The following is a 57,671-nucleotide window of genomic DNA, read 5'->3' as shown; positions in this document are numbered from 1 at the left end:
ATGTTCAACTTGCGGTTCTGCGCTCCATTCCGGGTATGGAAAAAGTGGAAATGATGCGTAACGGTTATGCGATTGAATACGATGCGATGGTGCCTACACAATTGTGGCCGTCCCTTGAAACCAAACGTCTGCCAGGTCTGTTCACAGCAGGTCAGATTAATGGTACTTCGGGTTATGAAGAGGCGGCTGGACAAGGTGTTATGGCCGGCATTAATGCAGCGCGCAAAGTACAAGATAAAGAGCCGATTGTGCTTGATCGCTCCCAAGGTTATATTGGCGTGCTGATTGATGATCTGGTAACGAAGGGGACCAATGAACCGTATCGTCTGCTGACTTCACGCGCTGAATATCGTCTATTGCTTCGTCATGATAATGCAGATATGCGTTTGACGGAAATCGGACATGATATCGGTCTGATCCCTGATGATCGGTATGCGAAATTCCTGGATAAAAAGGCGAAAGTCGAGCAGGAAGTTGCACGTCTGAAAGTGGCTAAAGCTCGCCCGGTTGAAGTGAATGCCAAGCTGGAAGAGTACGGATCTACACCTATTCAGGATGGCAGTACGTTGCTGACCTTGCTGCGTCGCCCGGAGCTGGGATATGAACTGATTGAACAGATCTCACCATCTGAGGTAGAACTGACAGCAGATATGAAAGAACAAGTCGAAATACAAATTAAATATGCGGGTTATATTGAGAAACAATTGATCCACGTGGAACGTTTGCAAAAGATGGAGAAAAAGAAAATTCCTGACACTATTGTATATGATGAGATTCATGGTCTGGCTATGGAAGCCAAGCAGAAGCTCGCTACGATTCGTCCAATCTCAATTGGTCAGGCTTCTCGTATTGCTGGAGTTACTCCTGCCGACATCTCCATTCTGCTGGTCTACCTGGAGCATTATAACCGTGTAACCGCAGCAAGGGGACAATAATGGACGATATTCAACGGCAGCTTCAGCTGCGCTTGAAGGAACATGGATTGGAACTGGGAGAACTCCAATTGGAGCAATTTGAGCTGTATTATCAGGAGCTGGTTTCCTGGAATGAAAAGATGAATCTGACCGGAATTACGGATCGTGAGCAGGTGTATACCAAGCATTTTTATGATTCGGTATCGCTGGCTTTTTATACTGACATGACCAAAGTGAATAAGCTTGCTGACATTGGATCAGGAGCGGGTTTTCCGGGATTGCCACTGAAAATCTGTTTCCCGCACATTAAGCTTACGATCATTGATTCATTAAATAAACGGATTGGCTTTCTACAGCATGTGGTGGATATCCTTGGCCTGACAGACGTGGAGTTGGTCCATGGACGTGCTGAAGAAATTGGACGCAAAGAAGGGTATCGTGACAGCTACGATCTCGTTACGGCGCGTGCAGTAGCCAAGCTGGCTGTGCTGAATGAATTCTGTCTTCCTTTTGTTCGCAAAGGTGGAATGTTCGCTGCGATGAAGGGCGGAGACCCGCGTGAAGAAATGAAGGAAGCGGAGTTCAGCTTTAATCAGCTGAAAGGACGGGTTAAGGCCGTTCATCCATTCCAGCTGCCGGTTGAAGAATCAGAGCGTCATATCATTCTGATTCAGAAATTTGATAAGACACCATATAAGTATCCGCGCAAACCAGGTACTCCAATGAAGACTCCGCTGATATAGTTGCGAGATGGTTTGGAAGTGAGTCAAAACAAATAGAATTATAGACATAGATAAAGAGGATGTTTCACGTGAAACATTCTCTTTTTTTGATTTCTGAAATGATTAATTGAATGTATGCAAGTCGTCATAATTTCCAATATTCACAAAGAAAAAGCAGGAAAATTAGCAGAGTTTAAAGAATAGGTAAGCATAGGATTATGATAGAAAAGATGATAGAATAGAAGTATCCGATCCTGGGTCACAGCGATCATAGATTATATGTATAGATAGATGGATATGCGTTCGATGTTGCATGACAGGAAGCGTTATGAAAGGCAAAACTTATTCCAAGAACGATGCATGTGAAAGGTCGCTTATTGAATAAGAAGCACCTGCAAAGACTGTGGGAGCTATTACGAAACTAGGTGGTAATCTGCGGAATGAAAGAACAATTTTCGAAGTTGTTTGGTTTGGCGGAGCGCAATAACGGAGATGAGATCAAACAGATTCCGGTTAATGAAATTGTGAGCAGCCCATATCAACCCCGTACTATTTTTGATGATGATAAAATTGATGAGTTGTTGCAGACGATCAAAACACATGGCGTAATTCAGCCTATTGTCGTTCGCGTGCGAAATGGATCATATGAGATTATTGCCGGGGAACGTCGCTGGCGTGCAGTTCGAAAACTGGGTTTGGATACGATTCCGGCTATTGTACGTGAATTCAACGATTCTCAGGCCGCATCCATTGCACTGATTGAGAACTTGCAGCGTGAAGGATTGACTTCAATTGAAGAAGCTGTCGCTTATCAGAAGCTGATCGACTTGCATCAATTGACACAGGAAAGTCTGGCACAACGACTCGGCAAAAGCCAGTCAACCATCGCGAACAAAATTCGGTTGTTACAGCTTCCGGACGGTATTAAGGCCGCATTGATGGAACGCAAAATTTCTGAACGGCATGCAAGAGCATTACTTTCTCTGGATACGGAAGAACTGCAAATGAAGTTGCTCGGTGAGATTATCGAAAAAGAATTGAATGTGAAACAGACAGAAGCACGTGTTGCCTTCTACAAGGAATCTTCCAAGATCAAAAAATCCAAACGTGTTTCCTTTACCAAGGACGTAAGACTTGCACTTAATACGATTCGCCAATCCATTGATATGGTAACTGGCTCAGGTCTCGACATCAAAACAAAAGAAGCAGACCATGAGGATCATTATGAGATCGTTATCCATATTCCAAAACGCAAATAATTGAAGCTTATGACGGCAATGGGCCGCTTTTTATGTCTATAAAGCAAGCTAGGTCTGAAATTTTCAAAGAACGGTATAGTGATGGAACGGTAGTTGTTGTTTGTGTGGACGATAGCCGCCTGCTTTTTGTTAACAATATCTCACAACCTACAGAAAAGACTCCTATTTTATTTGAGGTGAAGTAATTGTCTAAGATTATGGCCGTAGCAAATCAAAAGGGCGGTGTGGGGAAAACGACAACATCTGTTAACTTGGGTGCAGGACTGGCTTCACTCGGGAAAAGAGTATTGCTTGTCGATATTGACCCTCAGGGGAATACAACCAGCGGAGTCGGAATCAATAAAGCAGATGTGGCTAATTGTATATATGATGTCATTATTAATGAGGTTCCTCCTCAAGAAGCGATTGTGGAGACTCAGATTGAAGGTCTTCATATCATACCTGCAACGATTCAGCTTGCCGGAGCCGAGATCGAATTGGTGTCCACGATATCACGGGAAGTTCGTCTGAAAAAATCACTCGCCATGGTGAAAAAAAACTATGATTACATACTGATCGATTGTCCACCATCCCTTGGTATGTTAACGATCAATTCGTTAACTGCTTCCGATTCGGTGATCATTCCGATTCAGTGTGAGTATTATGCACTTGAAGGATTAAGTCAGTTGCTTAATACGGTTCGTCTGGTACAGAAACATCTGAATACTTCCCTGCAGATTGAAGGGGTATTGCTGACTATGTTTGATGCTCGGACCAATCTGGGGATCCAGGTTATTGAAGAAGTGAAAAAGTATTTTCAACAAAAAGTATATCAAACGATTATTCCGCGTAACGTACGGCTTAGTGAAGCACCATCTCATGGTCAATCCATTATTACGTATGACCCTCGTTCAAGAGGGGCGGAAGTGTATTTAGAGCTCGCAAAGGAAGTGATTTCTTATGAGTAAGCGGCTTGGAAAAGGTCTTGATGCCCTCATTCCTTCGCTTTCAATTAATGACGATGATAAAGTCGTAGAAATCCCGATTAGTCAACTGCGGGCTAACCCCTATCAACCACGTAAAGTATTTGATGAGGGCGCAATACATGAACTGGCTGAGTCCATTCGTCAGCATGGTGTCATACAACCCATTATTGTTCGTCCTGTATTACGAGGTTATGAGATTATTGCCGGAGAACGACGGTTCAGAGCTTCACAATATTGTGGTAATGCCACCGTACCGGCTGTAGTCCGTAACTTCAGTGATCAGCAGGTAATGGAGATTGCGTTGATTGAGAACCTGCAACGGGAAAATCTGAACGCCATGGAAGTTGCAGTTGCTTATCAGGGGTTAATGGATCAATTCGCGTTGACTCAGGAAGAGTTGTCTGTAAAAGTAGGTAAATCACGTTCTCACATTGCTAACTTCTTGCGTCTGTTATCATTGCCCGAAGAAGTAAAAGACCATGTTTCACGTGGAACATTATCTATGGGACATGCACGTGCGATCGTGGGTGTGAAGGACGAGGTTGTAGTGAAGCAACTTGCCAAACAAACCATTGATCAGCAATGGAGTGTACGTGAGTTGGAGGAAGCTGTTCAACAACTGGATCGTTCCAAGACAGGTGAGGCTAAAGCCAAATCAAAGTTGAAAAAGAAAGATCCATTCATTGATACCTTGGAAGAATCTCTTCGTGAACGTTTCAAAACAACAGTGAAAATCAAGCACAATAAAGATAAAGGTAAAATTGAGCTCAACTACTACAGTCAACAGGATCTGGAACGGCTATTGGAATTGTTACAATAACAGTCGGGTCTATGATTCATTAACAACATGCGGGGCTTACTCATGTCATGACATATCGCCTCTGTACCATGGAGAAACGATATGTCATTCTTTGTTTATAGGGTTATATGTGCAATATGTGAGGCGAAATATATAATTTATGGGACAGAGGTGGTTGTGAGGTGGAGGGAGTTATCTATCTAGATCATGCAGCAACATCTTGGCCCAAACCACCTGCTGTCGGTGATGCGATGTTGAGTGCATTGGAGATTGCCGGAGCCAATCCTGGCAGAGGAAGTCACCGGATGGCTGTTCAGGCAAGTCGTGTATTGTTCGAGGCGAGAAAATCCATATCCAATATTTTTGGAATCAAAAATGCGAATGATATTGCATTCGGATTGAATACGACTGAAGCGCTAAATCTAGCTATTCAAGGCTTGCTCAGAGAAGGCGACCATGTGATTGCCACCATGGCTGAACATAACTCAGTCAGACGACCACTTGAGTACATGCGAAGACTCCGAAATGTAGAGATTGATTATGTACCTGTTAATGCTGCAGGAGCCATTGATCTGATGCAAATGGAACGTATGTTTCGTTCCAATACGAGATTGGTGGTATGTACACATAGTTCCAATCTACTTGGCAGTATTCTTCCTATTGGAGAAATTTCGCTCCAGTGTCGTAAACATCGGGCGATCTTATTGGTAGATGCGGCGCAGAGCGCTGGGGTTATGCCTGTGAATGTACAACAATTGGGCATTGATATGTTGGCTTTTCCAGGGCATAAGGGACTGCTTGGTCCTCAGGGTACAGGGGGCTTGTACATGGCTCCAGAGCTCGATATAGAGCCTTTGCTTCATGGAGGAACAGGAAGTCAGTCAGAAGCTCTGGAGCAGCCAAAGGTGCGTCCTGATCGGTATGAAGCTGGGACGCCGAATACAGTCGGGATTGCTGGGCTGAATGCGGGTGTGAAGTATGTACTTGATCTGACACCAGCGTCCATCTACCAACATGAGTGGGAACTAACCCAACTTATGATGGATGGCTTGTCAGCTGTTAAGGGGATTCGAATGCTTGGTCCAGAGATTGGACAGCCACGTACTGGATTGGTATCTTTTACTGTGGATGGATATGATTCCGCACAACTCGCATTCCGATTAGATCGGAATTATGGGATTGCGGTTCGCTCCGGCTTTCATTGCACACCGCTTGCACACGAATCTGCGGGTACAACTGCTACCGGAGCAGTAAGGGCAAGTGTGGGATACAATTCAACTAGAGAACATGTGGAAGCACTCGTTAAGGCAGTGTTGGAATTGACTGGGGCAGACTAGATTAGAGTTGAAATGATGAACTCATTTGATACAGGGTTGCTTGATTAAGCTTATGGATATCGGGTTGATTTATAATGAATGATAATATTACAGGACAGACGTTAATCTGATCAAAAATATAGAGGGGTAGTTGCACTTACATGGCTGAATTAAACGAGCTGATTCTGGAACAGCTGTTATGGATTATTGGCGGAATGGCATTACTTACGGTGATCTTGCTGATTGTGAGTATTGCTCAAGGGGCGAAGTTACGAAAGTTTAAACGTAAATATGAAGCCATGATGGCTGGCAGTGGAGTAGAGGACCTGGAATCGTTGCTGATCAATCTGAAAATTCAGATGGACAGCATTGAGGATGAACACAAACTGCAAACGAATCAGCTGCAAGTTGTCATGCAAAAGCTGACCCGCATTCAAGGTAAAGTTGGCGTGAAAAGATACAATGCTTATGGAGAGCGTGGCAGTGATCTGAGCTTCTCCATGGCTATGATTAATGATAGCCAGGATGGCATGATCCTTACGGGGATATATAACCGTGACGGTTCTTACGTATATGCCAAACCTCTTAAAGGGGGAGAGTCGACGTATACTCTGTCCCCAGAGGAAAAGGAAGCTATTACTCTGGCACAGCAAGCAGAGTAGAACGTGTATGCCATTCCCGGATGGCCGAGTACAGACTGCTGGATATAATCTCGGACATGCGCATAACAAGACTGAGCCGTGTGTTCTGTAGAACAAAGTATTCCATAAAGCCGCCGACGTTAACGATACCTGTCAGATGGATATCGCCAACCGGCGGTAATTCTTTATTTACCCCCGCACCTGGCTTGAGTGGACCATTCACAACTTGAATGCATCCCACACTGGATGATTGTCCGAGACAGGCATCAATGCCAATCACATAAGGGTTATGGTGTGTTTTTTGAATGTTGTGGAGCGTATCTTGAAGATTCATCGCATGGACTGGTTCATCCAAGGTACCATATAGATGGAATAAAGGGCTGTCCCACTTGGAAAGGGCTGATCCGACCAGAGGACCAAGACAGTCGCCTGTTGAACGATCTGTGCCGATGCAGACAATCACTACATTTTGCAGAGAATGGGCTTTATAGAGATGGAACATTAAACGATGGGTAATGGCCGAGTGTATACCTGGATCGGTATGGGGTATTTTCAAACTGGTCATGTCTTGTGATGAAAAGGAACGCGAAGTAGGATTCATAGGATCTATCCTTTCCCTTGGAATAGTAGTAACAGTATATGGAAAGGTAGAGCGTTTTATACTTCACGAGGACAAGCTTTTTCTCTAGGGTTGGACGTAAGGTGAAAGGAGCCGGACATGGACGAATGGATTAACGATTGGATGCTGATTGCGTTTGATTCAACCCAACAGGCACTGCGTGCTGAAATGCTGTTGGAGTTTGCCGAGATAGAGATTGATTTGTTCCCTACGCCAAAAGAAATTACAGCAGGGTGTGCCCTATGTATCCAGTTTCCAAAAGAGGATCTGGAGCGAGTGCAGAAGATCATTCGTAACGAGTTCGTAGAGATCCGAGGCCTCTATTTTAAAACAGAAGACAGCTATGATAACATACCGATGTAGAGGAGGCATGATGGATGTTGCCATTTCAGTTTGCTCAAGGGACTACATCTAGTGGTACAGCCGCCGCCGTTGGTGAAGCCCTTCGTTGGACGGATAAAGTCTGGAACAAAATTGCAGATCCTGATATGTGGCTTAATATTATGTTCAGCTCAATCCGGATCATCATTATTTTTATCATTACCCGTATTGTCATTAAGGTGGTATATCGAATTATAGATCGTTCCATGGAACGCAAGCAGGAAGGCAAGATTCGCGTGAATCCGCGCAGATTCGTAACCGTAGGGGAACTGTTGAAAAATGCGACCTCCATAACATGTAATTTCATTATGATTCTGCTATTGTTATCTGAGATCAACATCCAAGTTGGGCCGCTCCTCGCGAGTGCCGGTGTGCTTGGGCTTGCCATTGGTTTTGGTGCTCAGGGGCTGGTCAAAGATGTTATTACGGGTTTCTTCATTATATTGGAGGACCAGTTCGCTGTGGGGGATGTTATTCAGACGGGAACCTACAAGGGAACGGTTGAGGTAATCGGACTTAGAACAACCAAACTGGTCAGCTGGCAAGGTGAGGTGCATATTATCCCGAACGGAACGATTGCAAGTGTAACGAACTACTCCATGTCGAATTCGCTGGCTGTAGTGGATATTCCGATGAAGGCGGACTTAAGTCTCGATGAGTCGGTACATCTGGTGAAGAAGTCTTTGGTCGGGATTGAAGAGCGTGATCTAAATATTGTGAAGGTGCCGGATGTGCTCGGTATACAGTCGATGTCTACATCTGAATACGTGGTGCGAATTGTGGCTGAATGTATGCCTAACTCTCGTGCTTCTGTGGAACGTCAGATTCAGGGCGATGTGAAAAAAACGCTGGAGTATCATGAGACGAGCAATCAAGCCGCATTGGAACAGGCAGTAGCTTTGGATAAAGATGAGGGGGATGGCACAGGTGGAGCGTAAAAGTTTCCAGCTTGGGGATATCGTGCAGATGAAGAAGCAGCATCCCTGTGGCAGCAATGAGATGGAGATCATTCGTATGGGTATGGATATTCGGATCAAGTGTGTCGGATGTAAACATAGCGTATTGATTCCAAGAGCGAAATTCGAGAAAAACATGAAGAAGGTACTGCGTTCAGCCGAAGATTCCATTGAATCCTGATCTTGCAATAAATTGGTATACAGTAAGCATAATAACGTTTACATGCAGGCTCCGTATGAGTGTTGCGTTCTGTAAATGATCATGCTATAATCAATATTGCTGCGGAAAGGTACCCAAGAGGCCCAAGGGGGCTGACTCGAAATCAGTTAGGCGTGTCACAGCGTGCGTGGGTTCGAATCCCACCCTTTCCGCCACTTCAATTATAACTTACTCAATACACATTGAGTTTAATAAAAAGATCGATAAGAAGACTTTCCATTAGGAAAGTTTTTTTTGTATAACGTTTTATTGAATATGTATAGAACACGTATCCATCATTAATGACTAAAACGAAAAATAAAGAGCCCCAAAGGGCTCTTTATCCGGCGGTGCATTTGTTTGTTAGGAAACAATCGGTCGTAACAATCAGAAACCTGGTGTACTGCACGTAGCAATACGCGTGCTTAAGACGAAGGGCCTTACTACACTTAACCACTTGCTTCTTAAATTACGTGATGAATCTCCAACAGCGAATGATCGGCTTCGTTGTCCAACGGAACCACACCTCTCTCGTGCACCGCCTAATTGTATTATGTGCTTTATTCTGTTTTATATACACATGGATCGAAAAAAAGTATTGCAGTCAATGAACGCGGGCTTTGGTCAGCTTCTTCCACTTGCGATTATGATTGCTTGTTTCGGGAAAAGCCTCACCTTTTTGCAGTGTTACCCGCTTGGGGTTCTGAATTTCCGTGACAAAGCTTTTTTCCCCAACTTCCGTGTACTCTCCATCGTTTGGTGCTTTGTCTCCTGGTTCAAACTCGGTTTTTTCACCCATGATAAAACCTCCTCTGCAGATTATGTTACATTGTTGCTTCTGTAGTGTGCTCCATAGCCGGGCTGATCATGTGCCAATATGTACAGGGAACGTTTGCTTGCACTTTGACTCGGTATTTGTTATATTAATATAGTTCGAGTTTGTGCTCGTTCCTTGCTCTCAACCTGGATTGAGGGCCAGAGTCCATAAGGAGGTGAAAATTATGCGCAAATATGAAGTGATGTACATTATTCGTCCTGACATTGAGCAAGAAGTTGTTCAAGCTACAGTCGATAAATTCCAAGGCATCATCTCCAACGGCGGTGGTGAAGTTACAGCTCACGACGTTATGGGTAAACGCCGTCTTGCGTATGAGATCAAGAAATTCCGTGATGGTTTTTATGTTCTGGTACATTTCACTGCTGAACCAGCAGTTGTAACTGAACTTGAGCGTCTCATGAAGATTTCTGACGAAGTAATTCGTTATCTCATTACCAACGACGTTAAGTCTGCTTAAGACTACTCGTGATTAACGCACCAATACGCTCTGAAGGAGGGGATTACATTGTTGAACCGTGTCATTCTGATCGGCCGGTTAACCCGGGATCCTGAGTTGCGTTACACTCCAGCAGGAGTAGCAGTTACGCAATTTACTTTGGCAGTGGACAGACCGTTTACAAGCCAAGGGGGAGAAAAGGAAGCCGATTTCATTCCGGTCGTAACCTGGAGACAGCTTGCCGAGACCTGTGCAAACTATTTGCGCAAAGGACGCCTGGCTGCAGTCGAAGGACGCATTCAAGTACGGAACTACGAGAATAACGAAGGAAAACGTGTATACGTGACCGAAGTTATTGCCGATAATGTTCGTTTCTTGGAGTCAGCTAACCGTGATAATAGCGGTGGCGGCGGTGGACAACCAATGCGTGAAGAGCCTTCTTATGGAGGCGGCGGACGCGCGAACAATAACAATAATTCGCGTAGCAACAATCAGGATCCTTTTTCCGATGACGGAAAACCGATTGATATATCGGATGATGATTTGCCATTTTAACATGAGCTGATACTCTTAGGAGATATGGGTTACATGATAGGAAAGGACTGAAAAGCATGGGCTTCAAGCAAAGAGAAGGCGGAGACAACGATAAAAGACCGGCACGTCGTGGCGGCCGTAATAAACGTCGTAAAGTGTGCTTCTTCACAGCTAACAAAATTACTCACATCGATTATAAAGATACGGACTTGCTTCGTAAATTTATCAGCGAACGTGGAAAAATTTTGCCACGCCGTGTAACAGGTACTAGCGCTAAATATCAACGCATGCTGACGATTGCAATCAAACGCTCCCGTCAAATCGCATTATTGCCATACACAACTGAGTAGTTTTTACTCAGCTTGCATACGAAGCAGTCGGCTTACAGCCGGCTGCTTTTTTGTATATATCAATATAAGTAACAGAACTAACAGGTCCACTCTAACAAATGGAAGAATCCAATACTGTGGTGGAGAAGCATTCAAGGCTCAAATGAATTATAATAGAATCTAATCTACTGAAAAGGTTCAGGCAGCAGGAATAGCTGTTTATTTCAGAATAAACACCAGGAGTGGATATGAATACATCAAAACGTAAAGGCAAACAGAGAAAAAAGAGAAGTCTGAAAACCTGGATTATAGCTACTCTTTTACTTTCCATTATATATGTATGGTTACAGCAAAAAGGGGATATAGATAACGTGTGGCCCGGGACAACAACCCAAGAAGCTGTGCCGATCACAGGCCTGCATCCTGTGGTAGCAGAGAATGAGAAATTATTGGTACGTAAGGCAGCAAGACGTGGAATAGAGATTGTGATCACCCACGGCTACCGAAGTTCCGAGGAGCAAGATGCTCTATTTAACCAGGGTCGCTCAAGTGCAGGCAATATCGTTACGAATGCGCGTGGTGGTGAGTCATATCATAACTATGGATTAGCTATTGATTTTGCACTGAGGACGCCTAAGGGTGATGTAGTGTGGGATATGGAACGTGACGATAACGGCAATGGCAAGGCAGACTGGATGGAGGTTGTGGATCTCGCCAAAGAGTTAGGTTTCACTTGGGGGGGAGACTGGGCAAACTTTCCGGACTATCCTCACTTGCAGATGGATTTTGGCTTGAGTATCAATGAGTTAAAACGTGGTAAAAGGCCTCCTGACTCTCAGTAAAAGGTACTATATATACACTTAAATGAATAAATATTAGGCAAGCTCTGCATTTTGCAGGGCTTTTTTCTTTCTTTTGTAAAATAAATGATAAAAGATGACAAATTGGTCTTTACATTAGCAAATAAATAAAACTATACTAGATTAACTAGATTTTTTACTTTGATCACGCATATCATTTCAATTGTAAGCATACGACTCCGATTAAATAAAATTCAGGTATAGCTCGAGATATAATCTCCACTTACATATATGACATTTACATCACGCAAAATCAAGAATATCTACTTAAATCAAAGCATACACATACACTAGATGTAACTATTATGTTATGTATACGTTACTTTTACTAATTGCCTATGTACACCTCACAGCCAAAAACAAGATAACGCCTCTCAAATTCCCTGCTAAATGCCTTTATAGTATTACTAATATCCAAATCTGTACTATAAAAAACATTTATACCAAAAATCTCAAAATAAGCATTGACGTTAGCTAAAATTACACGTATGATTACATTAATTATTTTGATATATAATTCCGCTAGGAATTATCAACATTAATTGACCAATGGTCTAAATATAAGTCTCTGAAACTTGTTTCTCCTAACAATTTGGTATTTTGTATAAGCTATTGTTCGTTATCTTCAAGAACTTGGGAATATACAGTGGATGCATTCCTCTACACACGAATACAATCTACGGAAATTATGGGGTTAGGGTGATTGATTTGAATACAGAGCTATTGGAAGTCAGAAATCTAACAACATCATTCAGAATTGAAGATGACTATTATGCAGCAGTGGATCACGTTAACCTTAAGGTGAAGAAAAATGAAGTGTTGGCGATTGTAGGTGAATCCGGGTCAGGTAAAAGTGCTTTTGCATTCTCTCTTATGGGTTTGCATAACAAAGCAAAAATTGAAGGCCAGATTCTCTATAAAGGACAAGATATTGCCAACATCTCCCCAAACAAGTTAAACAAGCTACGCGGCAAAGAAATGGGCATGATTTTTCAGGATCCATTGTCCGCACTAAATCCTCTAATGATTATTGGTGAACAGATTGAAGAGATTCTCACTCTTCATCAGTCCAAGCTGTCTTCCAGAGAGAAGAGAGAAAAGGTCATTCACTTATTGAATCAGGTAGGGATTCCACGTCCCGAACAAATATACAAGCAGTATCCCCACGAATTATCTGGTGGTATGAGACAGAGAATTGTTATCGCAATTGCGATTGCCAACAAACCAGAACTACTCATAGCCGATGAACCAACGACGGCGCTTGATGTTACGATTCAACTACAGATTCTGGAGCTGATCCGTGATCTGAAGAATGAAATTAACGCAGGCATTATTCTGATTACACATGATCTGGGTGTCGTAGCTGAGATGGCTGATCGCGTAGCAGTTATGTATGCAGGCGAAATTGTTGAAATCGCAGATATCTTCACATTGATGAGCGATGCGAAGCATCCGTATACCCGCTCACTGTTGAATTCTATACCCACCCTGTCTGAAGAAAGATCCAAATTGCATGTCATCCAAGGCATCGTACCATCACTCAAAAATCTTCCTCGCAAAGGGTGCAGATTCAAAGCTCGAATTCCATGGATTAGTGAATCGGCTCATGAAGAGAACCCGCAGATGCATGAAATTGCACCAGGTCACTTTGTACGGTGTACCTGTTACCAGCACTTTCATTTCCCTGACCAAAGCTGAGGAGGAATAACATAATGGCATTACTCGAAGTAGAAGGACTCAAGATACACTTTCCGATTCGCGGCGGATTGCTTAAACGGGAAATTGGCAGTGTAAAGGCTGTTGATGGTGTTAGCTTCTCCATTGAACAAGGACAGACTTATGGTCTGGTTGGTGAATCAGGTTCAGGTAAGACAACAACAGGCAGAGCCATTATCGGGCTAAATCATGTCACTGACGGAAAGATTCTGTTTAACGGCAAAAATCTGGCTACGGAGCGACGTAAGAACAGGCAGCTTCAGCGGGATGTACAAATGATTTTTCAAGACCCATATTCATCACTGAATCCAAAGAAGCGTGTTATCGATATCATCGCTGAGCCGTTTCGTAACTATGAGCGTCTGACAGCGACCGAGGAGAAAAGACAAGTAAGAGAATTACTTGAAAAGGTTGGTCTGAGTCCGGAGTCAATCTATAAATATCCACATGAATTCTCAGGCGGTCAGCGTCAACGGATCGGCATTGCACGGGCTATTGCACTGAAGCCGAAGCTCATTATCGCTGATGAACCAGTATCTGCACTCGACGTATCAGTACAGGCTCAGGTACTCAACTTCATGCAGGAAATCCAAAAAGAATTAAATCTGACGTATCTGTTCATCAGTCACGATCTGGGTATCATCCGTCATATGTGTGATCAGATCGGAATTATGTATAAAGGTCGATATGTGGAACAGGGCACAACAAATGATATTTTTGAGAATCCGCAACACATCTATACCAAACGTCTCATTGCAGCCATTCCGGATATGGACCCAACCAAACGAGAGGAAATGGTAGCCTTCCGTCAACAGGTCAAATCCGAGTATGAACATTCATACCGAAATTTCTTTGATGAGGAAGGGCTTGCATACTCGCTCAAATCCATTTCCGATACTCACCGAGTAGCTCTACCTCAGAAAGGTTGAAGGCCATATGTGGAAAACGATAGTACGCAGAATTATCATAATGATCCCTCAGATCTTTTTACTAAGTCTTTTGGTCTTTCTGATGGCCAAGGCTATGCCGGGCGACGCGCTAACCGGATTGCTTGATCCAAGCGTTGATCCCAAAGCATTGGAAGCCCAGCGAGAGAGACTGGGATTGAATAATCCCTGGTACGTGCAATATTGGGACTGGATCAAAAACGCCATCCAAGGTGATTTTGGACAATCCTTCCGATTCAAAATGCCGGTTACGGACCTGATCGGTCAGCGTGTAGCGAACACATTCTGGCTCGCACTGGCGACACTTGTACTGACTTACCTGATCGCTATTCCACTGGGTATCATCAGTGGTCGTTACAACGATACCTGGTCTGATCGGTTGATCACAGGATACACCTACCTGGGCTTTGCCGCACCATTGTTTATCTTCGCACTGGTGATGGTATGGATCTTCGGATTCCACTTCGGCTGGTTCCCGACGGGAGGAAGTGTTGCCCCAGGACTTACACCAGGCACATTCAGCTACGTCATGAGTAAGTTCTATCATCTATTATTGCCAGCACTATCCATGGCACTGATTACAACGGTATCTACGGTTCAATATTTGCGTAGTGAAATCATTGATATCAAACATAAGGAATTCGTTATTACTGCCAGAGCCAAAGGCGCCTCGGAATCCCGGATCTACAACAGGCATATCTTGAGGAATTCACTATTACCTATCGCCGCGTTCTTCGGATATGAGATTACAGGACTTATCGGGGGTACGGTATTTATCGAAAGTATATTCAGTTATCCAGGTATGGGGCAGTTGTTCCTGAGTTCCATCTCACTACGTGACTTCAGCGTTGTGACTGCACTCGTATTGTTGTATGGCGTAGCTTCCATTCTCGGGGCATTGCTGTCTGACATAATTCTAGGAATTGTAGATCCGCGTATACGGATCAAGTAAGAACTTGAAGATTTCGGGGTGAAAACAAGATGAGCAAGGCCAACGAGGTAGTTGTAACTTCACAAAAGATTGATAAAAGCCCCTCCAGCTTGAGTATTTTATGGAGGGAGCTTGTCAGAGATAAGGTGGCACTAATCTCGCTCATTTTCTTGGGCTTGGTCATGTTGCTGGTATATGGCACGTCTCTCATCCTGAATCAGGATGATATCGTACGCGTGGATCTGTTTGCCTTATATGAACCACCATCCGCGAAATATTGGCTTGGAACGGACTATGGAGGTCGTGATGTATTTGGCCAACTGGTCATCGGTACACGTAACTCCCTGACCATTGGAATTATCGTAACGTTAATGACTGGCTTCATAGGTATCTTCATTGGCCTTTTATCCGGTTATTTCGGTGGAATGATAGACAACCTGTTTATGCGTGTTGTTGATTTCTTCATGATCCTTCCGATGTTGATGATTGTTATCGCGTTTGTTACGGCAGTACCGAAATACAATATCATCTCGTTCTCTCTAATCATGACGGCATTTCTCTGGATGGGTATCGCCAGATTGATTCGCTCCAAAGCATTACAGGAACGGGAACTGGATTATGTAAAAGCTTCTAAAACATTGGGCTCTTCTCATCTGAAGATTATGCTCTCACAGGTTCTTCCGAATCTGAGCTCCATTATCATCGTAACGATGACATTGAATCTCGCTGCCAACATTGGCCTCGAATCCGGGCTGTCTTTCCTCGGGTTTGGTTTTCCCGAAAGTACGCCCAGTCTTGGAACACTCGTAAGTTATGCACGTAATCCGCAAACCCTGGAATCCAGATGGTGGATATGGCTACCCGCATCAGTACTGATTCTGGTATTGATGTTGAGTATAAATAATGTCGGTCAAGCCCTAAAGCGTGCGACTGATGCAAGACAAAGAAGAGGTTAAAAAAAGGGAGGAAAGGTTCATGAAAAAGGGATTATTTTCACGGGGACTATTTTTCACGATGATGTTGGTCTTTGTATTGGTGCTCGCAGCGTGCTCTGAGAAAGAAGCAGCTACTCCGGCTCCAACTTCCAACACAGAAGAGGGAAAAACGGAGGAAAAACCTGCTAATGAAGAGGGCGTTTACTCCATTGAAGACTTCAACAATGTCAAAACGAATGAAGGCACTGCGATCGAGGGTGGATCGATTACATTCGGACTTGTATCGGATACTGCTTTTGAAGGTACACTGAACTTTAACTTCTATTCCGGTAACCCGGATTCACAGGTTCTTCAATGGTTTGATGAAGGTTTGCTAACTTGGGATAAAGACTATGTGTACACCAATGATGGTGCTGCAACATATGAGACTTCCGAAGATGGCAAAACGTTCACACTGACCATTCGTGACAATGTAAACTGGCATGATGGAAAGCCGGTAACGGCTGAAGATTTGCAATTTGCTTATGAAGTTATCGGTAACAAAGCATATGATGGTCCACGTTATGACTCTAACTTTACTAGCATAGTGGGTATGGATGAGTATCATGCTGGAAAAGCAAAAACAATCTCTGGTATTAAAGTGCTGAGCGACAAACAAATCAGCATTACGTATAAAGAATCTACTCCGTCCCTGCTGACAGGTGGCGTATGGACGTATCCACTCGCTAAACATATCTTCGGAGATATGGATGTAGCGAAAATGTCTTCTTCCAAAGAAGTACGTGAAAAACCAATTGGTTTTGGTCCATTTAAAGTGGATGTCATCACTCCAGGTGAGTCTGTAACTTTTGTTAAGAACGAAGACTACTGGCGTGGGGCTCCGAAACTGGATAGTGTAACTCTGAAAGTTATCAACCCGACAACGGTTGTTCAAGAACTGAAGTCTGGCGGGGTAGACCTTGTGGATGCATTCCCGACAGATCAATATAAAGACAATGCGAACCTGTCCAACGTAGAATTCCTGGGCGCAATCGATCGTGCTTATACGTACATCGGTTTCAAACTGGGTACGTGGGATGAAGAGAACGGAAAAGTTGTAAGCAATGCCGAAGCAAAAATGGGCGACAAAAACTTGCGTAAAGCAATGTGGATGGCTGTAGATAACGATCAAGTAGGTAAACGTTTCTATAATGGCCTGCGTTGGAATGCAACAACTCTGATTCCACCGTCTCACCCAGAATTCCATGATTCCAGCAATCCGGGTGTAGCATATGATCCAGAAGCAGCGAAAGCATTGCTCGACGAAGCTGGTTACAAACTGGATGGTGAATTCCGTACGAATCCGGATGGAACACCACTCGAAATCAACTTTGTATCCATGACTGGTGGCGACACAGCTGAACCATTGGCTCGTTATTATGTTCAATCATGGGCTGCTATTGGTCTGAAAGTAAACCTGGAAATGGTTGAGTTCAACAGCTTCTATGACCGTGTAGGTAACACAGGTAAAGATGATCCGAACATTGATGTGTATCAAGCCGCATGGGGCGTTGGTATTGACGTAGATCCATCTGGTCTGTACGGCCGTGATGCACTCTACAACTTCTCCAGATTCTCCAGCGAAGAGAATGACAAATTGCTGGCACAAGGTATCTCTGCAGAAGCATTTGATGTAGACAAGCGTAAAGAGATCTACAATCAATGGCAGCAATACATGGTAGATGAAGTTCCTGTATTCCCTACACTGTATCGTGCAGTTGTAGCACCAGTGAACAAACGTGTAATGAACTATGCAATTGGTGATGGAACAGGCGTTTACCTGAGCGACCTGCAAGTTAATGCAGACAAAGCAGTTGTAGCTGAGTAATACTTTTTTCCATTAGCAGTTGTAAGGATTGGGGTCCTTTACGAAGTCGGTTGCTAGATTATAATGAAGAATTCTCCTGGGAGATCGAACTAAAGTGTCTTTTAAACATGGATTCTGTACACTCTGGCATGGGTGTATAGAGTTCATGTTTTTTTGTAACCAAAAAATAAAAAAAATTTAACTTTTTTCAAAAAAGTGCAGACAAAATGCCTTTTCACTTCGTCTATATAGGTAAGAGGTGATCATCTTATGAAAAAATGGTGGAAACGGGCAGGTATGCTTCTGGCTCTGCTGCTCATTATATATTTGGGTGTAAAACCGGACATGCTGGTAGGCAAACCGGGAATTAAAGCTGAATCTGCAGTATTAATGGATATGAACTCCGAACAGGTCTTAATGGATTATAACGGCTCTCAAGAGATTGCTCCAGCAGGTGTCAGTAAGTTGATGACAGAATTGTTAGTGATGGAAGCTGTAATTAATGGAGATATCCGGTGGGACGATCTCGTTAACGTGAGTCTATATGCCAGTTCCGTGGGTGGCAGTCAACTGACCCTGAAACAGGGAGAACAGTTCACTGTTCAGGAGTTGTTCCAGGTGGTAGCTATATATTCAGCGAATGATGCAGCAGTTGCTCTGGCTGAACATATCAGTGGTACAGAGCAGAAGTTCGTGCAACAGATGAATCAGAAAGCAACTCAGATTGGGCTGTCTGAAAATACACATTTTACGAATTCAACGGGCATCAGTGAAAAACTGCTCGGTCCTCACCGTCCGATGGAAATACAAGGGCAGACCTTAATGACGGCTATAGATGCATGCAAGCTTGCGCGATATTTGTTGAATAACCATCCCGAGATTTTAAGAATCTCCAGTCAAATGCAAGTATCCATGCATCAGAAAGGGATGTACATGAGTAACACGAACTGGATGTTGTCCTCCATTGGTGGGCCGTATGCTTATGATGGAAATGACGGATTGAAGACCGGGTATGATGAAGAGTCCGGATATCATTTTGTGGGGACAGCTGAACGTGATGGCAAAAGGCTGATATCAGTTGTATTTGGAACAGATACTCGTGAAGGGCGTTTTGTGGAGACTCGGAAGTTGTTCAACTATGGATTTTCGGGAAACCGAGTCAGACCAGATCATTGAAGCATTACGCAAGCGTTAGTACGTTAGATAAGATATGAGGGCTGTTTCACAGATTCGCCTGAACCTGTGGCAGCTCTATTTTATCGAATCAGAGGAAAAAATTGATCCTTACGATTATATTATTAAATTGACATATGGATTTCTTTTGTTTTAAAATGACCAGTGAGTCATTGTTATTCAATTCAATTTGATATATATGTACCAAACCAACTGTACGATACTGAATTTACGATCTGATCGGGAGGTAACATGTGATGCAAAAACAAATGAAATGGCCGCTAATCCTGTTTGCCATAGGAGTATTTATGGCGGCGCTGGATAACGGGATCATCACCTCTTCACTAACCACCTTAAATGCATCATTTGGTGTGTCGCCAACGTGGGGGGCATGGACAATTACGCTCTACACGCTGGGGCTTGCGGTGAGTGTTCCTATTGCGGGCAAGCTGTCGGACCGTTATGGTCGCAAGAAACTATTTTTGATTGAAGTGGCGTTGTTTGGGATCGGGTCGCTGCTGGTCGCGCTAAGCACATCGTTTACCTTTTTCCTGATCGCTCGTGTCATTCAAGCTTTGGGCGGCGGGGGGATTTTTATCATTGCCAGCTCATACGTATTAAGCAAGTTCCCGGCGGAGCGTCAGGGTACAGCTTTGGGTCTGCTCGGAGGTATGAATGGTGTCGCTGCCATATTGGGGCCCAATGTTGGTGCTTTTATACTGGACATTACGGGCAACTGGCATTGGTTATTCCTGATCAACGTGCCTATCGCCATTCTGCTATTCATTGCAGGTATTCGATTTATTCAGGAAGAGCAGGAACTGAATCGTGCAGCAGTGGACTGGAGCGGTATTGCTGTCCTAACGTTGGGTATACTCAGTTTAATGTATAGCTTCAGCAATCTGGACGGTGTGAACATGCTTCAAAGCCTGGGATCACCGGTGTTCTACGGCTTTTTCTTGGCAGGTGTAATCATTCTGGTGCTCTTTTACTTCATGGAAAAAAGGCTGGAAGGATCTGAACGTGAACCTGTTGTATCGACACAACTTCTGGGCATTGCGTCCTTTCGCTGGACGCTGTTGATTGCCTTTTTCTCCGGAGCCATCCTGGCCTCGGTGATCTTTATTCCCGGTTTTGTTGAACAGTATCTCGGCGTATCCAATACGGCATCCGGATACTGGTTTACTCCACTCGCGCTGGCATCCGGCATTGGGGCAGGTGGAGGTGGTTACCTCGTTGACCGCAAAGGGCCAATCTGGACGTTATCGGTTGCCGGGCTATTATCTGCCATTGGATTTCTGCTGTTCCCATTGTGGGTAGAGCATATCTGGCAATTTGTCATTGCGAGTACACTTGTAGGGATCGGCTTCGGCATGATGCTTGGTGCACCAGTAAACGTACTTGTCACAGAACAGGCAGGGGAGAACAACAAAGGCATCGCGGTAGCGACCAGCTCGTTATTCCGCCAGATGGCGATGGCTATTGCACCTACCATTTTTGCCGGATTCCTGGCACGTTCTTTTATTAATCTGGGATCCAACATTCAGGCAGGATTCGCTGACAAAGGAATTCAGGTGCCGCCCGAGATGTTACAACAATATGCCTCGGGAGGGGCATCAGGGAGTGATGTCTCCAGTCTGACAGCGGGCCTGTCCCAGATTCCTGATGAAGGTATCCGAGAGGTGTTACTTCAGGCAGTGCATCAAACGACAGGGCAGGGTTACAATGGCCTTTTCTGGTCTGCGGTGGTATTCAGTGGGCTTACGCTGGTAGCTGCGCTTATAACGGGACGTCTGCGTCAAAAAGAGAAGAGCCATCATGTGGAAAGTGTATCCACGAACGGATAGGATCGTGTGTGAAAATGAAGAGAACAGTGTACCTTTTGAAACTAAAAAGGAGTCGCTGTTCTTTTCAATTTAACCGGATTGTAACTTTTCTTGCTCCTGCAATGATTACAATAGAACGAGCGTAAGCGGTGTCTTGATTCGAGAGAGAGAAAACTTCAGAGAACACCGAGTCACAAGGCATCCCAGACGTTTAATTGGTATTATATAAGTTCAACGAATCGTTACACTGCATCACTGCGAGTTCAGAGTAACCTTCCGATCGCTGTTATCCCCGGATTTTTTGATTTCCTTTCCAAAGGTAAAAATCCGGTAATAAAGGCGAGCGCTACGCTTCTTCAGGTTTTCTCTGACCTCTCCGTTATTTGTGTAAATATTAGATGAAACTTATATAGCCAGGCAGTATCATTTTCATAGTGAAGAAGGAATCAATGGATGAAAAGCAGAACTAAAGATAAGAAGAAGAAAAGAAGAAAAGGCCTATATATAACGCTTGTTTCACTTGTTGTTTTGTTAATCGGAGGTTATTTGTTCCGTCAGCAACTGGCTGTAGCGGCATTTGATCTGTTTCTCGCGGGTTCCGTAGAAGATCAGCTATCCCGCTCTTATGTACCGCAAGAAGGCAATAATACGCCTGATCCAACGGTATACCGTAAGGAACCATTCTCCGTATTACTGCTCGGTTCGGACAAACGCGCCTATGAGAAAACGCGTGGACGTTCTGATACCGTGATCTATGCTGTAGTACGTCCGAAGGAATCTCGTGTGCTGTTGGTGTCCATTCCACGTGATACGTATGTGCAGATTGTGGGACGGGATGCGAACAAGGACGGCGTAGATGATTATGATAAGCTGGCGCATGCCTATGCTTTTGGTGGGGAGAATATGTCCATCAATACCGTAGAGAAATTTCTTGATGCTGATGTGGGTTACTATGCAACGATTAACTTCGACGGAATTAAAAAAGTGGTTGATGCGCTTGGTGGTGTAAAACTGCCAATTGATGAGGACATTGTGAACAAGAACCCGGATCATGTTCAATTCACGATTGAAGGCGGCAAGCCGATCTATGATGGGCAGGAAGCACTGTATTATGTAAGATACCGTGAGGATAGCGATTTTAATCGTACCAAGCGGCAACAGATTTTCCTGAACGCGATGGCGAATGAGATGCTGAATTTGAATCAAATCGCCAAAATTCCGGAATTGATTCAGATCATGGGGGACAGCTTCCAGACGGATATGCGACCTTCCTTCATTATTGATCTGGCTAAACAAGTGCTTACTCAGGAGAAACCGCAGATTTCAAGCTTTACCATTCTGGGTGAGGGTATGAAAAAAGACGGTATCTATTATGGTCAGGCTGACGAGAAAGACGTCCAATATGCCAAAGAGCTGATTAACAACTGGATGGATCAATCGACCCCAGCCGGTGAAGTAATGATCCCTGACCGGCAAAAGATTGAATAACCAATTCCATACCAATGATGTGTTGTAGACCACAATCAGCAGTACGTTTATTCGCGGGCTGCTGTTTTTTTTCTTTGTAGTGAGAACTATTATCCTTTTGGAACATCCTGCGTTCTGATCCGTATAATATAAGTTGAGCGAGATAAGTTGAACGAAGAAATTCATAAGGAGGATACACAAGGGTATGAATATCGCATTTTTTTTGCTACCCAAACAAGAGGTTACGTGTGTGACGTCGGATTCTACGCTGCGGCAAACGTTGGAACGGATGGAATATCATCGTTTTACGGCAGTGCCCATTTTGAATAAAGAAGGCAAATATATTGGTACAGTTACCGAAGGCGACTTGTTGTGGTATATGAAGAATGCCGAGGGAAAGATTACATTTGAAAACGCTTCAAAGTTCTTGCTCAAAGACGTTCCACTTCGCTTGGATATTAAACCCGTATCCATTGACGCCAACATGGAAGACCTGATTAATCTGGCTAAAGTTCAGAACTTTGTTCCTGTGGTCGATGACATGGATCGGTTCATTGGTATTGTCAGACGGAGTCAGATTATTGAGTACTGCGAGGGCATTGTAGCCAAAGAATCGATCAAGGCCAAGTAAGGCTGTTATGAATTTAAACATTATTGTGTCATTAGGGATAATCACAGCCATCCGGTATCATGTTAAACTTAAGAAGTCCTGAATCAAGGGCGCATTCGAAGTTTTTTACAAATATATATGTGGATTGGATGTACGGAGGACTCCGCATAAGCACCTGACATCAGTTTCGGAGAACTTCTCCGCTTTTTGGGGTAATTTTGCGGGCCTTCTTTTTATGCTATAATGGAGAATAAAGCTTTTTCGGGGGAGAGTGACTTTCGCCAATATGCCTAAAGAACTGGATGTAGCCAAACGCGCTAAAGTGATTGAATGGCTGAAAACCGAAGTGCTTGATCAGGTATCCCGATTATTCAAGGCGTTATGGGAAGGAAGTACAACTCGAATCGGGGACAGTCTTGCCAGTTTGATTATGAGTAGTTACATATTGGGCCGCAGGCTCGGTATTCCTTTCAAGGATCTGGATGCACTGCTAGTGGAGAAGTTGAAAAAGCATAAACAGGAAGGTCACCAGCTTGAAGACTGGTACCAGGATATTTCCGCGCTAGAAGATCATATGCGTAAGAGGTGAATTTGTTGAAATTTAGCTTTAAATCAGCTGTTTGGAGCGCAGTTTATCTGCTCTTGCTACTTTCGCTGTTAACTCCTTTATCGGTACTTGCCATATTTTTTATGATGATTCCGGGAGTTATTTTGTATGCTTCATTATCTTTAAAATCATTTATATGGCATCTCGTGCCCGTAGCCGTTATTTTGGTTGTATTCCACCCCATCTATCTGTTACTGTTGCTCATCTTTACCCTGCCTGCGATCGTTATGGGTCACGCGTATAAAACACGCAAATCAGCCCTGTTCACGCTGATGGCGGGAAGTGGCATGATGTTGGCAGAATACTTGTTGTTGCTCTTGGTCGGCAGTGTCATTTTCCAATTCGACCTGTCCAGTTATATTGAAGATGTGGTCAAATTGACCATTGAACCGTTAACGAATTCATCGAATCAGATGATCAACGGGTTTGCATGGACACCTGAGATGACCGAGGATGTTGCCAAACAAACGCAGCTTATGATTCCATTTGCTCTCGTTGTTACATCGATGGTCATGGCCTTCATTACACACGCCATTGCTCGTCCGATTCTGAATGTGATGGGCGTGGTGGTTTCGAAGCTTCCCCCAGCGAGAGAGTGGCGTATGCCGCGTGCGTTAATCTGGTATTATTTCCTTGCACTGTTGATCGAAGTGATTTCCAGACAAAGTGACGGAACATACTGGACCATGATTGCCATGAATCTGTCGCCGTTGATCAATCTGGGCTTCATGATTCAAGCGATCGGCTTCTTCTTCTTTCTCTCACATACAAAGAAGTGGAATCCGGTTATACCCTATTTCCTGGCGGCTGCGGTCTTCTTCATTGGTCCGCTTCGGATTATCGGAATTATCGATCTGGCGTTCCCGCTTCGTGAGGCAATATCGAAATCAAAACGATAGGGTGATGAGTCATGCCTAAATTTCTGAAGAAACGCTGGCACGGCTACTATACCGTATGGGCGTTCATACTGCTGCTGTTGCTCGTTATGTTCGTTACCATTTATAACTGGACGCTTGGTTTGATTAGTCTGATACTGGCTTCGGCGCTGGGAATCGTCATGATTAAGGCGGAGCTCGCGTTCCGCCGTGAGCTTAACGACTACATTAATGGCCTGTCCATTCGGATCAAACGGATGGAGGGGGAAGCGGTGAGCATGCTTCCATTCGGAATTGTGCTGTACAGCGAAGATCGTACGGTAGAGTGGCATAATCGCTTCGTTGCGGAGATGTTCCAAGAGAAGACAATGGTGGGTAATCCGCTACTTAATTTGTTTCCCAAACTTCCTCAGCCTAAAGAGAAGAAGGATGGGGCGAAGGAACATTCATCCAGGGAGTTCCATGACGAATTCCAGTTGGATGATCGGCATTATGGAGTTATTCATAACCCACAGGAGCGGTATGTATATGTATACGAGATTACGGAGCTAGCCATTCTTCGTGATAAATATGAAAATGAACGTCTTGCCTTGGGTATTCTCGTTCTGGACAATCTGGACGAGGCTGCCCAAGGTATGGATGACCAGCAGCGTACAGCGCTGATTGCCCGTGTGACCAGCGAGATTACGTCATGGGCCAAGCAGTATGAAGTGTACCTGCGCCGGCTGTCCTCGGATCGTTATCTGTTAATGCTGAATCATAAGTCTTTGCAGGAACTGGAGCAGAGCCGATTTGTCATTTTGGATGAAGTTCGGGAGATGACCGCTGACCTCAAAGTGCCAATGACACTCAGTGTCGGACTGGCGTTTGGTTCGGATAGCATCAGCGAGATGGGAGAACTGGCTCAGTCCAGTCTGGACATGGCACTTGGGCGCGGTGGCGACCAGGCCGCTGTGAAATCGGGACAACGTCTGTCTTTCTATGGTGGCAAGTCCAACGCCGTGGAGAAACGGACACGGGTCAGAGCACGTGTTATTGCGCATGCGCTGCGTGACCTCATGCAGGAGAGCGATCGAGTCCTCATCATGGGGCACAAAATCCCGGATATGGACGCAATCGGTGCATCCATCGGGGTATGGAAAGCGGCGAGTCTGTACAATGTAGAAGCACGCATTGTTCTGGATGGAATTAATCCAGCGATTGAACGGATGATGGAGCAAGTGAACAAGGACGAGAAGTTGTCCAAGGCATTTGTCTCACCGGAACAAGCAACCCAGATGATGACAGAGCACACGCTGTTGGTTGTAGTGGATACACACAAGGCCTCTATGACAATGGAGCCGAAACTGGTGCAGTCTGCAACCCGTGTGGTCGTTGTGGATCACCATCGTCGGGGTGAGGAGTTCATCAATGATGCTGTGTTGATCTATCTGGAGCCTTACGCATCTTCGGCTGCGGAACTGGTAACGGAGCTCTTGCAATACATTCATGACAAGGTACAATTCACTCCGCTTGAAGCTACGGCTTTGCTGGCCGGCATTACAATGGATACGAAGCACTTTGCATTGCACACCGGGTCCAGAACGTTCGAAGCGGCAGGCTTCCTGCGCCGTAGTGGTGCGGATACCATTATGGTCCAGCGGTTGATGAAAGAGGATCTGTCAGAATATATTGCTAAGGCAGAAATCATAAAGCATGCTAAAATGGTATACGGGAACATTGCACTGGCGGTCACGGACCCTGGCAGCAAGATTTCACAGATGATGATCGCCCAAGTGGCGGACACATTGCTGAACATGACGGACGTGGTCGCTTCATTTGTGATTAGTGAGCGTCCGGATGGACTGATTGGCATCAGCGCGAGATCGCTGGGGCGCATGAATGTTCAGGTTGTCATGGAACGACTGGGCGGTGGGGGACATTTGACGAATGCTGCCGTGCAGCTTGAAGGAACGCTTGGAGAGGCAGAAAAACGGCTGACGAACGTACTGGCTGAAATCGAAAAGGAAGAGGGGCTGTTCGAATGAAAGTCATTTTTATAAAAGATATGAAGGGTCAAGGCAAGAAAGGGCAAGTGAAAGAAGTATCTGAGGGCTACGCACAGAACTTCCTATTGCCACGGGGAATCGCACGTCTGGCAACGGATGGCAACATGAAGACACTGGACAACCAGAAGGCGGCTGAAGAAAGACTCAAACAGGAAGAGAAAGCGGAAGCGGAAGCACTTGCGAAGAAGCTGGAAGCAGAAGTGACTGAACTGAAAGCCAAGTCCGGCGAAGGTGGTCGTCTGTTTGGCGCCATTACCAGCAAACAGATCGCAGAAGCTTTGTCTAAAAAGGGTTTGAAAGTAGACAAACGCAAAATTGAACTGGACGAGCCTATTCGTACACTCGGCGTAACACAGGTAACTGTCAAGGTTCACCCTGAAGTGAAGGCAACCTTGAAGGTACAGGTAACGGAAGAGTAAGATGGGCGGAGAAATGTTATTTGACCGGATTCCCCCGCAGAACCTGGAAGCCGAACAGGCTGTGCTGGGTGCAATCCTGTTGCAGGGCGAGGCCCTGATTACAGCGATGGAACGGGTGCAAACCGAGGATTTCTATGATAAGCCCCATCAATTAATTTTTGAAGCGATGATTCAGCTGGGTGAGGGAAATCAACCGATTGACCTCGTGACACTGACTTCGCTTCTGAAGGATAAAGGTGAGCTGGAGGACATCGGCGGCGTTAGTTATCTGGCTAAGCTGGCCCATGGTGTACCTACAGCCGCGAACGTAGACTATTACGCTCAGATTATTGAAGAGAAATCGATGCTGCGTCGTCTGATTCGTACGGCAACACAGATCGTAAGCGAAGGATATACAGGCGGCGAAGATGTTGCAGCCATGCTCGGAGAAGCTGAACGTCGCATTCTGGAAATTTCCAACCGTCGCTCCAGTAGTGGTTTCATAGCCATTCAGGACGTATTGATGGAAGTATTCGATAAAGTTGAAACGCTGCATCAGAACCGGGGAACGACAACCGGCATCCCTTCCGGCTTTATCGATTTGGACAAGATGACTGCCGGTTTTCAGCGCAGTGACTTGATCATTGTAGCGGCGCGTCCATCTGTAGGTAAGACGGCCTTCGCCTTGAATATCGCTCAGAATGTAGGTATCCGGGCGCAAGAAACGGTAGCCATCTTCAGTCTGGAGATGTCGGCTGCACAGCTCGTACAACGGATGATCTGTGCGGAAGCCAACCTGGACGCCGGAGTTCTTCGTACAGGGGAATTCAAAGGGGATGAAGATTGGCAGAAGCTGACGATGGGTATCGCAGCTCTCAACGAAGCCAATATTTATATCGATGACACACCGGGTATCACGGTAGCTGATATTCGTGCCAAATGCCGTCGTCTGAAGAAGGAGAAAGGTCTGGGTATGATCCTGATTGACTACCTTCAATTGATTAGTGGACGCGGTAAAGCCGGGGAGAACCGTCAACAAGAGGTATCCGAGATCTCACGTACACTGAAGCAGATTGGCCGGGAACTGGAAGTTCCAGTGATCGCCTTGTCTCAGCTCAGCCGGGGTGTAGAGCAGCGGCAGGATAAACGTCCGATGATGAGTGACTTGCGGGAATCGGGTTCGATCGAGCAAGATGCCGACATCGTAGCGTTCCTGTATCGGGATGACTACTATAATCAGGATACCGAAAAGAAAAATATTATCGAGATCATTATCGCGAAACAGCGTAACGGTCCGGTAGGTACGGTAGAACTGGTCTTCCTGAAAAACTTTAATAAATTCGTCAACTACGAGAGGGCGCACAATGATGCCTTTGCGATGTAACGGGCAGGTGCTGACGGCTTCGATCAGGAAGCAAACTCGTCTGTCCCGAAGATCAACCATTAGCGTAACTGAACTCAAACATATGTTATAAATACCAGATATAGATTCACTTTGAAATGGGTATCCTTGAACCGGTGATAGCAGTCAAGCAAGCTTGGGCTGAAGTCGCCGGTTTTTTGTGTCGAAATAATGGGTAATTCCCGAACATTACGGTTGTACTATATCTAATTGTTCGCCATTTGATTTGACTTTGAAAAAGGGTACTGGTACACTAATACTGCTGCGTTAAAGCAGCACAAACCTTCCCTTGAATGTAACGGAAGGACATTTTTACTGTCCGTTAGCACGCTTCTCAGTCGGTTTATTGCGTAACATGCCTGCCGGGATAGAGGACGGACAGACCAATACAAAGGTGCGCAAGGCACCCACGGAGGAATGTTAACTATGTCAACGGTAGTTGTAGTGGGAACGCAATGGGGAGACGAAGGAAAAGGTAAGATCACGGATTATTTGGCGGAGAGCGCTGATGTGGTGGCTCGTTATCAAGGTGGTAACAATGCGGGTCATACAATTCTGATTGATAACAAAAAATATAAACTGACGATGATTCCATCAGGGATATTCTACACGGATAAAGCGTGTGTCATTGGTAACGGAATGGTTATCAACCCGAAGGCACTCATCGAAGAAATTAATTATATTCATGACAATGATTTTACAACGAAGAACCTGTCCATCAGTGAGCGTGCACATATCATCCTGCCATATCACATGGTATTGGATGCACTGGAAGAAGAGAGCAAAGGTCCGAACAAAATCGGTACGACTGGCAAAGGAATTGGCCCATGTTACATGGACAAATCAGCTCGTATTGGTATTCGGATGGTTGACCTGCTGGATGCTGAAGATTTCGAATTGAAACTGCGTCATCTGGTCAAAGAAAAGAACCGTGTCATCGAGCAAGTCTATGGCGGCCAGCCTGTTGATGTTGAAGAGATTCTGCAAGATTACCTCGGATATGCTGAAATTCTGCGTCCTTACGTACGTGATACATCCGTTGTTCTGAACGAATATATTGATGAGAACAAAAAGGTATTGTTCGAAGGCGCACAAGGCGTGATGTTGGACCTTGATCAAGGAACTTATCCATTTGTTACATCATCCAATCCGTCCGCAGGTGGTGTATGTATCGGTTCCGGCGTAGGCCCAGCTCGTATTCAGCAAGTTATTGGGGTAGCCAAAGCCTACACAACTCGTGTAGGAGATGGCCCATTCCCTACGGAATTGCATGATGCGATCGGCGACCAAATCCGTGAGACGGGACATGAGTATGGTACGGTAACCGGACGTCCACGTCGTGTAGGTTGGTTCGATAGTGTTGTTGTTCGCCACGCGCGTCGTGTTAGTGGTATTACAGGTCTGTCCCTGAACTCTCTGGACGTAATGACTGGTCTGGAAACCGTAAAAATCTGCACAGGATACAAATTCCGCGGCGAGATTATCACACACTATCCGGCAAGCCTCAAAATGCTGGCTGAATGTGAAGCGGTATACGAAGAGATGCCAGGCTGGAGCGAAGATATCACTGGAGCGAAGAAACTTGAAGACCTGCCAGTGAACACACAGAATTATGTCAAACGTGTTTCCGAACTGACGGGCATTCCAATTGCTATCTTCTCCGTTGGTCGTAACCGTGAGCAAACGAATCAAGTTCTTCCAATCTACGAGTAATTGCAGAAAAAGAGAGATTATTTATTGAATTAATCAAATAGAATACTATGCCGACTCCGGCAGTAAAGCCTCCAGTTGTTGCTTTTATAGCGATGACTGGAGGTTTTTTGTATGTTTATCGGATATAATCCCGAGATTTCCGTCAATACTGGTTAACAGTAGAGTCACAGATCCCGACATGCGCATGCTAGAACGGGTGGGATAATCGGAGGGAGGGAACGGAATGAAGTTGCTTGTCTGGTTTGTCAAAATCGTGCTAATTGTGTTGCTGGTCAGTTCACTGACCCTGCTTACGACCGGATTAATTGTACAGTCATATGCGAAGTCGCTACTCGCAAGTTTCAATATTCAGTGGGAAGGTCAACCCATGGGCTTAACCGCCATGTTCCAGGGTGCCTTGGGTGGTAAAACCGGCGAGGGGAATAAATCGGGAAATGGGACCACAGATCAGCCGACAGGAGCGGACGAAGAGCAGGTTCCGGAAGATGCTGTTTCAGTTATGGGCAATGGGACAGAGAGCGGTGAATCTGGCGTAGATGCTGGCAACGATGCGTTCCAGAGGGGCGGCTCGGATGGAGGTACGGAAGAGGGTTCAGGTACAGATTCAGCTGGAGGATCGAACTCAGGCGCAAGTGCAGGCAATGGGACGAATTCAGGCACAGGGAACGGTTCAGGAACAGCACAGGGTAGTGATTCAGCTTCGGGGAATGGAACCGGAGCGACTGGCGGCGTTGCTTCTTCAGGCAATGATGCCATAGTCGTATCACCGGATGACATTACAGGAGCTAAAGACAAGCTGCCAGCAGAGGAGAAAGAAAAAATCTTCAGCCTGCTTATGAATAAGCTGCCGCAGAAAGAAATGCAGCAGATCTCAGGCGCCATGGAAGGTGGCCTAACGGAACAGGAACTGCGCGAGATTGAACAGGTGATCTCGAAGTACCTAACCAGTGAAGAGTACGACAACCTGATGGAAGTACTGCAAACGGAATAAGATTGGAAGGTAAAGCAGGCGTGCTCATAGACGGGTATCGCCTGATTCTGATTCATACTGTATTGGACTTGTTGATGGTGATTGAATATAATCTATTTAAACAAATACTGGAAGTTGTACAAAACTAATTGAGTGCTTACGTTTATTTTATTAGCCTATGTAGGAGGGAAAACTGTATGAAATATAAAGGGAAAGAACACGACATATAAAAACGTTCAGGCAACAGTGCAGAAACCTCCAGTCCAATTCGTGGACCTCCGTTCATAGGTGCTTTCAAGAGAACCGATGGACTTGTGTTTACGAATACACTAATTGGAGGTTGTATTGACATGAACTTATATCATTCTAATTCAGAACCATCAGTAAAAGAGTTTGCCGAGGCGGCGAAAGAGCGATACGAGCAAGGGCTGCAAGAGGCGGGCCAGCCGTTTAGTGGCTGGGATTTTAGCTATGTAACAGGAAGCGAGCGACTCCAGAGTGGAATGTTGCCTTGGTCTTATGGAACAATGGCCCGCAGATTAATGAATCAGACAAAACGAATGCTTGACATGGGGACTGGCGGAGGAGAAATGCTGTCCAGACTCCTTCCACTTCCTCCATACACATGTGCGACCGAAGGCTATCTTCCCAATATACCGATTGCAGAGGAGCGTTTACAGCCGCTCGGTGTGAAGGTGCTTCCAGTGACTGATGATTCGCAACTGCCTTTCGAAGACGGGGAGTTCGATCTGATTCTTAATCGGCACGAGTCCTATGATGAAAAGGAACTTAGACGGATTCTATCGGCAGGAGGATTGTTTCTAACTCAACAGGTAGGTTGGTCAGATTGCAGGGAGATTAATGATCGGCTCGGTATTCCTATGCCAGCGGATTACGCTGGATGGGAGATGAATCGTGCTGTTCTTCAGTTGGAACAGTCTGGATTCCGTATTCTGGAGTATCATGAAGCAGCCCCCGCGCAGCGTTTCTATGATATAGGAGCACTGGTCTATTATCTGAAGACCATCCCGTGGCAAGTACCTGATTTTAAGGTGCAGCATTTCCGTGAGCAATTAATGGATATTCATATGGAGATGGAGCAAAATGGATTTTGGGAAGTACAGCAGAAGCGATTTGTAATTCTTGCAGCCAAAGAATAGAGACATGAAAGTTAACTTTCTATTATGGCATGAGATGAAACCCAGTTTAAGATAAACCCTAAACCGATTGTTTACGTAATCCCTTATCAGAGTTGATCTGGTGAGGGATTTTTATTTGTATTTTTATGAAAAACAAAGCATATTTCACTGGGTCTTAGAACCTAGTCTTAAATTGCAAACAAAAGTACATCATATCGCAGATATTGAGGCATAATGGGTGATGGACCATTCGTACGACCTTATGGATAATTCAGGGAAACCAAGCGTGGCGCGGCTTTGCGCTGTGACGTGTAGAGTTGAAATGAGTGTAAAACCTGTGTTAAAGTATACGGGTGTGATAAAAGGTTAAAATTTTGACACTTTTACGAGCGCAGCTAAAGTCCTGATTTTGCGGACACCCAATACAAGTATCAACGAGCATGGGACAGACACGATGGGTGATGTCTTGACAGAAATGCGAACTGAGAAGTGCTGAAAAGGAGAGAATCATGAAAGGTTTCAGAGGCATACGCCAACCGGGCAAAGACCGGGTACACGAACAATCCGGGGAACACCGGACGGCCGAAGACAAAAACAACATGAGCATGTCCACCTTCAGTGTGAATAAGAAGCGCGTTCTGGCCTCGCGCAAATGGATCATTACAGCAGCATGTGGTGTATTCATCGCAGCATCGCTTGGGTTCGCAGGCAAACAATATGTTACTGCAAATACCGTATCGTACTATAAAGTAATGGTTAAAGGTAGCGAGATTGGTACCATTGCGGATGAGGCACAATTACAACAACTATTTACAGACAAAACTGAGGAATATCAAAATAAATATCCGGATGCAGAGATGGTGTTGAACACGGATGGCATCACAACCGAAACGGTAAGAGCGTACAAACCTGAAGTGAACAGTGACGAGACGCTGGACAAACTGGGTGACATGCTGACAGCCTACGCCAAAGGTGTAGAGCTCAAGGTAGACGGTGAAGTCATTGGTATTGTGAAGGATCAGGCAACAGCTGACGCAATCCTGGAACAAGTGCAAAGCAAATACATATCGGCATCGGCTGTGCGTAGTTCGCTTAAGACGAAGTCGGTATCGGCTAACTCCTCGAAGAAAGACGAGGGACCAAGTACAACCCTGAAGTCGGTAAGCATCAAGGAAGATGTAGCGACAGATGTGGTGAAGGCTGATCCAAACAAAATATGGGATGTGTCCGAGGCGGTTAAAGCATTAACCGTTGGTAAAGACGCGCCTCTAACTTATGTGGTTCGTGAAGGAGATACCATCTCTTCGATCGCTGCAAAGTATGAAATTACACAAAGCGAGATTCGTAAGCATAATCCGGGCATCAAGGAAACGTCGCTTCAAATCGGAGACGAACTGACCCTGACCGTTCCGAAACCAGCGGTAACCGTTAAATCGGTTGAGCAGGTTGTTGAACAGATTGAGATCAAACCGCAAGTGGAAGTGCGCAAAAGTGCTGAGTTAAAAGCTGGTACCACAAAAGTCGTGCGTCCAGGACAAAGCGGTTTAAAAAGCATGCAGTACCGTATAACCAAGGAAAATGGTGAAGTGGTTCAGGAAGAGTGGCTTGGTCAGGAAGTGATCAAAACAGCTGTAACTGAAGTGGTCCTTAGCGGAACTAAAGTTGTTGGTGAGGGCACAGGTGAATTTGCTTGGCCGGTATCCAATGCAACGATGAGCAGCAGCTTTGGACAACGTTGGGGTCGCCAGCACAAAGGTGTCGATCTGGTAGGTAACCGCGATGTGAAAGCGTCTGACGAGGGTGTCATTACTTTTGCAGGACAGAAAAGCGGTTATGGTAATGTCATCATTATTAACCATCGTAATGGATACGAAACATTGTACGGGCATCTGGATAGTATCGGTGTGAAGGTTGGACAAGTGGTTGAAAAAGGGGAGAGCATCGGCGTTATGGGTAACACAGGTCGCTCGACCGGGACACATCTGCACTTCGAGATCCTGAAGAACGGCACAGCGGAGAATCCGATGACGTATTTGAACTAATAATATAAGCTAAAGTGAGAGCAAGGTTGGCTATGATGCTGGCCTTGTTTTTTGCTGCTGTAAAAAATTTTCAGATGAAAGACCTTTCAAGCCTCTGATCGGGATGTGACGGTGCTTCAGGTATGTTAAACTAGAGAGTATAAACAACAAACTAGAAGAAACCATTAACTAGGCTGACTACGAGTTAACATAAAAGAGAGATATAGACACGCTAATGCGGATTAAGCAGGATATAGGGGTGAATTCAGCTGATGCAGGGGAAGATTTTGGTGGTGGACGATGAACAGCCCATCGCGGACATTCTGAAGTTTAATTTGGAAAAAGAGGGGTATGAGGTCATCTGTGCATTTGATGGCATTCGTGCGGTTGAACTGGCATTATCCGAGAAACCGGATCTGATGCTGCTGGATCTGATGCTCCCGGGCAAGGACGGTATGGATGTCTGTCGTGAGGTGCGCGCTCATCTGGAGATGCCGATTATTATGCTTACCGCCAAGGATGGCGAGATTGACAAGGTGCTCGGGCTGGAACTGGGTGCGGATGATTACGTGACGAAGCCATTCAGTACGCGTGAGTTGCTTGCACGGGTGAAGGCACAGATGCGCAGACGGCAAAAGCTCGCGATTACGGCAGAAGCGCCGGAAGATGAGGAAAAGCAGGTCATGCGGTTATTCGATCTGGCGTTTGATATGGACATGTATACGGCTTACAAAGGCGGGGAACCGCTCGATCTGACCCACCGTGAGTACGAACTTCTCTATTATATGGCGAAGCATTCCGGCAAGGTTATGACACGGGAACATCTGCTGCAGGCTGTATGGGGATATGAATATTTCGGCGATGTACGCACCGTGGATGTAACGATTCGTCGTCTGCGTGAGAAGATTGAGGAGAATCCGAGCAAACCGGAAACGATTCTGACACGCCGTGGGCTCGGTTATCTCGTGCGTAGTGCGAAAAGCGTGGGGATATAATGGGCCGATTCGCGCGATTCTCGTTCTTCCGAACGATTCAGGCGAAATTGATCATTATCTATGTATTGCTGATTCTGATTGCGATGCAATTGATCGGCGTTTATTTTGTGAGCGCGATGAAGAACTCGCTAACGAGCAACTTTACGGAAGACTTGCAGGCGCGTGCAGAGATGCTGTCGGTTCTCGTGGGAGAGACGATGGCAGGCGGCGAAGCAGAGGCAGGCGAGGACAAAACGGAAAATCTGCGTGTGCTGGTAAACAACCTGTTCAACATTAACGGTGCCGAGATTCAGGTGCTGGATGCCAGCGGCAAAGTACTGACGACCTCGCTAAGTTCACATTCGGATTATGTGGGGCGCAAAAACACCCAAACCGTCGTCAGCCGTGCGCTGCAGGGCATTCGGGACAATGAGGAATATATCGTGGACGAGGATAATGTTCGCAAAAAGGTCGTCGCCAAGCCGGTGCTGTCCGGCGGCAAGATCATTGGCGCGGTCTACATCGCGGCATCCATGAACGAGCTGTATTCCACGATGGAGGGAATCAACAAAATATTCATCTCCGGCATTCTGATTGCCCTGGTGTTAACGGCGGTGCTTGGCGTGATCTTGTCCCATACGATTACGCAGCCGATTAAGGAAGTGACTCGGAGAGCGACAGCGGTCGCAGAAGGTAACTTTGATCAGCAGACACCTGTATTTGGCACGGATGAGATTGGTCAGCTCAGTCGGGCTTTTAACTATATGACCAGCAGGCTTCGGGATGCACTTTCACTGAATGAAGAGGAGAAGGAGAAGTTGACCTCCATTCTGACGAATATGAGTGATGGCGTGGTGGCTACGGATGAGTACGGTAAAGTCATTCTCGTAAACCGTCGTGCCAGCAGCATTCTGGGTATGCATCCTGCCGATATTGAAGGAAGACATTTTGCCATATTACTCGGCATTGATCCAGAGGATGCGGAAGCCCTCGCGAGTGGGTTTACAGGTTCAACGCTGCTGCAGATTGCACCTGCAGGACAAGAAGAGCCTGTGGTCATTCGGATGACGTTTACACCGGTTCATCGACGTGAACGGGGGATCACGGGAACGATTGCCGTACTTCAGGATGTTACCGAGCAGGAAGAGCTTGAGGCATCCCGGCGTGAATTCGTGGCCAATGTATCCCATGAACTGCGTACACCACTGACTACGATCAAGAGTTACGCGGAAGCACTGGATGACGGCGCATTGGAAGATCCTCAGCTTGCCGGTCGTTTTGTTGGTGTTATTCAGAACGAGACGGAGCGAATGATACGACTGGTTACGGATCTGCTACACCTGTCGCGGCTTGATTCCAAAGAAGCCATGCTACGTAAACAGCCAACTGACATTCTGGAAATGCTGGAGGAAGTGACAGATCGCTTCTCGTTCCAAATGCATCAGAAGGATATTCAGCCCGTACTATCTGTGGAGAATGATATTCCGGCTGTCCCACTGGATCGCGACCAGATTGATCAGGTGCTGGATAATGTCGTGTCCAATGCGCTGAAATATACATTGGAAGGCGGCACCATTACGATTGCGGCTAGACGCAGTGATGAGCACGTACTTGCCATCTCGGTATCGGATACCGGTATGGGGATTCCACAGCGGGATCTGGATCGCATTTTTGAGCGGTTTTATCGGGTGGACAAGGCTCGTTCCCGCAGTATGGGAGGCACAGGGCTAGGACTGTCCATTGCCCGGGAAATTGTGAAGGCACATGATGGAAGCATCTCTCTGGAGTCTGAAGTAGATGTGGGGACGACAGTAACGTTCACATTGCCGATGCGTGAGAAAGGGGGTGAGCACCGTGAAGGAACGGATTAAATCCTTGGTGCTTGCTGCCCTTGTTGTAGCCAGTCTGGTTCAGAGTTATTTCCTGATCTACCGTTTGCCCGGAGGCGGGGATTCCATCGTGACGTCAGAGACGAACTATGTGAAGACGGAAAATATGGGTCAGGAACGCAATATTGAAGAATTGATCTTCCCCGATCAGATGATTATTCATCTGGGTGAGGATAAACATACGGTGTTTTACCCTGGCAATACGTTCTATCAGTTGATCTACTCACGGTTACAGGGACGGGCGTTCGATGATTTTCAGCGCCGCAGCGTGCAATCGGTGAACTGGGATCAGATTCGCAAGGAGAACCCCGGGTTTGAGCTATCGTTCAAAGAAGGTATTCCCGTCGCATTGTTGCAGCGGGTGATGAGGCTTGGGACGGATTCCTTATTCCAAGGCGAGACGATTAACCGAATTTCGATCTATACGTCCAAAAATGAAACGAAGGCCCATGCGCTGTTCTTCAGCGCCAAGGGAGACGTGGTATACGAAGCAACGCAGGCGGACCTGACCGTACAAGACGTGAAGCAGCATGTTGACTTCGGGACGAACTGGACGCCATATACCTTGATGGATGGCGGATATTATATCCCGGCGGAAGCTCTGGAGACGATTGAGGCGGATGTGCCGACAGGGCAATTCACTGTTGAGCAGATGCAGCGCAGTCTGTTCTTCGATCCAAGCATGACCCGGAATATCCGGGAAAAAGATGGATCGGAGATCTACACGGACAGTAAACGCAGTCTGCAGGTAAAACAGGAGCAGCGCTGGATCAGTTATACTGATCCGGCAGCACCGCCAGCGGGACAGATTGATCCTGCGAAGGATGCGTTGTCGGCGGTTGATTTTGTGAATCAGCATGGTGGCTGGAAAGGGCGGTCGCGCATGATGCTGGGGACTTCGGACAGCAAGACACGGCTTGAATTCCAGCAGTATTACGGCAGCTATCCGATTATGGATTCCATGCAGTTCCGCTTCGGTACGATTAGCATGGAGATGCAGCAGGAGACGGTATCCAGCTATGAACGATCACTGGAATATCTGAACGAAGGTGCAGAGACGAAGAAATCGGTCAAGTTGCCTGGCGGAGACAAGCTGAAGGCTCTGATTAAGAAGGTAGCTGGTGAAAATCGCCAGGTGGTGGATGTATATCCAGCGTATCGTCCTTCTACAATTGAGGATGGACTAAGGCTGATCCCGGTATGGGTTATTCGCTTTGGTAATGGTGAGGAAACCACCGTTTCTTGATGGGTTGTAGGGTAATGGAGTCATTCGATATCCGAGCGAGGTGTAAGGTCACACGATAACGGAGAGGGCAGAAAAAAGCTGGAGAAGCGAAGCCAAAAGCTTTCTGAAAGAAAGCTGCATCGAAAGCATACGCTTCGCCTTTATCGCCGGATTTCTCCCTTAGGAAAAGGGAATCAAGAAATCTGGGGATAACAGCGATCGGAAGGTTGTTCTGACCGCGGAGTGGGCCAGTGTGATATTAGTTGCTTTTATCAAATGGACGGAGGTGAATGTTTTGGATTGGGGACGGGCGAAAAATGTGTTGATCTATGCCTTTCTGCTGCTCAATCTGGTGCTGGGATACCAGATCTGGATGGATGCGCGAGAGACGGCCGGAGCCAATCTGGACTTCACCTCACTGGCAGATAATACACAGCAGGCGATGGAAGAGAAGGGCATTCAAGTGCTGGCTCCGATTCCGAATGAGACGCCGAAGTTGCCAAAGTTGTCCTATGAATTCATTGAGGAGGACAAGGCTGGCGTAGATATGGAGCTGGAACAGCCTGTAGATAGCAAGTTGATCTTCTCGCAGAGTGAACTGGAAGATGCATTACAGCGTGAGATTCCACAGATCGGGACATACCGGCTGGATCAGCTTATGGCCGAGGATGGGGCTTTTGTACTTCACCCACTGGTGGATGGCAAATGGCCGCTCTTCAATGTGAGCCTGGAGCTATTCTACAGCGACCAGAAAATAACGGGTTACCGTCAAACTCCAGTGCGGATTACGACCGCAGAGGAGAGCGATCAGCAGGTACTTCCGGCGTCGAAGGCGCTGGGAACGCTGATCGAGAACTTTTTGCCAAATGATGCGATTGTCAAAGATATTCAGCTGGGTTATTATGGCCAGTTGTTCAATTCAGATATACAGGTAGCGATGCCGGCATGGCGGTTCGTGCTGGAAAGTGGCGAAGTGTTGTACGTGCAGGGCATCAGTGGGGATGTATTCAGTCCCAAGACAGACAAACCAGGGGAGTAATGCGTTATGGGGATATATTTTACCGTGTTATCCAGCGGTTCGACAGGTAATGCCACAGTCATACAGCATGGGGGAACCTCTCTCATGATTGACGCGGGTCTTAGTGCGAAGCGATTGGATGCACTGTTTCAGGAAAGGGAGATTTCTGGGGCAGAACTGGACGGGATTCTGGTTACACATGAACATTCTGATCACATTAAAGGACTAGGCGCGATGTCTCGGAAATATAATTTACCAATCTATGCGAATCTGAATACATGGGCGGCACTGGAGAAGTCGGTTGGGGCGATTCCAGAGGAAAACCGGAGGGTATTTGAGACGGGTGAAAAGCATGATTTTGGGTCACTGCGCGTGGAATCCTTCGGGATCTCGCATGATGCGGCTGAGCCGGTAGGGTACACATTCGATGATGGCACGGAGAAGCTGTCTGTTGCAACGGATCTCGGGTACATGAGCGACAAGGTTCGCGATGCGATCGCCGATTCCGACGTGCTGGTGTTGGAGGCGAATCATGATGTCGAATTGCTGCGTATGGGGCGTTATCCGTGGAACACCAAGCGCCGGATTTTGAGTGACATTGGGCATTTGTCGAACGAAGCGGCAGGGGCAGCGCTTAGTGAACTGATGAACGGACGCATCAAGCGCACGTATCTGGCACATCTTAGCCGGGATCATAATATGATGGACTTGGCGAAAATGTCGGTGCGCGACGCCATGGAGAGCCGTGGATGCTTTTATCGGGATCATGAGTTCAAACTCTGTGATACGTATTACGACCGTCCTACGCCATGGGATAGGGTGGGTGAGCCATAAAGCTGTCGAGTTCGGCGGCTTTGCGCTCGACTTCCTCACGAGTCAGGATGCCTTTATCAATAAGCAGTTCGATGATGGTACTAAGTGCAAGCGTGTTGCGATAGTGTTCTTCCTTGAGATCGGCCAGCTTGGCCGCCATATGAACTTCTTCCATGGCCGTGAGTGTACGCGTGCGATCCATATATATCCTCCTCTATGAAGCTTCGAATTGTCTTTTACTATTATTGTAGTCAGGCTGGGTGGAAAACATTCCTCTATTTGCCGCTAACATTTGTGTGATATGGCGTGTATGCTGAACCTGTGACCATGCAGGGATGAAAAAGTTCTTCAAAATCGCCAAAACGGCGCTTAGCGAACCGGATTTTGTGGTGATAGATACTATGGACCTTTATTGTTAAGCGCGTTATAGCGGAAATTTGCTTTAATTTTCGTGAATATGCAACTTTTTGTGATTTGACGTGTTTAGTATATGAGGAGCATTGTGATTTTGGCTGTTTTGCGTGTGAAATGGCATGTCATAGAATGCGAGAGCATGATTGATAGAGTCACTGACAGAATGGCGTGTCCGTTCTGTTGTACATAGACGCTGTATCTTGATTCAATTGGAAGCCGGGATGCGGCGATATGCAAGACCATTTTATAAAAATGCAAAAAAGCATGGGAAACCGTTGGAGTCTTCACGTAACGAAGACGACAGAAGAAACCTGAAGAAACAGAGTGTTCGCCTTTAGGAACAAATTTTCACCTTGGAAGAGGGGATCAAAAAAATTTGTGAGTAACAGCGATCGGAAGGTTCGTCTGTTGGCGGAGTGGTGTATGTGAGAACTCCATCGTTGAACATGCGACAACTTAGGCGGCAGTCAGGGTCTTGATGCGTGACAACGAAGGGGAGAGGATCACGATGGGATTGTTTGGAGACGATTTTTATTCAACCAAAGTATCAAGACGCGCCGAACCTGAACAGAAAGGTAAACTTCAGATCATTCGCCCTGGAGGCAGGGGACGTGGACGTGACCGCTGGAGTAATCCGCGCAGATCGCGTACGGGAATCAGTTCCACAGTGAAGGTAGCTGTAATTAGCTCGGTGATCAGCTCCATCGTGACCGTCATGCTGTTTAGCTTCATCACACAGCCCGCTTCGTTACCGCTGGCGAATGCTACGGGTAATGGTGGTGGAGGCGGTCCACAGACAGCGCAGGCAGCTGATCCATACGATCGGATTATCCAGGCAGCAGCCCACGTTCGTCCTTCTGTGGTGAGCATTGTGAACCATAAAACGGGTAGCAGTCTATCGATGGAAGATTCGGCGCTGGGCTCAGGAGTCATTTTCAAGAAGGAAGATGGCAAGGCCTACATTATGACCAACCACCACGTCGTGGAGGGTGCGAGTGATCTGGAGATTGTGACCGTAGACGGGGAGACACATAAAGCGAAGTTGGTCGGTAAAGACCGTGTGAGTGACATTGCGGTATTATCCGCAGAAGATAAAGGGCTGGGTGCAGTGGCGGAGATCGGTGATTCCAGCAAACTTCAGCGCGGTCAAACGGTGTTGGCAATCGGAAACCCACTCGGTCTGGGCGGTACACTGACATCCGGTATTGTCAGTTACACGGATCGTATTCTGCCTGTATCGATTAATCAGGACGGGGTGTACGACTGGGAGCAAAATGTGATCCAGACGGATGCGGCGATTAATGAAGGGAACAGCGGGGGGGCCTTGGTCGATCTGAACGGTAAAGTGGTCGGCATCAACACGATGAAGATCTCCGATACGGGCGTTGAAGGTCTCGGCTTCGCGATTCCGATGAACGAAGTGATGAAAACGGTAGATTCCCTGCTCCTAAACGGCAAAGTATCCCGTCCTTATCTGGGCGTGTACACGGTCGATCTGAGCAACCCATATGCGCCACTGGATGATGAGCAGCGCAAGGATCTGAAGCTACCATCTCACGTGGACAGCGGTGTGGTTGTACTGGAGGCATCCGGTCCGGCATCTGATGCGGGCATGAAGCTGAATGATGTCATTACGGAATTTGACGGACAAAAAATTACCTCCACACTTGATCTGCGGAAATATCTGTACGATCAGAAGAAGATTGGGGATACGATTGAAGTGACCTTCTACCGGGATGGCAAAGCGGAGAAAGTATCCGTGAAGCTGACGGATAAACCGGAATAAGGGAAGTTTCGAACGGAGCTTATACTTTTGTTTGGATTGAAATAGGGAATGCTAGAAGAGTGATCAGATCAACTGACCACTCTTTTTTAGTTATTAGGGATTGGACGTGTTCGTTCGACAGTAAATGAGTAGATTAACCATTTGTATGTTTTCATGATCAGTTAGACCCGGAGCCAAAGTAGCAGATACATCGGACTTGGGCTGTGGTAAACTGTTGTCTATATGTTCGAACGGTCGTTGATGCAAATAACATCTCTTTGTCGATCTTATTCTTATTTTAAATTGGAAGGGGTATTTCTAATGAAACGATTGAGGAAAAAAATGCTTGGGGGAACGAACTTGGTGCTGTCCCTGTTTATGTTATCTGCCTGTGGATCTGAGGTTGCTACGACAGGATCTTCGGTGGATACAAGTGCTCTGCAAGAGAAGATTGTTGGGCTTGAGAAGAAACTGGTGGAGCAGAGTGCCAAGAGCGTTGAGCAAGAGCAAAAGATCGCTGCACTTGAGACCGAGTTGAATGAGCTGAGTACTAATGTGATTGCGGCAGGTGGGGCTGGTAGTCAAACGCCTGCAGCATCGGGAAACAATGGATCGGCCGGGAAAGGTGACGGCGTGCTGATTACGTTTGCCCAGTATGAGAAGCTTGAGGTTGGCATGTCGGTGGAAGATGTCATCGAGATCCTGGGTGGCGAAGGTGAAGCGCTGAGTGAAGCGGAGAATATGGTGGTCTACAACTATAAAGGTACTGCTGGCAATGGTGCCAATGCAGTTATTGCCTTTCAAAGTGGCAAGCTGTTGACGAAGGCGCAATCGGGATTGAATTAAAGAGCGTGGATTAAGGAGCATTCTTTTCGAGGACCGTTTCAGGTATCGGGAAGGATGCTTTTTGTGTTATTTTACGGCGAATGGAGAGGTTTGGTGGAGGTTGGGCACGATAAATTGGGGCTGGGGGTTTCTTTTCGGCGGCAGGTGTGATAGAACTGAGAAGTGGCTATCCTGTAATGGGATAAGCGGTTGTGAATCGGGAACATAGCTGGTTACAGAAAGGATGCTTAACGGATGTACGTTGTATGCAAAGAACACGTGGACATTGCCATCGACATGTTTGTCGATGAGTATGAGGACGCTCCAGATATCGTTGATCTGAAGGAGACGGAATTTGCCGACTGGGACCCGCCTGCGAAATGTGCCGAGTGCGAACAGCACGCGGAATTCCTCGTCGTTTAGCGTACTGTAGGACTTAGACGGCTGGAGGCGTGACTTAAGGTGGCGCTTCGGGCTGACTTTCCATCCGGTATGAACATCACAGCAAGAAGCCAAGGAGAGCGTGATGAGCGCTCTTTTTGTGTTTGTGGGGGAATTGGTGTGGTTAGTAGGCTGTGTGGAGCTTGGCGAGGGTAGTAGGGGTTAACGTGAGAGTAGGCGAGAGTAAGAGAAGATTAAGGTAGGTAGGTGCCGAGTTCTGAGTTGGGAATGAACTAGGTTGTAGCAACCGGTGCAAGGTGTGTAGGTAATAGAGATGGAAGCCGCTGGGGTATTGGGAAAGTGACGTTGGGTAACAGCGATGTGGGTAGGGACGTGGGTTGTGGCGGGGCGGAGCGGAGTAACTCTAAAGAACCTGACGAATCTTATTCGTGGCAAATACCGCCTGGTTGAAATCTAACGAATCGTAGACACGTTAGATTGCTGAAATGGCCTCGAAAGTGGTGGGGAGTGCTCGGTGGGTGCGGAATAGCGTGTTTCAGATTCGTTAGATTTTAAAGTAGCCGAAATGGGGCTGAATAAGGTGTGTGGGATTCGTTAGAATTTGGAGAAATGTGTAGTATAGGTATAATACAGTTGGAACGAACGATGCGATGAAGCATCTTACTTATAGAATATCTCGCAAGACAATTTAGGAGGAATGGGTTGTTATGTTTATTCAGATTATTGGCGTAGGCAAATTGAAGGAAAAATATTTGACGCTGGGCATTCAGGAATATGCCAAGCGCCTCGCCCCGTACATCAAGTTTCAGATGATCGAGGTCGCAGACGAAAAGGCGCCCGATACCCTGAGCGAAGCTGAGGTTCGGGCGGTAAAAGAGCGCGAGGGCGAACGCATCCTCGCGCATGTGAAGAGCGAGGCGCATGTTGTCGCGCTCGCATTGGATGGCCAGCTCTGGAGTTCTGAGGAGCTGGCATTGGAGATCGACAAGCTCGGCACGTATGGGACGAGCCATGTCGTGTTTGTCATCGGAGGAAGCCATGGGCTCTCCGATGAGGTGTTGCGCCGCGCGAAGCAGCGCTTGAGCTTCGGGCGCATGACCCTGCCGCATCAGCTTATGCGGCTGGTGTTGGTGGAGCAGATTTATCGTGCGGTGAAGATAAATCGGGGTGAACCGTATCATAAATAAAGCACATTGGGAGGCGATAGCGAGAAATGCTGTCCGCTTCGTGCTTGCAGGGAATCCCCTCGGACTTGCAGAAGGGTAGACTTGAGATATCCATGCTAATTTAACTTTAATGCTTAAGCTTTCTGGATGCGCCTGTGGTATCATGAACATGCCTATCATCCCGTTACATCTGAGGGGGAAGAAGTTGCTTGTGAACATGGACAATTACTATAAATATGAGGATGTATCTGTATTAGATGATGCCAATTCAGCGTTAGATCGTGAAGCAGCTCGGTTGGCAAGTTTGATTTACACGCATACTTCGCAGGATGGGACTTATGCTTCACCGATCCATGGTCTGTATGTGAACCGATATTCGCAAGTAGAAGCGGCGGATGATGTTCACACTATGTTCTCGCCGGTAATCTGCATTGCAGCGCAAGGGAAAAAGCGAATTACCGTAGGTAAGGATGCTTATGAGTATAGTGCTTCGCGAATGTATATTGCCCCCGTTGCCTTGCCTGTTGCGATGAAAATCATGCAGGCCAGCCCCCAAATACCGTTCTTGGGGATAGGTCTATACCTCGATCCGCAAAGGATTGCTTCGTTGCTGCCGATGGTATTTCCTAATGGGTTACCGGAGGTTCGCAATCGCAGTGCGTGCTACGTCATCGAAGCAGACTTGGCCATGATGAACGCCGCTGCAAGATTGATGGCTTGCCTGTCCTCTCCCGATGATGCTCAAATGCTGGCTCCATTGATGAAAGACGAGATTTATATCCGCATCCTCCGTAGCCCAATCGGTGTTTATGTTGCCGAGACTGTTCTGGCAGAATCGGGCATGCAGCAGGTTGCAAAAGCGATTGATTGGCTCCAAAACAACTTTTCTCAGCCGTTGAAAGTGGCGGATTTGGCGGAGCTGGTCCATATGAGCGAATCGTCGTTTCGCGAGTATTTCAGATCGGCTACTGCGATGAGCCCTCTGCAATATCAAAAGGTGCTGCGCCTGCAAGAGGCGAGGCGTCTAATGTTATCCAGCTCCATTGACGCAACTACGGCGAGCCGGCGTGTAGGCTATTTGAGCGATTCCCAATTTAGCCGCGATTACAGCCGATTTTTTGGGTGTCCTCCAACTAGAGATATCACAAGGTGGCGTCAGGACCAGCAAAAGTTGAAGTGAAACGCACATGTAAACGGCTTTTCAAATTTCCGCGGGCATAGAGCCTAGCGGATTTTTCCTTTTTAAGCGGCGGAATCTGTTGAATCAGGCAAAAACTCCGACGGAAAAGGCAAAGACCGCAGTAGTCAATCCCCTATACTAAGAGTAAACATCCTATCGATAGGAAAGGGGATTTCTGAAAATGCGTGTATTGGTTACAGGGGCAACAGGCTTCATCGGAGGGGCGGTTGTTCGCGAACTGCTGGATGCCGGTCATCAAGTGGTTGGTCTTGCCCGTTCTGAAAAAGCCAGCAAACGGCTTACGGCACTGGGTGCCCAGGTTCAAGTCGGTTCGATTGAGGATTTAGCAGGCTTGCGCAAAGTGGCTGCTGCAGTAGACGGGGTCATTCATTTGGCCTTCTTCCACAAGTTCTCGCATGCGGGCCTTCCAACTCGGCTTAGGGTTTTATTCGGCGGGAATCCTCGTCATGTAGTGATGCGATTTATGAAGGCTGCAATTGAGACTGACAGGCGAGCCATCGAGACACTTGGCACCTCCTTACCCGCCGGTGACCGGGCGCTTGTCGTCGCGATGCCTACGATGACGCTTACTCCCGGCCGTCTCGGAACGGAGGACAGCGCTGGGGATCCTCAATCGCAAGGTGGATTACGCATCATTTCAGAACATACCACCCTAGACTTGGCGAATCGGGGGATACGTTCCTCGATTGTACGCCTCCCACCGATCGTACACGGTGAAGGCGATAAGACGGGCTTGTTCCCAAATCTGGTGAACATTGCTCGCAAGAAGGGCTTCTCCGCCTATACAGGCTCCGGTAACAACCGTTGGCCATCCGTGCATTTACTGGATGCGGCGCGCCTTTTTAGACTCGCCTTAGAACAAGCTCCGGCAGGGTCCCGGTTTCATGCAGTGAGCGAAGAGGGCATTCCATTTCAAGAGATCGCCACGGCTTTGGGCCTCCAATTGAACTTGCCGGTCCAAGGTATTGGGGTTGAAGAAGCAGGTAAACATTTCGGATGGCTTGCACCCTTCACGAAAACGGATAATCCGGCGTCCAGTGCGTTGACGCAGGAGCGTTTAGGATGGAAACCAGGATATCCTACCCTTTTAGATGATATTCGGAAGGGGTATTATTTCTAACTGTAAAGCTGGGAGGAAGCGAATATCCGTTTGCACCAAAAGTACGGCAGGAAACTTGACCACGAAAAGCGTTGAATTTGTGCGTCCCTTTCTAGCCGATGCCTTAATCGAGAAGATCGGTATTGACTCTATAGCCACTAGAGGGTTTAAAGGGACAACAGCTTCACGGTGCATCAACGGAGGAGGATAATTCAAATGGGAAATAAGATGATTCGGACACTCGTTCTCATTCTTGCATTTTCGATTGCCGGATACGCAATTGTTCAGTATGGCGTGCTTAAAGCTAGTGATGCAGGACTTGTCTCTTTCAAATTGCAAAAGCCGAATTTTGAACTCAAACCATGGATATATGTACTATACATCCATATTGTTACCGCGATATTTGCCTTGATCATAGGACCCTTTCAACTATTTATGAAGCCAACGAATGATAGGAAACGTTGGCATCACCTATTGGGGTATGGATATGTTCTTTCGATTACAGTTAGTGGGATCGTGAGTGTGTATTTATCCCTTTTTGCCACGGGAGGTTGGATTGCCGGGCTTGGGTTCATGTCGCTCGATGTATTGTGGGTTGCGACGACGCTTATTGCAACAAGAAAAATTATGGCGAAAGACATCCAAGCTCATAAAGCATGGATGCTCCGCAGTTATGCGCTTACTTTTGCAGCGGTCACGCTTCGAATCTGGTTAGCGCCGCTGAATCTTCTGCTTGGCGATTTCGAGGCGGCGTTCCGGGTTGTCGCTTGGGTTTGTTGGATTCCTAATCTGCTCGTCATAGAAGCCGTGATTTCCAGAATGAGGTTGCGGCAGCGGCAATGATTTACAACTGCCAGCTACAGAAGGAACGTTAAATACGCTCCTTCTGTACAATGAGAATTAATCGAATCAGTTCATGAGGTATTCGCTGAGGAATCTGAATCAATAGAAGAGAAATAAGATCGATGTCGCAATGAAGTGCTTAGGTCTATTTTTGGACAAGATTCGTATGAGGGGGAGTGGGTAGAATGCCAATGGACAATCAAATGAAGGTTTTGGTTGATCGAACAGAGAGTATTCTCTATTATGCCGAATCTGACCTATCGAAAGATCAGGGGGCAGGCTGGATCGGCGGAAATGCACCTCAATTTTTTGATGATCAAGATGACCGTATCCATGAAGGTAACCAAAAATATCTTTTTTACTTGAGCCTCGTCCATCCGTTTAAACCGGACAGCATGATTTCGATCTTCATCCCTGAGGACTATGAGGAGTATTTGAAAAACAATATGTATCCTAATTGCTCGATCAAGGTAATTGAGCACCCCATTTCAACTGAAAGCATCAAAGAGATGTTTACTAACCCAGGCCTTAAAAAACACACCATCTCAGACGGGACACTAATTAATGACCAGAAATCAATGGATCAGTCTTTTTTGATCAAAGTAGGGGGAAACCCGAGACTTATTCAAAATGAAGACTATTATTTTACGAATTTGATGGAGGAGTCGTTTTCTTTTTTATTTCAAGTAGATGAAGATGGTTACCCCGAAACGTTGGTTCAACACGACTACAAGTATCCTTTTGGTTTTGGATCACTATATGTCTTTGCCGTGATAAAAGCCACCGAGATACAACACCCTGTAGCAGGTTTTTGGCAATTCTCTTGATTTCGCTCTATAAATATTACGGTTGAACCGTACCATAAGTAAGCACAAACTCATCGTTAAGTAGTCCTATGCAAAGCAAAGAAACCACTCCACGTAAGGAGTGGCTTTGTTTTTATATTTTGATTCAATCACCTGAAATGACTGGATCCTCAATCATAAACTAAATCTCAAACTCAACACTCCCATTTTCGGTTAATTCAAACGGACCAGGTGTAACATCTGCATCGGGTCTCTTTGTTCCGAAAAAGTCGGAGTCAAAATGATATGGACTGCTGTCCGGCTCTTCATATTTCATGTTGGCGTGATAAGTCTTTCCAAGCAGATCCGTGGTAACTAACATTGCAGAGGTTCCCCGAAGCAATTCGGGACCATGGATCTGAATGTGCACTTTGCCTAGTGCAGGATTCATCTCAATTGTTACGCCCTTCTGTGCAACTATCTTAGCTTGGGATTCGTGACGACTTGGAACCGCATCGTTAAGAAATACATTGCCACCCATAGCTACCGGAAGAACGGCATTGCCTATAAAGATATCCTTCGCCGCATCGCCAAGCTCCATAAGCTCCTCTTTGGTGTATTCCCACCATTTCTTATCTTTCACATTAGGATGTTGATCATAGCCGCCAAGTCCCACAGCATACAGATAACAAATGGAGTTGTCCGGAACCCCGTCCATGACCGTCTTCCCGTCCGCTCCAACTTCATCCCTTGGTTTAAGGGGAAGATGCTCAAAGAAGGTAATAGGAACAGGTTCTTTATTGGCATCGTTATCACCCAAGAAGATGTTGTTGTAATACCTGTCATCGCCTCCAGTGATATTGGAGTATCCGGCCATGGCCGTCTCGTGAGGGAAGTGATATGGCGTAATACGAGTAATTTCGGAACGAACTACAAATCGGCCTGCAAACAAATTATGAGCAAATGCCCCGCCCTGGGCCATATTTCTGAAATTCATCGGAGAGAGGAATAGATTGTGATCGACCATATACGGACCATGGCACACTTCAACGAAGAGGTCCTCAGAAAGATTGTCAAAAAATACATTACGGCTGATGCGAGTGCCCTGTGCCTGCCAGTCCAGCCAAAGCGCACGGTAACAGCTATACATTATATTCTCGCTGATTTGAGTATCTAGTGAAGCATGCAGTTTAATTCCCGCGACTTCGGCACCATGTCTGAGTCGTTTGTGGTGAATATTATAGATACGGTTCTGGTAAATGCGGCTGAAGGCTGCTCCCATATGACCCACAATACCTGCCTGTTCACAATCATGAATCACATTACCTCGAACGATGTGACTACCGACGCGATCTTTATGCCAGCCGGAGCGTAATGCTTGTAAAATAACCTCCTGCTCCCGTTGAGTCCCGCCTTTACTATGCTTCTCCAAAGACTTGCTGTGACCTGTACCAATTTCGGTGCCCAAGCTAATACCAACGCATTTGGATTCACTGATGATATTGTTTTCAATAATCCAGCCCTTACTCCAGTGAGGTCCAATCAAACCTTCCTGATAATCCGTAGGCGGCGCCCATTGAGGAGAAGCTTGACGAAGTGTGAAACCACTTACGGTGATATAGTTCAGTCCCGGTTTGTCAGGCCAGAAGCAATAAGGACGTACACTAATTTCTACATTTTCCTTACGAGGATCTTTTTCGCCAAAATTGGCCCAGATTTTGGTTGTCGTAGACCCCACTTCCGCATACCATTGCAACAATGAATCCTGGGGATACTTGGCTTCGGGCCAAACTTCAGGATTGTTAACGCTTTCAACACTGTTGCACTCATATAATGATTTGCCATCCAGATAGACATCACCAAGATGAACCGGGAAGGGACCGTCAAACAACCAGTCTCCACTGAGCTCCACCTCAAAGGGATTACGGACGGAAAAGATGGAATTGAGCACTTCTGTGCTCCAAACATGGTCTCCTTCAGACTTCCAGTCGGTAATCCGCTCAGCTCCTGTAATCACAACTTCCCCGTCTCCTGCGGATCGATATACGATTCGATGCTCCGCTGTTCCTCCATTCGCCGGGTTAACCCATTCCCTGTATACTCCTGCATGAACAATAACGGTATCACCAGCCATGGCATGAGCCGCAGCGCGTGATATGGTACGAAAGGGTTGATCTGCTGTTCCTTTTCCTTGATCATTCCCATGGTTGGATACATGATATTCCATAACAACTCTCCTTCTATATTAAAATGTTTGTTGTATCTCGTTATTATACTAGAAAATAAATGTAATGGGAGAGATAGGAAGACAAGGTCGCGCTAAATTGATATTGATATAAGGTAAACCACATCTACTACCCTTTGAGGTTGTGTTTTTTTGCTTATTAAAGTCTTTTAGCTATTGTTAAAAGCTATGACCAGTCATGCATTTTTCATATAACATACTATCTTTTCAATCATGCTATACTCAGTGAACCAAAAAGTTAGAAGGAGAAATAGTTATGATACCATTTCGTAATGATCATGTAGGCAGCTTTTTACGTCCTGCAAACTTAAGTCAGGCACGTGAACAATATAAATCAGGCAACATCACATATGAAGAATTAAGAGCTGTGGAAGATCAAGAGATTATTCGAATCATTGAAAAGCAGAAGGAAAATGGCGTATTGGCCGTTACGGATGGCGAATTCCGTAGAAGCTGGTGGCATTTTGATTTTCTGGGCGGCTTGGATGGCGTAGAGCTGTATGAGCAAATAGACGGACCAAAATTCCATAACATGCAGACTCGCAAGGGCGGGATTCGAGTTGTGGGTAAAGTTGATTTCTCTACGCATCCCTTTGTTAAGGATTTTGAGTTTTTGAAAAAGCATGCAGGTGACACAGTGGCGAAACAGACCATTCCAAGCCCCAACATGCTTCTATATCGGTTGGAAAATGGCGCCAATATCTATACGGACCGGGAGCAATTCCTTCAGGATACGATTGCGGCGTATCAAAAAGCTATTCAAGCTTTCTATGATGCGGGATGCCGATACCTGCAATTAGATGATACCGCTTGGGCAGATCTATTCTCCGAAGCTGGTCACGATAAGCTGCGTGCCAAAGGTCTGGAGCCGGCAGAAGAGCTGAAAACGATGCAGCGAATGATTAATGAAACTTTGGCTCATAAACCGGCAGATTTAGTTGTGACGATGCATATTTGTCGTGGTAACTATAAATCAAATTATTTCTCAACGGGTGGTTACGAGTACGCTTCTGAAGTTATTTTTGGAGGCTTAAACGTAGATGGATTGTTCCTGGAATTTGATGATGAGCGTTCAGGTGGCTTCGAGCCATTACAATATGTGAATCGAAAAGATTTGAAAATCGTGCTTGGTTTACTTACTTCGAAAACAGGCGAGTTGGAGGATAAAGAACAGATTAAAGCTCGGATTGCAGAGGCGGCAACCTATGTTCCTCTTGAGCAACTTTGTTTGAGCCCACAATGCGGCTTTTCTTCCACGGAAGAAGGCAATATTTTAACAGAAGAACAACAATGGCGTAAACTTCGTTATGTGAAGGAAATTGCAGATGAAGTTTGGAATGAATCCATCTAAATAACGGAGGGGATGCAAAATGACGACGCAAGCAGACCAAGAGACAGTTATCGTTGAAGCGTTCATTAATGGTCAACATGTAAAATCCCTTTCGCAGTTAGCAAAAGAAAATCCGGCCAACCCAACCGAGGTTGTAGGGTATTTCCCTGTCACTACGAGAGAACAAGCGGTCACCGCAATTGAAGCGGCAGCAGGGGCTTTTAAAACATGGAAGCAGACCTCCATTGATGAACGCATTATCATGATGCGCAAGGCGATCGAGAAGATTAGAGCAGCTGAGAATGAAATCGTACATTTGCTGTCCAGAGAGCATGGCAAGCCCCTGTATGATGCACACGGTGAGATATATGTTTCGTTAATGTGGATGGAGTTTGCTTGTAATGAAGCCAGATCGGCTCTACAGGAAGAGATCAAAGAGCATGAGAATGGTAAAACAATTCTTACTTATGATCCAATTGGTGTGGTGGCAGCGATTAGTCCATGGAACTATCCCATTGCTTTATCTACCATTAAGATTGCTCCTGCCTTACTTGCAGGCAACACGATTGTGCTTAAACCAAGCCCATTTGCACCACTGGCGGCAGCGAAGGTAGCAGAGATTATTGCGAGTGAGTTCCCGGCTGGTGTTATCAATGTAGTTCATGGTGATGCGGATGTGGGCGTTGAACTGACTAGTAATCCTTTGGTTACTAAAATCGCCTTTACAGGTGGAACCGCAACAGCTAAGCATATTATCAAAGCAGCTTCGGAAACGATTAAGGATATGACACTTGAGCTTGGCGGCAATGATGCGGCGATCTTCTTGGAAAGCTTTGATGTACATGATGAGCGAGCCATGCGCCGGATTGTCATTTCTAATTTTTTGACAACAGGACAGATCTGTATGATCGCCAAACGCGTGTATGTACACCGTTCTATTTATGATGAGTTTGTGGAAAAATATATAGAGGCGGCTAATCGCTGGATTCGAATTGGTGATCCATTTGATTCAAATACAACGATAGGTCCGGTTAATAACCTGAAGCAGAAAAATTATGTGCTTGGTTTGGTTGAAGATGCGCAAAAGCGTGGGGCTAAGGTCATCCCTCTCGGTCAAATTCTTGATCAGAAGCTGTTTGAACAAGGTTACTACCTACAACCTACGCTTGTCTTAGGTTGCGATGTTCATGATCCGATTGTAGTGGAGGAACAGTTTGGCCCTACGGTTCCGATTCTTCCATTTGACGATGAAGAGCAGGTTATTCATCTACACAATGAAAGCATATATGGATTAACGAGTTCTGTGTGGGGCAAAGAAGAGGATGCCATCTCCGTCGCACGTCAACTCGAAGCTGGAACGACCATGATCAATACAGCTGCTGTGCAGGGTCTCGACGTTCGGTTCCCTTTCGGTGGGGTCAAGCAATCTGGTATTGGCCGTGAATACGGCGTCGAAGGTATCCGCACTTATACAGAAAAACATGTCATCAACGTTCCGAAGACACTGGATCTTCCTTATATACCAGAATAAATCTTATAGCACACAACTTCGCATCGTACAGGGAATGTACATGTGAAATGGAATGTAGGCTTTAACTTAGCTCTGGTAGCAATCAAAATAAGAAATAAAGAAGCCACTCCATTTTTTGGAGTGGCTTTGTATGCTATTATACGGTGAACGACGGTTATCTTCTACCTAGTGTCTCCCAGATTCCATGGAGCCAGGAATCGAACTCAGCATCTTTGTCGCCCTCGTAAGTATCATAGAGGTCCAGACGTGTCTTTTGCAGTTTTTCCTTAAATTCCTCAAATGTGTGACCTTCAGGAAGGCTTTTTTTGATCCGCAGCAAAATTTTGTTAGTCCCTTTAAACAGCTCGCCTTTGTTTTTGGCAGGCATCTGTACATCTTCATCCAACTGTTTCAGCTTGAGATATGCGGCTTCGCGCACTTGAAATACTTGATCATTTTTCAAAACATGCTGAAGCAACTTGATGGTAGGTTCTGTATCCCAGTTCCCCAATTCGTTCACCGCATTCAGTCTGTCTCTCCAGCTTGACGTCCGATTAGCCGCTCGTTTGAGCTCTTCAAAGTTCTCCGGTAGTTCGTTAACTGCTCCAATATCATGGTTGTTCGTCAAAGTTCAATCTCCTTAATCATCGCCATCTCGGCAGAATGATGAATGTTAATCAGGTAAACTCCATTATAACACGAACCTGGCTAAACTACTTCATTTAAGCCAATTGGTTAATCAAAAACTCGAAAAGATGCAACTAGGTTTTTAAATAAAACCTTCTAGTACAATTTTACCAATCGTCCTATTGCTCTCCAACAATTTGTGGGCTTGCCGGAGATTCTCTGCTGAGATGGGTTCAAGGACTTGGGCTAGTGTTGTCTTTAATTTTTGGTTGTCCACAGCATCAGCAATACGATTAAGCAATAGATGCTGCTCAATCATATCATCTGTTTCGTAAACAGCGCGGGTAAACATAAACTCCCACACGAAGGTGACGCTTTTTTGTTTAAGCAATGTGAGGTCCAACGGAGAGGTCGGATCATCAATTGCGCATACAACTCCTTGCGGAGAAATAGCTTCGCTAATACTAGTCCAGTGTTTTTCCAAAGCATTCAGGCAAAAAATATACGGGACGCTTGTAAATCCAATTGCTTGAAGTTGTGGAAGGAGCGGTTCATGGTGATTAATGGTATAGTCCGCGCCCATTGATTTAACCCAGCTAACCGTCTCCGATCGGGAAGCAGTCCCGATTACAGTAAGCCCCGCTTGTTTTGAAAGCTGAGTGGCAATGGAACCTACACCCCCGGCTGCACCAATAATCAGCAGAGCCTTTCCTTTGTTGAGGCCCGGATCTTGGGAAATAGACATTCGGGTAAATAATGCTTCCCAGGCTGTAATGGAGGTTAGGGGAAGAGCTGCGGCTTCCACAAAACTTAAGGAAACAGGTTTGCGCCCAACGATTCGTTCATCGACCAGATGGTATTCACTGTTTCCGCCTTGTCGTGCAATACTGCCAGCATAGAAAACTTCATCTCCCGGACGAAACAATGAACAGTCCGGTCCTGTCTCTTCAACGACTCCTGCTACATCCCAACCTAGAATTTTAGGGTTGTCCTCTATTCTTTCCTTAGGAGCTCGTACTTTTGTATCAACAGGATTGACCGATATGGCGGCAACTTTGACCAAAATGTCACGACCCGTTGCTTTTGGTTTTTCTACAACAACGTCCACCAGGCTTTGGGGATTGTCAATTGGAAGATAACGAGTTAATCCTACTGCCTTCATTGTAGTCACGATGAACCACATCCTTTTCCATATTAGTATGCCCTTTAATTAGTACTATAGAATATATTTACTATTGGCCAAGTAAACGAATTGATTTGAAAGTAGCGCTGGAGATTCTATAAAGGAAGGAACGATTGTTCATAGAGCAATGGTACGAAGCAAAAGGTCTAGGGCGAATTAAAGAAGCTATCGAAAAGTAGAGGATTAATTGTTTGATTCCTGGATATCCATTTCTTTTATGATTTCTGCTATACGATTTTTTCCCCATTCATACATCATTTCAACGATAGGAAGTAAAGTCATCCCCAATTCAGTCATGGAGTATTCCACTTTGGGTGGAACTTCTGGATAAACCTCACGATGAACTATTCCATCTTCCATCAGTTCTCTTAATTGATTCGTTAATATTTTATGAGATATTTTTGGAAAAAGCCTTTGGAGATCACTGAATCGATAGGGTCCTTCTACACCTAAATGCCACAAAATAACAATTTTCCATTTGCCACTAAGAATGGATAAGGTAAGTTCTTTTTCGCAATTATAATCACCATTTATGATCTTTTCTTTAACTTCATCTCTAAAAGTATCTGGCATAAGCTCGTACCCCCTTATTCCTATCAATTGTAACCTGAAGGTAACCTTCTTACACAAAAGTGCATTCTTCACAGTGAAGAAAACAAGCATTAGAATGAAATAGTCGTCTTACCGGCAAATCTTTTTCACTAATTAGGAGGAACTACAAATGAGTAAAAAAGCACTCTTTATTATACCACCAGAACGTTTCAATGAGGACGAATTATTTAAACCAAAAGCCGAATTGGAAAGCAACGGAATTGATGTGACCATTGCAAGTACAAAAACAGGTGAAATCATAGGGGATTATGAAGGTAAAGCAACTGCTGAGGTCATTTTCTCGGACGTTATTGTTTCTGATTATGATGTTGTATCCGTTATTGGTGGATCTGGTACGAACGATCACCTATGGGGGAATCAAGAATTACAAGATTACTTGAAACAAGCGTACACGGATAAAGTTCTTGTAACAGGAATCTGTGCAGGTGCGGTTACTGTAGCTAAAACCGGTTTACTTACCGGAAGAGAGGCTACTTGCTATCCAGTGGATGTACAAAAAGACCAATTAAAAGCGAATAAAGTAACATATGTTGAAAAACATGTTGTTGCTCATGAAGATATTATCACTGGTGATGGTCCTGATGGCGCTAAAGAATTTGGAGAAGCTTTGGTAAAAGCATTAAGCTAATTCTACATTTCCTCCTTGAATTTTTATATAATCGAAAGCCTACGGGATTCACTCCGTAGGCTTTTGGCGATTCAAAATCAACCTGAGCATGATCTAGCTAATCTATCACCTCGTGAATGAAGCCTACCATATACACCCAACCAATCAGTCCACATAAGACAAAACCAAACGCATGCAGAGCTCCGTAAATGGGAATGAAATCGAGTATGGTTAAGGAATACATATTTTTCAGTAACGGATAGAAGATGGAGATGACAACCACCGTATAAAAGGCTAGGCAAGAAAGGCCTAAGAAGAAGGCTGCCTTAATATCCAAAGCGTTTTTCCTCAAGTAAGCAAGGAGATAAGCGGTGTAAACCACAATATTGCAGGCGAACAAACTGACACCAATGTATTCAATTGGCTTGGAGAAAATCATACCAATAGCAATCAAGATTGGTCCGATGATATCAATGGCAACAACCCAGGGATACCAGCTTTTCTTCGTCATGATGCGTCCCAGTGCGCCAATAAATATCGGAACGATCGCAGATGAGAAATGAAAGTGGAGCGAGCTTAACGCGTGCGTTGCAGGATTAGCCTGGAAGAGATTTATTTGATATTGATACAAGGTAAACCAGATGCCCCCGACAAAAAAATAAACGAGCCCCGCACCAATCGCTATTTCCGCAGCTCTTCCTTTAGCAATCATAATCGTGGTCAAGCCATAGAGGCCAAGCAGCATT

56 protein-coding genes and 1 tRNA gene (2 of these 57 only partly in view) are annotated in these 57,671 nt (G+C 45.8%); 49 read left to right on the top strand and 8 right to left on the bottom strand.

Going from position 1 to position 57,671, the window contains the following annotated elements:
- The 7 genes from mnmG to ABTV53_RS28895 all read left to right on the top strand — a co-directional run.
- A protein-coding gene (mnmG, locus tag ABTV53_RS28925; RefSeq protein WP_433749268.1) for a tRNA uridine-5-carboxymethylaminomethyl(34) synthesis enzyme MnmG crosses the window boundary here: on the top strand, window positions 1–935 show its 3' portion. Its footprint begins 955 nt before the window's first position; 935 of the gene's 1,890 nt are visible here — the last part of the coding sequence; its start codon lies off the left edge, out of view; it ends in the stop codon at window positions 933–935.
- Window positions 935–1,657: a 16S rRNA (guanine(527)-N(7))-methyltransferase RsmG gene (gene rsmG, locus ABTV53_RS28920; protein ID WP_433749265.1), complete on the top strand. Its 723-nt coding sequence runs from the start codon at window positions 935–937 to the stop codon at window positions 1,655–1,657. The genes mnmG and rsmG overlap by 1 nt, the downstream gene beginning before the upstream one ends.
- Before the next feature lie 419 nt (window positions 1,658–2,076).
- Entirely contained in the window at window positions 2,077–2,895 is an 819-nt protein-coding gene (noc, locus tag ABTV53_RS28915) for a nucleoid occlusion protein (RefSeq protein ID WP_433749262.1), read from the top strand.
- Between the two features lie 185 nt (window positions 2,896–3,080).
- The gene (locus tag ABTV53_RS28910; protein ID WP_024629525.1) at window positions 3,081–3,842 is read left to right on the top strand and encodes a ParA family protein; all 762 of its coding nucleotides are present in this window, start codon (window positions 3,081–3,083) and stop codon (window positions 3,840–3,842) included.
- Window positions 3,835–4,680, top strand: coding sequence for a ParB/RepB/Spo0J family partition protein (locus ABTV53_RS28905; RefSeq protein ID WP_017691423.1), 846 nt, complete (start codon window positions 3,835–3,837; stop codon window positions 4,678–4,680). Before ABTV53_RS28910 ends, ABTV53_RS28905 begins: the two co-directional genes overlap by 8 nt.
- A 161-nt stretch (window positions 4,681–4,841) precedes the next feature.
- Window positions 4,842–5,996 carry an aminotransferase class V-fold PLP-dependent enzyme gene (locus ABTV53_RS28900; RefSeq protein WP_433749258.1) on the top strand — a complete coding sequence of 385 codons (1,155 nt, stop codon included), beginning with the start codon at window positions 4,842–4,844 and terminating at the stop codon, window positions 5,994–5,996.
- Window positions 5,997–6,136: 140 nt separating this feature from the next.
- Window positions 6,137–6,637: a DUF4446 family protein gene (locus ABTV53_RS28895; RefSeq protein WP_307540945.1), complete on the top strand. Its 501-nt coding sequence runs from the start codon at window positions 6,137–6,139 to the stop codon at window positions 6,635–6,637.
- Here the strand turns inward: ABTV53_RS28895 and yyaC are convergent.
- The gene (yyaC, locus tag ABTV53_RS28890; protein WP_036611957.1) at window positions 6,612–7,217 is read right to left on the bottom strand and encodes a spore protease YyaC; all 606 of its coding nucleotides are present in this window, start codon (window positions 7,215–7,217) and stop codon (window positions 6,612–6,614) included. The two genes, ABTV53_RS28895 and yyaC, sit on opposite strands and share 26 nt — an antisense overlap.
- A 117-nt stretch (window positions 7,218–7,334) precedes the next feature.
- Here yyaC and ABTV53_RS28885 point away from each other — a divergent pair, with 117 nt between their 5' ends.
- The 4 genes from ABTV53_RS28885 to ABTV53_RS28870 all read left to right on the top strand — a co-directional run bounded on the left by ABTV53_RS28885 (window position 7,335) and on the right by ABTV53_RS28870 (window position 8,947).
- A complete protein-coding gene (locus ABTV53_RS28885) occupies window positions 7,335–7,598 on the top strand; it encodes a DUF3343 domain-containing protein (protein WP_017691427.1) in 264 nt (87 codons plus the stop codon).
- Between the two features lie 14 nt (window positions 7,599–7,612).
- A complete protein-coding gene (locus tag ABTV53_RS28880; RefSeq protein WP_433749255.1) occupies window positions 7,613–8,554 on the top strand; it encodes a mechanosensitive ion channel family protein in 942 nt (313 codons plus the stop codon).
- Window positions 8,544–8,753: a DUF951 domain-containing protein gene (locus ABTV53_RS28875; protein ID WP_433749252.1), complete on the top strand. Its 210-nt coding sequence runs from the start codon at window positions 8,544–8,546 to the stop codon at window positions 8,751–8,753. The genes ABTV53_RS28880 and ABTV53_RS28875 overlap by 11 nt, the downstream gene beginning before the upstream one ends.
- 103 nt (window positions 8,754–8,856) lie before the next feature.
- A tRNA-Ser gene (locus ABTV53_RS28870) sits at window positions 8,857–8,947 on the top strand.
- A gap of 428 nt (window positions 8,948–9,375) precedes the next feature.
- Here ABTV53_RS28870 and ABTV53_RS28865 read toward each other — a convergent pair.
- Window positions 9,376–9,570 (bottom strand): YjzC family protein, encoded by a 195-nt coding sequence (locus tag ABTV53_RS28865; protein ID WP_036671877.1) that lies wholly within the window; start codon window positions 9,568–9,570, stop codon window positions 9,376–9,378.
- Between the two features lie 202 nt (window positions 9,571–9,772).
- Here ABTV53_RS28865 and rpsF point away from each other — a divergent pair, with 202 nt between their 5' ends.
- The 27 genes from rpsF to ABTV53_RS28730 all read left to right on the top strand — a co-directional run bounded on the left by rpsF (window position 9,773) and on the right by ABTV53_RS28730 (window position 40,332).
- The gene (rpsF, locus tag ABTV53_RS28860) at window positions 9,773–10,066 is read left to right on the top strand and encodes a 30S ribosomal protein S6 (RefSeq protein WP_036611944.1); all 294 of its coding nucleotides are present in this window, start codon (window positions 9,773–9,775) and stop codon (window positions 10,064–10,066) included.
- A gap of 48 nt (window positions 10,067–10,114) precedes the next feature.
- Window positions 10,115–10,600: a single-stranded DNA-binding protein gene (gene ssb / locus ABTV53_RS28855; protein ID WP_017691432.1), complete on the top strand. Its 486-nt coding sequence runs from the start codon at window positions 10,115–10,117 to the stop codon at window positions 10,598–10,600.
- A 56-nt stretch (window positions 10,601–10,656) separates the two neighbouring features.
- Window positions 10,657–10,929: a 30S ribosomal protein S18 gene (gene rpsR, locus ABTV53_RS28850; protein WP_017691433.1), complete on the top strand. Its 273-nt coding sequence runs from the start codon at window positions 10,657–10,659 to the stop codon at window positions 10,927–10,929.
- Window positions 10,930–11,156: 227 nt separating this feature from the next.
- Complete coding sequence (locus tag ABTV53_RS28845; RefSeq protein ID WP_433749249.1) at window positions 11,157–11,750, top strand: M15 family metallopeptidase; 594 nt, start codon at window positions 11,157–11,159, stop codon at window positions 11,748–11,750.
- 726 nt (window positions 11,751–12,476) lie between these two features.
- Window positions 12,477–13,466, top strand: coding sequence for an ABC transporter ATP-binding protein (locus ABTV53_RS28840; protein WP_433749246.1), 990 nt, complete (start codon window positions 12,477–12,479; stop codon window positions 13,464–13,466).
- Between the two features lie 14 nt (window positions 13,467–13,480).
- Window positions 13,481–14,413 (top strand): ABC transporter ATP-binding protein, encoded by a 933-nt coding sequence (locus ABTV53_RS28835; protein WP_433749243.1) that lies wholly within the window; start codon window positions 13,481–13,483, stop codon window positions 14,411–14,413.
- Between the two features lie 7 nt (window positions 14,414–14,420).
- Window positions 14,421–15,383 (top strand): oligopeptide ABC transporter permease, encoded by a 963-nt coding sequence (gene opp4B / locus ABTV53_RS28830; RefSeq protein WP_036611942.1) that lies wholly within the window; start codon window positions 14,421–14,423, stop codon window positions 15,381–15,383.
- A 29-nt stretch (window positions 15,384–15,412) separates the two neighbouring features.
- The gene (locus ABTV53_RS28825) at window positions 15,413–16,318 is read left to right on the top strand and encodes an ABC transporter permease (protein WP_433749239.1); all 906 of its coding nucleotides are present in this window, start codon (window positions 15,413–15,415) and stop codon (window positions 16,316–16,318) included.
- 19 nt (window positions 16,319–16,337) lie between these two features.
- Complete coding sequence (locus tag ABTV53_RS28820) at window positions 16,338–18,164, top strand: oligopeptide ABC transporter substrate-binding protein (protein WP_433749236.1); 1,827 nt, start codon at window positions 16,338–16,340, stop codon at window positions 18,162–18,164.
- Window positions 18,165–18,413: 249 nt separating this feature from the next.
- Window positions 18,414–19,319, top strand: coding sequence for a D-alanyl-D-alanine carboxypeptidase family protein (locus tag ABTV53_RS28815; RefSeq protein ID WP_433749233.1), 906 nt, complete (start codon window positions 18,414–18,416; stop codon window positions 19,317–19,319).
- 254 nt (window positions 19,320–19,573) lie between these two features.
- Window positions 19,574–21,163: an MFS transporter gene (locus ABTV53_RS28810; protein WP_433749230.1), complete on the top strand. Its 1,590-nt coding sequence runs from the start codon at window positions 19,574–19,576 to the stop codon at window positions 21,161–21,163.
- Between the two features lie 432 nt (window positions 21,164–21,595).
- Complete coding sequence (locus ABTV53_RS28805) at window positions 21,596–22,630, top strand: LCP family protein (protein ID WP_433749227.1); 1,035 nt, start codon at window positions 21,596–21,598, stop codon at window positions 22,628–22,630.
- Between the two features lie 184 nt (window positions 22,631–22,814).
- Window positions 22,815–23,240 carry a CBS domain-containing protein gene (locus ABTV53_RS28800; RefSeq protein WP_421896019.1) on the top strand — a complete coding sequence of 142 codons (426 nt, stop codon included), beginning with the start codon at window positions 22,815–22,817 and terminating at the stop codon, window positions 23,238–23,240.
- Between the two features lie 265 nt (window positions 23,241–23,505).
- Window positions 23,506–23,808 (top strand): MazG-like family protein, encoded by a 303-nt coding sequence (locus ABTV53_RS28795; protein ID WP_017691445.1) that lies wholly within the window; start codon window positions 23,506–23,508, stop codon window positions 23,806–23,808.
- A 5-nt stretch (window positions 23,809–23,813) separates the two neighbouring features.
- A complete protein-coding gene (locus tag ABTV53_RS28790) occupies window positions 23,814–24,725 on the top strand; it encodes a DUF2232 domain-containing protein (RefSeq protein WP_433749224.1) in 912 nt (303 codons plus the stop codon).
- An 11-nt stretch (window positions 24,726–24,736) separates the two neighbouring features.
- Complete coding sequence (locus ABTV53_RS28785) at window positions 24,737–26,728, top strand: DHH family phosphoesterase (RefSeq protein ID WP_433749221.1); 1,992 nt, start codon at window positions 24,737–24,739, stop codon at window positions 26,726–26,728.
- Window positions 26,725–27,168: a 50S ribosomal protein L9 gene (gene rplI / locus ABTV53_RS28780; protein ID WP_036611925.1), complete on the top strand. Its 444-nt coding sequence runs from the start codon at window positions 26,725–26,727 to the stop codon at window positions 27,166–27,168. Before ABTV53_RS28785 ends, rplI begins: the two co-directional genes overlap by 4 nt.
- A 1-nt stretch (window position 27,169) precedes the next feature.
- Window positions 27,170–28,531 carry a replicative DNA helicase gene (dnaB, locus tag ABTV53_RS28775; RefSeq protein WP_253442260.1) on the top strand — a complete coding sequence of 454 codons (1,362 nt, stop codon included), beginning with the start codon at window positions 27,170–27,172 and terminating at the stop codon, window positions 28,529–28,531.
- A gap of 444 nt (window positions 28,532–28,975) precedes the next feature.
- Window positions 28,976–30,262, top strand: a complete 1,287-nt coding sequence (locus tag ABTV53_RS28770) for an adenylosuccinate synthase (protein ID WP_433749216.1) — start codon at window positions 28,976–28,978, stop codon at window positions 30,260–30,262.
- 223 nt (window positions 30,263–30,485) lie between these two features.
- A complete protein-coding gene (locus ABTV53_RS28765) occupies window positions 30,486–31,253 on the top strand; it encodes a hypothetical protein (RefSeq protein WP_433749214.1) in 768 nt (255 codons plus the stop codon).
- Between the two features lie 329 nt (window positions 31,254–31,582).
- Window positions 31,583–32,392 (top strand): class I SAM-dependent methyltransferase, encoded by an 810-nt coding sequence (locus ABTV53_RS28760; RefSeq protein WP_433749211.1) that lies wholly within the window; start codon window positions 31,583–31,585, stop codon window positions 32,390–32,392.
- Window positions 32,393–32,880: 488 nt separating this feature from the next.
- Window positions 32,881–34,413, top strand: a complete 1,533-nt coding sequence (locus tag ABTV53_RS28755) for a peptidoglycan DD-metalloendopeptidase family protein (RefSeq protein ID WP_433749208.1) — start codon at window positions 32,881–32,883, stop codon at window positions 34,411–34,413.
- A 251-nt stretch (window positions 34,414–34,664) separates the two neighbouring features.
- Window positions 34,665–35,387 carry a response regulator YycF gene (gene yycF, locus ABTV53_RS28750; RefSeq protein ID WP_074092884.1) on the top strand — a complete coding sequence of 241 codons (723 nt, stop codon included), beginning with the start codon at window positions 34,665–34,667 and terminating at the stop codon, window positions 35,385–35,387.
- On the top strand, window positions 35,387–37,237 hold the full coding sequence (gene walK / locus ABTV53_RS28745; protein WP_433749205.1) for a cell wall metabolism sensor histidine kinase WalK: 1,851 nt from the start codon (window positions 35,387–35,389) through the stop codon (window positions 37,235–37,237). Before yycF ends, walK begins: the two co-directional genes overlap by 1 nt.
- Window positions 37,221–38,501, top strand: coding sequence for a YycH family regulatory protein (locus ABTV53_RS28740; RefSeq protein WP_433749202.1), 1,281 nt, complete (start codon window positions 37,221–37,223; stop codon window positions 38,499–38,501). Before walK ends, ABTV53_RS28740 begins: the two co-directional genes overlap by 17 nt.
- Before the next feature lie 274 nt (window positions 38,502–38,775).
- Window positions 38,776–39,519, top strand: a complete 744-nt coding sequence (gene yycI, locus ABTV53_RS28735; RefSeq protein ID WP_017691456.1) for a two-component system regulatory protein YycI — start codon at window positions 38,776–38,778, stop codon at window positions 39,517–39,519.
- A gap of 6 nt (window positions 39,520–39,525) precedes the next feature.
- Entirely contained in the window at window positions 39,526–40,332 is an 807-nt protein-coding gene (locus ABTV53_RS28730) for an MBL fold metallo-hydrolase (protein WP_091035273.1), read from the top strand.
- Here the strand turns inward: ABTV53_RS28730 and ABTV53_RS28725 are convergent.
- Window positions 40,301–40,513, bottom strand: a complete 213-nt coding sequence (locus ABTV53_RS28725; protein WP_221820215.1) for a hypothetical protein — start codon at window positions 40,511–40,513, stop codon at window positions 40,301–40,303. The genes ABTV53_RS28730 and ABTV53_RS28725 overlap by 32 nt on opposite strands.
- A 720-nt stretch (window positions 40,514–41,233) precedes the next feature.
- Here ABTV53_RS28725 and ABTV53_RS28720 point away from each other — a divergent pair.
- From ABTV53_RS28720 to ABTV53_RS28685, 8 genes are all read left to right on the top strand, one after another.
- Window positions 41,234–42,511 (top strand): S1C family serine protease, encoded by a 1,278-nt coding sequence (locus tag ABTV53_RS28720; protein WP_433749196.1) that lies wholly within the window; start codon window positions 41,234–41,236, stop codon window positions 42,509–42,511.
- A 300-nt stretch (window positions 42,512–42,811) separates the two neighbouring features.
- A complete protein-coding gene (locus ABTV53_RS28715) occupies window positions 42,812–43,336 on the top strand; it encodes a hypothetical protein (protein WP_433749193.1) in 525 nt (174 codons plus the stop codon).
- A 234-nt stretch (window positions 43,337–43,570) separates the two neighbouring features.
- Window positions 43,571–43,738 (top strand): CxxH/CxxC protein, encoded by a 168-nt coding sequence (locus ABTV53_RS28710; RefSeq protein WP_017691462.1) that lies wholly within the window; start codon window positions 43,571–43,573, stop codon window positions 43,736–43,738.
- 686 nt (window positions 43,739–44,424) lie between these two features.
- Window positions 44,425–44,904, top strand: coding sequence for a 23S rRNA (pseudouridine(1915)-N(3))-methyltransferase RlmH (rlmH, locus tag ABTV53_RS28705; RefSeq protein ID WP_017691463.1), 480 nt, complete (start codon window positions 44,425–44,427; stop codon window positions 44,902–44,904).
- 196 nt (window positions 44,905–45,100) lie between these two features.
- Window positions 45,101–46,063, top strand: coding sequence for an AraC family transcriptional regulator N-terminal domain-containing protein (locus tag ABTV53_RS28700; protein WP_433754369.1), 963 nt, complete (start codon window positions 45,101–45,103; stop codon window positions 46,061–46,063).
- A gap of 181 nt (window positions 46,064–46,244) precedes the next feature.
- A complete protein-coding gene (locus tag ABTV53_RS28695; protein ID WP_433749190.1) occupies window positions 46,245–47,204 on the top strand; it encodes an SDR family oxidoreductase in 960 nt (319 codons plus the stop codon).
- Window positions 47,205–47,399: 195 nt separating this feature from the next.
- Complete coding sequence (locus tag ABTV53_RS28690; protein WP_433749187.1) at window positions 47,400–48,026, top strand: DUF2306 domain-containing protein; 627 nt, start codon at window positions 47,400–47,402, stop codon at window positions 48,024–48,026.
- 185 nt (window positions 48,027–48,211) lie between these two features.
- A complete protein-coding gene (locus ABTV53_RS28685) occupies window positions 48,212–48,853 on the top strand; it encodes a hypothetical protein (RefSeq protein ID WP_433749184.1) in 642 nt (213 codons plus the stop codon).
- Window positions 48,854–49,013: 160 nt separating this feature from the next.
- On the opposite strand, the gene ABTV53_RS28680 is transcribed toward ABTV53_RS28685, so the two are convergent.
- A complete protein-coding gene (locus ABTV53_RS28680) occupies window positions 49,014–51,038 on the bottom strand; it encodes a right-handed parallel beta-helix repeat-containing protein (RefSeq protein ID WP_433749181.1) in 2,025 nt (674 codons plus the stop codon).
- 274 nt (window positions 51,039–51,312) lie between these two features.
- Between ABTV53_RS28680 and ABTV53_RS28675 the strand changes: the two genes are divergently transcribed.
- Complete coding sequence (locus ABTV53_RS28675; protein WP_433749178.1) at window positions 51,313–52,407, top strand: 5-methyltetrahydropteroyltriglutamate--homocysteine S-methyltransferase; 1,095 nt, start codon at window positions 51,313–51,315, stop codon at window positions 52,405–52,407.
- Window positions 52,408–52,426: 19 nt separating this feature from the next.
- Window positions 52,427–53,917: an aldehyde dehydrogenase family protein gene (locus tag ABTV53_RS28670; RefSeq protein WP_433749175.1), complete on the top strand. Its 1,491-nt coding sequence runs from the start codon at window positions 52,427–52,429 to the stop codon at window positions 53,915–53,917.
- Between the two features lie 154 nt (window positions 53,918–54,071).
- Here the strand turns inward: ABTV53_RS28670 and ABTV53_RS28665 are convergent, their stop codons facing one another.
- From ABTV53_RS28665 to ABTV53_RS28655, 3 genes are all read right to left on the bottom strand, one after another.
- Complete coding sequence (locus ABTV53_RS28665; RefSeq protein ID WP_433749172.1) at window positions 54,072–54,524, bottom strand: HEAT repeat domain-containing protein; 453 nt, start codon at window positions 54,522–54,524, stop codon at window positions 54,072–54,074.
- 141 nt (window positions 54,525–54,665) lie between these two features.
- On the bottom strand, window positions 54,666–55,685 hold the full coding sequence (locus tag ABTV53_RS28660; RefSeq protein ID WP_433754368.1) for a zinc-binding alcohol dehydrogenase family protein: 1,020 nt from the start codon (window positions 55,683–55,685) through the stop codon (window positions 54,666–54,668).
- A gap of 204 nt (window positions 55,686–55,889) precedes the next feature.
- Window positions 55,890–56,279: a winged helix-turn-helix transcriptional regulator gene (locus ABTV53_RS28655; RefSeq protein WP_433749169.1), complete on the bottom strand. Its 390-nt coding sequence runs from the start codon at window positions 56,277–56,279 to the stop codon at window positions 55,890–55,892.
- A 148-nt stretch (window positions 56,280–56,427) separates the two neighbouring features.
- Between ABTV53_RS28655 and ABTV53_RS28650 the strand changes: the two genes are divergently transcribed.
- Window positions 56,428–56,946: a DJ-1/PfpI family protein gene (locus ABTV53_RS28650; protein ID WP_433749166.1), complete on the top strand. Its 519-nt coding sequence runs from the start codon at window positions 56,428–56,430 to the stop codon at window positions 56,944–56,946.
- Window positions 56,947–57,043: 97 nt separating this feature from the next.
- On the opposite strand, the gene ABTV53_RS28645 is transcribed toward ABTV53_RS28650, so the two are convergent.
- Window positions 57,044–57,671: the 3' portion of a YndJ family transporter gene (locus tag ABTV53_RS28645; protein ID WP_433749163.1), read on the bottom strand. 335 nt of this gene lie beyond the right edge of the window; 628 of the gene's 963 nt are visible here — the last part of the coding sequence; its start codon lies beyond the right edge, outside the window — the gene reads right to left on this strand; the stop codon is at window positions 57,044–57,046.

Source organism: Paenibacillus amylolyticus, assembly GCF_050990605.1.
Lineage (GTDB): Bacteria > Bacillota > Bacilli > Paenibacillales > Paenibacillaceae > Paenibacillus > Paenibacillus amylolyticus_H.
The sequence above is the reverse complement of the archived record's forward strand: the minus strand, read 5'-3'. Positions and strand labels throughout refer to the sequence as shown.

Coding starts and splice junctions, on each gene's coding strand:
- ABTV53_RS28725 (WP_221820215.1), bottom strand. CDS start 40,513: ATGGATCGCACGCGTACACTCACGGCCATGGAAGAAGTTCATATGGCG.
- ABTV53_RS28885 (WP_017691427.1), top strand. CDS start 7,335: ATGGACGAATGGATTAACGATTGGATGCTGATTGCGTTTGATTCAACC.
- ABTV53_RS28720 (WP_433749196.1), top strand. CDS start 41,234: ATGGGATTGTTTGGAGACGATTTTTATTCAACCAAAGTATCAAGACGC.
- rplI (WP_036611925.1), top strand. CDS start 26,725: ATGAAAGTCATTTTTATAAAAGATATGAAGGGTCAAGGCAAGAAAGGG.
- ABTV53_RS28865 (WP_036671877.1), bottom strand. CDS start 9,570: ATGGGTGAAAAAACCGAGTTTGAACCAGGAGACAAAGCACCAAACGAT.
- ABTV53_RS28730 (WP_091035273.1), top strand. CDS start 39,526: ATGGGGATATATTTTACCGTGTTATCCAGCGGTTCGACAGGTAATGCC.
- ABTV53_RS28680 (WP_433749181.1), bottom strand. CDS start 51,038: ATGGAATATCATGTATCCAACCATGGGAATGATCAAGGAAAAGGAACA.
- ABTV53_RS28805 (WP_433749227.1), top strand. CDS start 21,596: ATGAAAAGCAGAACTAAAGATAAGAAGAAGAAAAGAAGAAAAGGCCTA.
- ABTV53_RS28795 (WP_017691445.1), top strand. CDS start 23,506: ATGCCTAAAGAACTGGATGTAGCCAAACGCGCTAAAGTGATTGAATGG.
- yyaC (WP_036611957.1), bottom strand. CDS start 7,217: ATGAATCCTACTTCGCGTTCCTTTTCATCACAAGACATGACCAGTTTG.
- ABTV53_RS28845 (WP_433749249.1), top strand. CDS start 11,157: ATGAATACATCAAAACGTAAAGGCAAACAGAGAAAAAAGAGAAGTCTG.
- ABTV53_RS28700 (WP_433754369.1), top strand. CDS start 45,101: ATGGACAATTACTATAAATATGAGGATGTATCTGTATTAGATGATGCC.
- ABTV53_RS28755 (WP_433749208.1), top strand. CDS start 32,881: ATGAAAGGTTTCAGAGGCATACGCCAACCGGGCAAAGACCGGGTACAC.
- walK (WP_433749205.1), top strand. CDS start 35,387: ATGGGCCGATTCGCGCGATTCTCGTTCTTCCGAACGATTCAGGCGAAA.
- rsmG (WP_433749265.1), top strand. CDS start 935: ATGGACGATATTCAACGGCAGCTTCAGCTGCGCTTGAAGGAACATGGA.
- ABTV53_RS28895 (WP_307540945.1), top strand. CDS start 6,137: ATGGCTGAATTAAACGAGCTGATTCTGGAACAGCTGTTATGGATTATT.
- ABTV53_RS28660 (WP_433754368.1), bottom strand. CDS start 55,685: ATGAAGGCAGTAGGATTAACTCGTTATCTTCCAATTGACAATCCCCAA.
- ABTV53_RS28690 (WP_433749187.1), top strand. CDS start 47,400: ATGGGAAATAAGATGATTCGGACACTCGTTCTCATTCTTGCATTTTCG.
- ABTV53_RS28835 (WP_433749243.1), top strand. CDS start 13,481: ATGGCATTACTCGAAGTAGAAGGACTCAAGATACACTTTCCGATTCGC.
- ABTV53_RS28655 (WP_433749169.1), bottom strand. CDS start 56,279: ATGCCAGATACTTTTAGAGATGAAGTTAAAGAAAAGATCATAAATGGT.
- ABTV53_RS28695 (WP_433749190.1), top strand. CDS start 46,245: ATGCGTGTATTGGTTACAGGGGCAACAGGCTTCATCGGAGGGGCGGTT.
- ABTV53_RS28905 (WP_017691423.1), top strand. CDS start 3,835: ATGAGTAAGCGGCTTGGAAAAGGTCTTGATGCCCTCATTCCTTCGCTT.
- rlmH (WP_017691463.1), top strand. CDS start 44,425: ATGTTTATTCAGATTATTGGCGTAGGCAAATTGAAGGAAAAATATTTG.
- ABTV53_RS28650 (WP_433749166.1), top strand. CDS start 56,428: ATGAGTAAAAAAGCACTCTTTATTATACCACCAGAACGTTTCAATGAG.
- ABTV53_RS28800 (WP_421896019.1), top strand. CDS start 22,815: ATGAATATCGCATTTTTTTTGCTACCCAAACAAGAGGTTACGTGTGTG.
- ABTV53_RS28785 (WP_433749221.1), top strand. CDS start 24,737: ATGCCTAAATTTCTGAAGAAACGCTGGCACGGCTACTATACCGTATGG.
- ABTV53_RS28765 (WP_433749214.1), top strand. CDS start 30,486: ATGAAGTTGCTTGTCTGGTTTGTCAAAATCGTGCTAATTGTGTTGCTG.
- ABTV53_RS28820 (WP_433749236.1), top strand. CDS start 16,338: ATGAAAAAGGGATTATTTTCACGGGGACTATTTTTCACGATGATGTTG.
- yycF (WP_074092884.1), top strand. CDS start 34,665: ATGCAGGGGAAGATTTTGGTGGTGGACGATGAACAGCCCATCGCGGAC.
- rpsF (WP_036611944.1), top strand. CDS start 9,773: ATGCGCAAATATGAAGTGATGTACATTATTCGTCCTGACATTGAGCAA.
- dnaB (WP_253442260.1), top strand. CDS start 27,170: ATGGGCGGAGAAATGTTATTTGACCGGATTCCCCCGCAGAACCTGGAA.
- ABTV53_RS28715 (WP_433749193.1), top strand. CDS start 42,812: ATGAAACGATTGAGGAAAAAAATGCTTGGGGGAACGAACTTGGTGCTG.
- ABTV53_RS28810 (WP_433749230.1), top strand. CDS start 19,574: ATGCAAAAACAAATGAAATGGCCGCTAATCCTGTTTGCCATAGGAGTA.
- ABTV53_RS28670 (WP_433749175.1), top strand. CDS start 52,427: ATGACGACGCAAGCAGACCAAGAGACAGTTATCGTTGAAGCGTTCATT.
- ABTV53_RS28760 (WP_433749211.1), top strand. CDS start 31,583: ATGAACTTATATCATTCTAATTCAGAACCATCAGTAAAAGAGTTTGCC.
- rpsR (WP_017691433.1), top strand. CDS start 10,657: ATGGGCTTCAAGCAAAGAGAAGGCGGAGACAACGATAAAAGACCGGCA.
- opp4B (WP_036611942.1), top strand. CDS start 14,421: ATGTGGAAAACGATAGTACGCAGAATTATCATAATGATCCCTCAGATC.
- ABTV53_RS28675 (WP_433749178.1), top strand. CDS start 51,313: ATGATACCATTTCGTAATGATCATGTAGGCAGCTTTTTACGTCCTGCA.
- ABTV53_RS28880 (WP_433749255.1), top strand. CDS start 7,613: ATGTTGCCATTTCAGTTTGCTCAAGGGACTACATCTAGTGGTACAGCC.
- ABTV53_RS28815 (WP_433749233.1), top strand. CDS start 18,414: ATGAAAAAATGGTGGAAACGGGCAGGTATGCTTCTGGCTCTGCTGCTC.
- ABTV53_RS28825 (WP_433749239.1), top strand. CDS start 15,413: ATGAGCAAGGCCAACGAGGTAGTTGTAACTTCACAAAAGATTGATAAA.
- ABTV53_RS28685 (WP_433749184.1), top strand. CDS start 48,212: ATGCCAATGGACAATCAAATGAAGGTTTTGGTTGATCGAACAGAGAGT.
- ABTV53_RS28770 (WP_433749216.1), top strand. CDS start 28,976: ATGTCAACGGTAGTTGTAGTGGGAACGCAATGGGGAGACGAAGGAAAA.
- noc (WP_433749262.1), top strand. CDS start 2,077: ATGAAAGAACAATTTTCGAAGTTGTTTGGTTTGGCGGAGCGCAATAAC.
- ABTV53_RS28710 (WP_017691462.1), top strand. CDS start 43,571: ATGTACGTTGTATGCAAAGAACACGTGGACATTGCCATCGACATGTTT.